A 55,912-nucleotide genomic window follows, 5' to 3' on the forward strand; every position below is an offset into this window, starting at 1 on the left:
CCGTATCCGCCGCATCCACTTCGTCGGTATCGGCGGCGTGGGCATGTGCGGTATCGCCGAAGTGCTGCTGAACCTGGGCTATCAGGTTTCCGGCTCCGACCTCAAGGCTTCGGCGGTGACCGAGCGCCTGGAGTCCTTCGGTGCGCAGATCTTCATCGGCCACCGCGCCGAGAACGCCGCCAGCGCCGACGTGTTGGTGGTGTCCAGCGCCATCAACACCGCCAACCCGGAAGTCGCCACCGCCCTGGAGCGTCGTATCCCGGTGGTCCCACGCGCCGAGATGCTCGCCGAACTGATGCGCTACCGCCACGGCATCGCCGTCGCCGGTACCCACGGCAAGACCACCACCACCAGCCTGCTGGCTTCGGTCTTCGCCGCCGGCGGCCTGGATCCGACCTTTGTTATCGGTGGCCGCCTGAACGCTGCGGGTACCAATGCCCAGCTCGGCACCAGCCGTTACCTGATCGCCGAAGCCGACGAAAGCGACGCCAGCTTCCTGCATCTGCAGCCGCTGGTGGCCGTGGTCACCAACATCGACGCCGACCACATGGCGACCTATGAAGGCGACTTCAACAAGCTGAAGAAAACCTTCGTCGAGTTCCTCCACAACCTGCCGTTCTACGGCCTGGCCGTGGTCTGCCTGGATGACCCTGTCGTTCGCGAGATCCTGCCACTGGTCAAGCGTCCGGTGACTACCTACGGCTTCACCGAAGAAGCCGACGTGCGCGCGATCAACGTGCGCCAGTCGGGTATGCAGACCCACTTCACGGTGTTGCGCCGCGACCGTGCGCCGCTGGACGTGTCGGTCAACATGCCGGGCAACCACAACGTGCTGAACGCCCTGGCGACCATCGCCATCGCCACCGACGAAGGCATCAGTGACGAAGCCATCGTTCAGGGCCTGTCCGGCTTCCAGGGCGTCGGCCGACGCTTCCAGGTCTACGGCGAGCTACCGGTGGAAGGCGGCAACGTGATGCTGGTGGACGACTACGGTCACCACCCGACAGAGGTTGCCGCGGTGATCAAGGCCGTCCGTGGTGGCTGGCCGGAGCGCCGCCTGGTGATGGTCTACCAGCCGCACCGTTACAGCCGAACCCGCGACCTGTACGACGATTTCGTCCAGGTGTTGGGCGACGCCAACGTCTTGCTGCTGATGGAGGTCTACCCGGCCGGCGAAGAGCCGATCCCCGGCGCCGACAGCCGCCAGCTGTGCCACAGCATCCGTCAGCGCGGCAAGCTCGACCCGATCTACATCGAGCGCGGCATCGAGCTGGCGCCGCTGGTCAAGCCGCTGCTGCGCGCCGGCGACATCCTGCTGTGCCAGGGCGCCGGTGATATCGGTGGCCTCGCACCACAACTGTTGAAGAGTCCGTTGTTCGCTGGTGCGGTTGCCAGTCAGGGGAAATCGAAATGACTGCCGAAGCCTACGCCAAGCTGCATTCCACCATCGCGCCGAAGGACTTCGGCCGCGTCGCCGTGCTCTACGGCGGCAAGAGCGCCGAGCGCGAAGTCTCGCTGAAGTCCGGTGCCGCGGTGATCGAGGCGCTGACCAGCGCCGGTGTCGACGTGGTGGCCATCGACGTTGGTGACGACCTGCTCGAGCGCCTGCAACGCGAGAAAATCGACCGCGCCTTCATCATCCTCCACGGCCGTGGCGGCGAAGACGGCAGCATGCAGGGTCTGCTGGAGTGCCTGGGCATTCCTTACACCGGCAGCGGCATCCTCGCTTCCGCACTGGCAATGGACAAGCTGCGCACCAAGCAGGTGTGGCACAGCCTTGGTATTTCCACCCCGCTGCACGCCGTGCTGGCCAGCGAAGCCGACTGTATTTCCGCAGGCGCGGAACTGGGCTTCCCTTTGATCGTCAAACCGGCCCATGAGGGTTCCAGTATCGGTATGGCGAAAGTGACCAGTGTCGAGGAATTGATCGCGGCCTGGAAAGATGCCGTCCGTTATGACTCGCAAGTCCTGGTCGAGCAGTGGATCAAGGGGCCGGAGTTCACCGTGGCGGTGCTGCGCGACCAGGTCCTGCCGCCGATCGCCCTGGGCACCCCGCACTCCTTCTACGACTACGACGCCAAGTACCTGGCTTCCGATACCCAGTACCGCATCCCGTGTGGCCTCGACGCTGCCAAGGAACAGGAACTGATCGACCTCACCGCCCGCGCTTGCGAAGCCATTGGCATCGCCGGCTGGGGCCGTGTGGACGTGATGCAGGACGAGCAGGGCCGGTTCTGGCTGCTCGAAGTCAACACCGCTCCAGGCATGACCGACCATAGCCTGGTGCCCATGGCGGCACGTGCGGCCGGCCTCGATTTCCAGCAGTTGGTGCTGGCGATCCTGGCGGCCAGTGTCGAGGCGCGAGGTTAAGCCCATGCAAGGCGCGATGTTACGTCATCAGCAACCCGCCACCGGCCGCAACAAGCCGGTGCCGCGTGGTGCCAGCCGTATGGTGGCCAAGGAGCCACTGGCGTCGCGCATGCCCAAGCCGAACTTCAGCATCTTCAAGCGACTGCTGTGGCCGGTGCTGCTGGTTGCCGCCGGATTTGGCGCCTACGAGGGCGCGCAGCGGCTGATGCCGTATGCCGACCGGCCGATCACCAAGATCGCCGTGCAGGGCGATCTCAGCTACATCAGCCAGCAGGCGGTGCAGCAGCGCATCGCACCCTATGTAGCGGCAAGCTTCTTCACCGTCGACCTGGCAAGTATGCGTACCGAGCTGGAGCAGATGCCCTGGATCGCCCATGCCGAAGTCCGTCGGGTATGGCCGGACGAGGTGGTGATCCGCCTGGAAGAGCAGTTGCCGGTGGCGCGCTGGGGCGAGGATGCCTTGCTCAACAACCAGGGCCAGGCCTTCACCCCGCGCGAGCTGGCCAACTACGAGCATCTGCCGCAGTTGTTCGGGCCGCAGCGGGCTCAGCAACAAGTGATGCAGCAATATCAGGTACTGAACCAGATGTTGCGCCCCTTGGGCTTCTCGATCGCCCGCCTGGAACTGCGTGAGCGTGGCAGCTGGTTCCTGACCACCGGTGCTGGCAGCGCCGGCCCCGGGATCGAACTGCTGCTGGGGCGCGACCACCTGGTGGAAAAAATGCGCCGCTTCATTGCCATCTACAACAAGACGCTCAAAGAACAGATCACGAACATCGCCCGCATCGATCTGCGTTACGCCAACGGTCTTGCCGTTGGCTGGCGGGAACCGATTGCACAGCCCGCGGCCCAACCCGCCGTGGCGAAGAATTAGAGAGAGGCAGGACCCATGGCAAATGCGCATAGCGGAAAAATGATCGTCGGGCTGGATATCGGCACGTCCAAGGTGGTGGCACTGGTCGGCGAAGTCGCCGCCGACGGCACCCTGGAAATCGTCGGTATCGGTACCCATCCATCGCGCGGGTTGAAGAAAGGCGTGGTGGTCAACATCGAGTCCACCGTGCAGTCGATCCAGCGCGCCGTCGAGGAAGCCCAACTGATGGCCGGCTGCCGGATCCACTCGGCGTTCGTCGGCGTGGCCGGCAATCACATCCGCAGCCTTAACTCCCACGGCATCGTCGCCATCCGCGACCGCGAAGTCAGCGCCGCCGACCTGGAGCGGGTGCTGGACGCCGCGCAGGCCGTGGCCATTCCGGCCGACCAGCGGGTGCTGCACACCCTGCCGCAGGACTACGTGATCGACAACCAGGAAGGTGTGCGCGAGCCCCTGGGCATGTCCGGCGTGCGTCTGGAGGCAAAGGTCCACGTGGTGACCTGCGCGGTCAACGCTGCACAGAACATCGAGAAGTGCGTGCGTCGCTGTGGCCTGGAAATCGACGACATCATCCTCGAGCAGCTGGCCTCGGCCTACTCGGTGCTGACCGATGACGAGAAAGAGCTGGGCGTGTGCCTGGTGGATATCGGCGGCGGTACCACCGACATCGCCATCTTCACCGAAGGCGCGATCCGCCACACCGCAGTAATCCCGATCGCCGGTGACCAGGTCACCAACGACATCGCCATGGCCCTGCGCACCCCGACCCAGTACGCCGAGGAAATCAAGATCCGCTACGCCTGCGCCCTGGCCAAGCTGGCTGGTGCCGGCGAGACCATCAAGGTGCCGAGTGTCGGCGACCGTCCACCGCGCGAGCTGTCGCGTCAGGCTCTGGCCGAAGTGGTCGAGCCGCGCTACGACGAGCTGTTCACCCTGATCCAGGCGGAGCTGCGTCGCAGCGGCTACGAGGACCTGGTGCCGGCCGGCATCGTCCTCACTGGCGGTACCTCGAAGATGGAAGGCGCGGTGGAACTGGCCGAGGAAATCTTCCACATGCCGGTACGCCTCGGCGTACCGCATAGCGTGCGCGGCCTGAGCGACGTGGTGCGCAACCCGATTTATTCCACTGGCGTGGGCCTGCTGACCTACGGCCTGCAGAAGCAGTCCGACGGCGTGCCCGTGCCAGGTATTCGAAACGACAGCTATGGCGATGAACCAAAGGCTCCTGTGCTTGAGCGTTTCAAGCGTTGGGTCCAGGGCAACTTTTAAGTTTCAAAGCAGTAGTGGTAGGCGCAAAAACTAGAGAAATGAAAGGAGAGGGAAAATGTTCGAGCTCGTAGACAACGTCCCGCAAAGTCCGGTCATCAAGGTGATCGGCGTCGGTGGCGGCGGTGGCAACGCCGTCAACCACATGGTCAAGAGCAGCATTGAAGGCGTCGAGTTCATCTGCGCCAACACCGATGCTCAGGCCCTGAAAAACATCGGTGCGCGCACCATCCTGCAACTGGGTACCGGCGTGACCAAGGGTCTGGGCGCGGGCGCCAATCCGGAAATCGGCCGCCAGGCCGCGCTGGAAGACCGCGAGCGTATCGCCGAGGTGCTGCAGGGCACCAACATGGTCTTCATCACCACCGGCATGGGTGGTGGTACCGGTACCGGTGCCGCGCCGATCATCGCCGAAGTGGCCAAGGAACTGGGCATCCTCACCGTTGCGGTGGTGACCCGTCCGTTCCCGTTCGAAGGCCGCAAGCGCATGCAGATCGCCGACGAAGGCATCCGCGCGCTGGCTGACAGCGTCGACTCGCTGATCACCATCCCGAACGAGAAGCTGCTGACCATCCTGGGCAAGGACGCGAGCCTGCTGTCGGCCTTCGCCAAGGCGGACGACGTGCTGGCCGGTGCCGTTCGCGGTATCTCCGACATCATCAAGCGTCCGGGCATGATCAACGTCGACTTTGCCGACGTGCGCACCGTGATGAGCGAGATGGGCATGGCGATGATGGGCACTGGCTGCGCCAGCGGTCCGAACCGTGCGCGTGAAGCCACCGAGGCGGCGATCCGCAACCCGCTGCTCGAAGACGTCAACCTGCAGGGCGCCCGCGGCATCCTGGTCAACATCACCGCAGGTCCCGACCTGTCGCTGGGTGAATACTCCGACGTGGGTAGCATCATCGAGGCGTTCGCTTCCGACCACGCGATGGTCAAGGTCGGTACCGTGATCGATCCCGACATGCGCGACGAGCTGCACGTCACCGTGGTCGCCACCGGCCTGGGTGCCAAGATCGAGAAACCGGTCAAGGTCATCGACAACACCCTGCAGGCTGCGGCCGCGCAAGTGTCGACCCCGGCTCCGGCGCCTGTGCGCAACGAGCAACCGGCCGTCAACTACCGCGATCTGGAGCGTCCGACCGTGATGCGCAACCAGACCCACGCCGGTGCGGCAGCGGCTGCCAAGCTCAACCCTCAGGACGATCTGGATTACCTGGACATCCCGGCTTTCCTGCGTCGTCAGGCCGATTGATGGAATTTATCAGGGGTATTAGGGTGATTGGTGTTCAGCAAAGGCGGGGTCTGTTATCATCCCCAGCCTTTGTTGATACCAGTTCGCAATCTGTGCTGAAGCGGCCAATGCCATGATTAAACAACGCACCCTGAAAAATATCATCCGTGCCACAGGTGTCGGCCTGCACTCCGGGGAAAAGGTTTACCTGACCCTGAAACCCGCGCCTGTGGATACCGGCATCGTATTTTGCCGAGCCGACCTCGACCCCGTGGTGCATATTCCTGCCCGTGCGGAAAACGTCGGCGAGACCACCATGTCGACCACGCTGGTCAACGGCGATACCAAGGTAGACACGGTAGAGCACCTGCTCTCGGCCATGGCTGGCCTGGGCATCGATAACGCCTACGTCGAGCTCTCCGCCTCCGAAGTGCCGATCATGGACGGTAGCGCGGGCCCCTTCGTATTCCTGATTCAATCCGCCGGCCTGGAAGAACAGGACGCGCCGAAGAAATTCATCCGCATCCTGCGTGAAGTGACAGTGGAAGACGGCGACAAGCGCGCCACTTTCCTGCCGTTCGACGGGTTCAAGGTGAGTTTCGAGATCGATTTCGACCACCCGGTGTTCCGCAACCGGACCCAAAGCGCCAGCGTCGACTTTTCCAGCACCTCGTTCGTGAAGGAAGTCAGCCGCGCCCGCACCTTCGGGTTCATGAGCGACATCGAGTACCTGCGCAAGCACAACCTCGCCCTCGGCGGCAGCGTGGAAAACGCTATCGTGGTGGACAAGGACGGTGTACTGAACGAAGACGGTCTTCGCTATGAAGACGAGTTCGTCAAGCACAAGATCCTCGACGCCATCGGTGACCTCTACCTGCTGGGCAACAGCCTGATCGGCGAATTCCGTGGCTTCAAGTCGGGTCACGCGCTGAACAACCAGCTGCTGCGCAAGCTGATCGAGGAGAAGGACGCCTGGGAAGTGGTGACCTTCGAAGATGCGAGCACTGCACCGATCTCCTATATGCGTCCGGTTGCCGCTGTATAAGCTCGAATCCTCTCTCTAGTTTGAAAGGCCACCCTCGGGTGGCCTTTTTTATTGTGGTTTTTCCTTGTTGCTCTTGCGGTGGCTTGCCAGTCGCTCAAGGGCCGCGCGCAGGTTCGGATCACTGATCCCTTCCGCAGTTGCCTGGATGTTCTCCGCCGACTTGTCGGAAATATCGATCACATGGCTTGGCCCGCGCACCGTCGTGGCCACTGGCTGCACCTTGAACAGGATCCGGCTCAGGTTCACGAACGCATCCAACTGCTGTAACTGTCGCTGCAGCCGCTTCTGCTGGTAACGCAGCCGCGTTGCCCAATGCCCATCGGTGACGATCAGCAGCAACGTGCCCTCGCGCCACGACGCCACATGGCAATGCTCCCGTGCAGCCGGCTGCAACTGGCTTTCCACCAGACGCTGCAATTGCGCCAGGCGCTGTGCCTGGTTGAACAGTGCCTTCAGCGGACGGGCTTCGCGCAGCAGCGTACCGGGCGCGCGAGCGGGTGAGGGGCGATAGGCCATGGTGATACCTGGAAAGACGATCCCGGCATCTTACCAGATCGCCCGCGAAGGGCTGGAGAGCCGCTATCCATGTGAATCTTGATCCACGCGGGTTGAAGTTGACGAAAAAGCCCTTATTGTAAAAAAGCCCCGTCACAGCGCTGTGCCAGCATCGTGGAACTCCGCCACTTTCCTCACCATCGTTTCCGGGTAGAATGCTCGTTCGCATGCGGCCATAAGGGCTGCACGGGCGACTCACGGGGCCGCCCTCCATCCCTACGTGTGGAAGATCCTGCCGATATGTTTGCGCCTTTGTTAAAGAAACTCTTTGGAAGCAAGAACGAGCGTGAAGTCAAACGCATGCTCAAGACGGTCCAGATCGTCAACGGCTTCGAAGAGCAGATGGTGGCCCTCTCCGACGAACAACTGCGCGGCAAGACCGCCGAGTTCAAAGAGCGGCTGGCCAAAGGCGAGACCCTCGACCAGCTCCTGCCCGAAGCCTTCGCCGTCGCGCGCGAAGCCGGCAAGCGCATCATGGGCATGCGCCACTTCGACGTACAGCTGATCGGTGGCATGACCTTGCACGAAGGCATGATCGCGGAGATGCGTACCGGTGAGGGCAAGACCCTGGTGGCGACCCTCGGCGTCTACCTCAACGCACTGTCCGGCAAGGGCGTGCACGTGGTCACGGTCAACGACTACCTGGCCCGCCGCGACGCTAACTGGATGCGTCCGCTGTATGAATTCCTCGGCCTGACCGTCGGCGTCGTCACGCCGTTCCAGCCGCCTGAAGAGAAGCGCGCCGCCTACGCCGCCGACATCACCTACGGCACCAACAACGAATTCGGCTTCGACTACCTGCGCGACAACATGGCGTTCAGCATGGACGAGAAATTCCAGCGCGAGCTGAATTTCGCCGTGATCGACGAAGTCGACTCCATCCTGATCGACGAAGCCCGTACCCCGCTGATCATTTCCGGCCAGGCCGAAGACAGCTCCAAGCTGTACATCGAGGTCAACAAGCTGATCCCGCGCCTGACCCAGCACATCGAGGAAGTGGAAGGCGAGGTCACCCAGGAAGGCCACTTCAAGATCGACGAGAAGAGCCGCCAGGTCGAGCTCAACGAAGCCGGTCACCAGTTCATCGAGGAGATGCTCACCCAGGTCGGTTTGCTGGCTGAGGGCGAGAGCCTCTACTCCGCGCACAACCTGGGCCTGCTGACCCACGTCTATGCCGGCCTGCGCGCACACAAGCTGTTCCACCGCAACGTCGAGTACATCGTCCAGGACGGTCAGATTCTCCTGATTGACGAGCACACTGGCCGCACCATGCCGGGTCGTCGTCTCTCCGAGGGCCTGCACCAGGCCATCGAGGCCAAGGAAAACCTGAACATCCAGGCCGAAAGCCAGACCCTGGCCTCCACCACTTTCCAGAACTACTTCCGCCTCTACACCAAGCTGTCCGGCATGACCGGTACCGCCGACACCGAAGCGTTCGAGTTCGCCCAGATCTACAACCTCAACGTGATGGTCATCCCGCCGAACAAGCCGTTGGCGCGCAAAGACTTCAACGACCTGGTGTACCTGACCGCCGACGAGAAATACGCCGCGATCATCGCCGACATCAAGGAAAGCATGACGCAGGGCCGTCCGGTCCTGGTCGGTACGGCGACCATCGAAACCTCCGAGCACATGTCCAACCTGCTCAAGAAGGAAGGTATCGATCACAAGGTCCTCAACGCCAAGTACCACGAGAAGGAAGCCGAGATCATCGCCCAGGCCGGTCGTCCTGGTGCGCTGACCATCGCCACCAACATGGCCGGTCGCGGTACCGACATCCTGCTGGGCGGCAACTGGGAGGTCGAAGTGGCCTCCATGGATAACCCGACCCCTGAGCAGATCGCCCAGATCAAGACCGACTGGCAGAAGCGTCACCAGCAAGTGATCGAGTCCGGTGGCCTGCACGTGATCGCCTCCGAGCGCCATGAGTCCCGCCGTATCGACAACCAGTTGCGTGGTCGCTCCGGTCGTCAGGGCGACCCGGGTTCCAGCCGTTTCTACCTGTCGCTGGAAGACAGCCTGATGCGCATCTTCGCCTCCGACCGGGTGAAGAACTTCATGAAGGCCCTGGGCATGCAGTCCGGCGAGGCCATCGAGCACCGTATGGTGACCAACGCCATCGAGAAGGCGCAGCGCAAGGTCGAGGGTCGCAACTTCGACATCCGCAAACAGCTCCTCGAATTCGACGACGTGGCCAACGAGCAGCGCAAGGTGATCTACCACATGCGCAACAGCCTGCTGGCTGCGGAAAACATTGGCGACACCATCGCCGAGTTCCGCCAGGAAACCCTCGAAGCGACCTTCAGCCAGCACATTCCGCCGCAATCCCTGCCTGAGCAGTGGGACGTGGCCGGCCTGGAAGCCTCGCTGGCCAGCGATTTCGGCGTGAAGCTGCCGATCCAGCAATGGCTCGATGACGACGAGAAACTCTACGAGGAGCCGCTGCGCGAGCGCGTCCTGCAGGAACTGGTGGCTGCCTACAACGAGAAGGAAGACAGCGCCGGCGCCGAAGCCCTGCGTACCTTCGAGAAGCAGATCCTGCTGCGTGTCCTTGACGACCTGTGGAAAGACCATCTGTCGACCATGGATCACCTGCGCCACGGTATCCACCTGCGCGGTTATGCGCAGAAGAACCCGAAACAGGAGTACAAGCGCGAGTCGTTCACCCTGTTCCAGGAACTGCTGGATTCGATCAAGCGCGACACCATCCGCGTGCTGTCCCATGTCCAGGTCCGCCGCGAGGATCCGGTCGAGGAAGAAGCCCGTCTGCGTCGTGAAGCCGAGGAACTGGCCCAGCGCATGCAGTTCCAGCATGCCGCCGCGCCGGGTCTGGAAGCCGGCGAGCAGCAGGAGGAGGGTGCTGAAGTGGCCGTCGCCACGCCAGCCCGCAACGACATGAAACTGGGCCGCAACGAGCTGTGCTGGTGCGGTTCGGGCAAGAAGTTCAAGCACTGCCACGGACAGATCAACTGATCCAGCCGTGTCACGCTGAAACCTGAACACCGCGCCGCGACCGGGTCATCCCGTCGCGGCGTTGTTCCATTCCAAGCGCCGTTGACGAGAAAACGGCGTATTTTTTTCTAGGAGCGCTTTCATGGCTGTTGGTCTTGGTCCTTTGCCAACGTTGCACCCGGTTCCCGGTTTCGAACTCGGTATCGCCTCTGCGGGTATCAAGCGCCCGGGGCGCAAGGATGTGGTGGTGATGCGCTGCGCCGAAGGCTCCAGCGTCGCTGGCGTGTTCACCCTGAACGCGTTCTGCGCCGCCCCGGTGATCCTCGCCAAGCAGCGCGTGCAGGGCACTGTGCGTTACCTGCTGACCAACACCGGCAATGCCAACGCCGGTACCGGCGCCCCGGGCCTGGCTGCTGCCGAGCGCACCTGCGCCAAGCTGGCCGAGCTGACTGGCGTCGACGCCGGCGCCGTGCTGCCTTTCTCCACCGGTGTGATCGGCGAGCCGCTGCCGGTCGAGAAGATCGAAGGCGCGCTGCAGGCCGCTCTCGACAACCTGTCCGAGAACCACTGGGCCGAAGCCGCCACCGGCATCATGACCACCGACACCCTGCCCAAGGGCGCCAGCCGTCAGTTCCAGCATGATGGCGTGACTGTCACCGTTACCGGCATCAGCAAGGGCGCGGGCATGATTCGTCCGAACATGGCCACCATGCTCGGCTACATCGCCACTGACGCCAAGGTTGCCCCGGCGGTGCTCAAGGACCTGATCCTGGACGGTGCCAACAAGTCGTTCAACCGCATCACTATCGATGGCGACACCTCGACCAACGACTGCTGCATGCTGATCGCCACCGGCAAGGCCGATGTCGCCGAGATCACCGAGGCCAGCGGCCCGTTGTTCGAGGCGCTGAAGAAGGCAGTGTTCGAGGTGTGCATGGAGGTGGCCCAGGCCATCGTCCGTGACGGCGAAGGCGCCACCAAGTTCGTCACCGTGCAGGTCAACGGCGGCGGCAACCACCAGGAATGCCTGGACGTCGGCTACGCTGTGGCCCACTCGCCGCTGATCAAGACCGCGCTGTTCGCCTCCGACCCGAACTGGGGCCGCATCCTCGCCGCCGTCGGTCGCGCCGGTGTGCCGGAGCTCGACGTCAGCCTGATCGACGTGTTCCTCGGCGACGTCTGCATCGCCAGCAAGGGCGGCCGCAGCGCCACCTACACTGAAGATCAGGGCGCGGCCGTCATGGCCCAGGAAGAGATCACCATCCGTATCGAGCTGGGCCGTGGCCAGTGCAGCGAAACCATCTGGACCACCGACCTGTCCCACGAGTACGTGAAGATCAACGCGGAATACCGCACCTGATCGAACGCCGCCGTCCGGCCTGGCTGGACGGCGGCATCCTTCTTATCAGCGGAGTTCAAAGTTGAAACGGATTCATGTTGCCGCCGCCGTCATTCGTGGCGCGGATGGCCGGATTCTCATCGCCCGGCGTGGCGAGAGCCAGCATCAAGGCGGTCTCTGGGAGTTTCCCGGAGGCAAGGTCGAGGACGGTGAAGCCGTCGAAGTCGCCTTGGCGCGCGAGTTGCGCGAAGAGCTGGGCATCGAGGTGACCGCAGCGCGGCCACTGATCAAGATCACCCATGATTACCCGGACAAGCAGATCCTGCTGGATGTCTGGGACGTCAGCGGTTTCACCGGCGAGCCCCACGGTGCCGAAGGCCAGCCATTGGCCTGGGTGCTGCCCAGGGAGCTGCCGCAGTACGAATTCCCCGAGGCCAACCGGCCGATCGTCGCGGCGGCGCGCCTGCCGGGCGAATACCTGATCACCCCGGATGGCCTGGAAACCCCGCAACTGTTGCGCGGCATCCAGAAGGCCATTGCCAGCGGGATCAAGCTGGTGCAACTGCGTGCGCCGAACATGTACGACCCCAAGTACCGCGATGTCGCGGTGGACGCGGTCGGGCTGTGCGCGGGCAAGGCGCAACTGATGCTCAAGGGCCCACTGGAGTGGCTGGGAGACTTCCCGTCCGCCGGCTGGCACCTGACCTCGGAGCAACTGCGCAAGTACGCCGCCAATGGCCGGCCGTTCCCGAAGGATCGCTGGTTGGCGGCGTCCTGTCACAGCGTTGAAGAGCTGGCCCTGGCCGAGCAGATGGGGGTGGATTTCGTCACCCTGTCGCCGGTGCAGGCCACCCAGACCCACCCGGAGGCGCAGCCGCTGGGTTGGGAGGCTGCGCAGCAGATGATCGACGGCTTCAACAAGCCTGTGTTCCTGCTGGGGGGCGTGGGCCGGAACGAGCGCGAGCGTGCCTGGCAGGTTGGTGCACAAGGCGTGGCGGGCATCCGGGCGTTCTGGCCGGAGGCCTGAAAGTAAAACGCGGATCCTGTGGGAGTGGGTCCGCGTTGTGTCTCAGGGTTTTGCGGCAGCCTGCCAGAGGATTTCGTCGATTCCCTCGCGCCGCGCGATCAGCCGCGCCGCCACGAACAACAGATCCGACAATCGGTTGATATACGCCAACCCAACCCCCGCCAACGGCTCCAGCGCATTCAACTGCTGACACCGCCGCTCCGCACTGCGCGCAAGGCTCCGACACACATGTGCCTGCGCCACCAGCATCGAGCCCCCCGGCAGGATGAAGTTCTCCAGCGGTCCGAGTTCTTCGTTCCAGCGGTCGATGGTCGCTTCCAGCCGCTCTATCTCCGCTGAATTCAGCGCCTGGTAACTGGGCATCGCCAGCTCCCCGCCCAGATCGAAGAGACGATGCTGACAGGGTGCCAGCACCTCGATCACTTCTTCCAGCCCTTGCCCGGCCAACCCGGCCAGCAACACCCCCAACTGACTGTTCAGCGTATCCACCTCACCGATGGCCTCGATGCGCGGGTGATCCTTGGGCACCCGGCGGCCGTCGCCGAGGCCGGTCTCGCCCTTGTCGCCGGTGCGGGTGTAGATCTTTGACAGGCGAAAGCCCATGGTTCAAGACTCCAGTTTGCTCGGGCCCGGCAGCGGTGCGGCGACCAGCGGCAGGCGCAGGGTGAAGCAGGTGCCCTGGCCGGGTGTCGACTGCACTTCCATCTGGCCCTTGTGGTTGTTGGTGATGATGAAGTACGAGACGGACAGGCCAAGGCCGGTGCCCTGGCCGATCTCCTTGGTGGTGAAGAACGGCTCGAAGGTGCGCTTGCGCACCGCCTCGGGCATGCCAACACCATTGTCTTCCACCTGGATCTCCGCCCAGGGCGGGTTCAGCCGGGTACGCAGGGTAATGCGCCCAGGCTCGCGGTCATCCTCGCGCAGGTGAATGGCCTGAGCGGCGTTCTTCAGCAGGTTGAGCAGCACCTGCTCCAGCTCGTTGGCCGTGCCCGGCACCGGGCCCAGTTCAGGATCGAACTGGCGGACAATGGCCTGGCCCTTGAAGTCGAAACCGATGGCCAGATCGAAATCGTTGCCGGCGATCTCCACCGCCTGGTCGATCAGTGCCGGCAGGTCGCACGGCGCCATCTGCCGGTTGCTGCGCCGACTGAAGCTGAGCATGTGGGTGACGATCTTCGCTGCCCGGGCCCCGGCCTGCTGGATACCGTCGAGCAACTGCGGGACCTGTCGGGTCTCCAGGTACTGGTTGACCGTGGCCAGGTCGATACCGGTCTCGTTGGCGCTTTCCAGGTTTTTCGGCAGGTCCGGCGACAGGCGCCGGCGGATGTTCTGCACGTTGTGCAGGATCGCCCCCAGCGGGTTGTTGATCTCGTGGGCCATGCCCGCGGCAAGGCCGCCGACGGAGAGCATCTTTTCCGACTGCACCATCATTTCCTCCATCGACAGGCGCTGGGTGATGTCGTCGATGCGGATCACTACGCCGCGGCCGCCGCCGCCCATCAGCGGGTAAAAGGTCAGGGCATAGTGGCGGGTGTCGTCGCCGCGGGTCCAGGTTACCCGCTCGATCTTCGCCACGCGGTGCTTCTCCACGCTTTCCTTGAGCTGAGGCAGGAACGGCTTGAGCGGTTCGAAGGCGAGGAAGATCGGTTGGTTCAGTGCTTCGTCCAGCGGCGTGCCGGAGAGCGCGCTGGCTTCCTGGTTCCACTGGGTGACGTAGAGCTGTTCGTCGAGGGCGATGAGCGCCGAGGGCATGGAGTCGATGATGCTGTTCAGGTAGTTCTGGAAGCCAGTGAGTTTGCGCTCGATCTTGCTCCGTACCTGCACTTCCAGCTCCAGCTTGCGGTTGGTGTGGCGGGTTTCCTCGGCCAGGCCCTGGGCCTGGTCAAAGGCGCGCTGGAATTCGTCGCGGGCACGCTTGAGCTGCTGCTCTCGGGCCTCGATGCGCGACAGCATGGTGTTGAAGGCTTCGGCCAGGTTACCGATTTCGTCGTGGTTGCCGGGGCCGGCGCGCAGGGCGTAGTTCTCTTCTCGGGTGACCTGGCGTGTCAGTTGTTCCAACTGGTAGATCGGCTGGGTGATCAGGCGCTTGATCTGTCGGGCAATGATCATCCACAACAGCACGCTGAACACCAGGATGCCGAGGCTGGCGGTGAGGGTGCCGGTATAGAAGGCGGTGGGCAGCTCGCTGCTGGCCACCAGCAGCAGATGTCCGGGTGGGCTGCCTGCGCGTGGCAGGCGCACTAGTTGGGTGCTGCGGAACTCGGTGAGGCGCCAGCCTTCGATATTGCGGAAATGCTTGGGCAGAGCGATTGGCTCGCCATGCTGCAGTTGTGCCATCAGCTTGCCGTCGGTGCCATACAGCGCGGCAGCCCGTAGCGGAGAGTAGGTATCCAGCTCATCCAGCAGGCGGTTCGCCGCTTCCGGCGAGTCGGTGGCCTCTTGTGCCATCTGCGGGTTGGACACCAGCCGGCCGATGGTCTGCAAGGCTTGCGGGGCCATGGCTTCCTGGGAAATCCAGTAGGCGGCGCTGATGAAGGTGAGGTTGGCCACCAGCAGGATGGTGATCAGCAGTACCAGCAGGGCGGCCAGCAGTTTCTGGCCGACCGGCAGGTTTTCCAGGCGTTCGCGCAAGGGCATGGTGAAGGCGTGGTCCTGTGGGTAAGGGGGCAGGGTAACGCTGCCCTCAGTCGCTGGGCAAACCTTGGCCGTCGAGGTGTTCGACCAGGCGGCGATAGAGCCGTTCCAGGTGCGGCAGCGGATGACCGTGGCGGGTTGCGCTGCGGCAGGCATGACCGAGCAGGTAGTGGATCTCGGTGCGGCGGCCGTTGCGTACGTCCTGGTACATCGAAGAGTAGTTGGCCGCGGTGGCCTGGATAACCCGATGCACTTCGCTTTCCAGGTCTTCGGCGGCTTGCGGCTGGCCGCAGGTCTGGAGCAGTTCGGCGAGTTCGGCGCACAGCGTGGCGACTTCGCAGTGATGCTCGGCGAGGCCGCCGTTGCGGCAGTCGTAGAGCACGGTCAGCGGGTTGATCGCGCAGTTCAGGGCCAGCTTGCGCCACAGGCGGGTGAGGATGTCCGGGGTCCATTCGTGGGGAATGCCGGCGTCGGCAAGGTCGTCGAGCCAGGAGGGTGCCAGTGGATTGGCCGGATCGCCCAGCCAGTTGAAGCCGTGGCCGGCGAAATTCACCTGCCAGTCCCGTTCGCGGAACGCGCCTTCGGTGCTGGAGGCGAACACGCAGCGGGCCAGCGGTACGCGGGCGGCGACGTCATCCTGGCTGCCGAGGCCGTTCTGCAGCAGGATCAGCTCGGCGTCCGCGCTCAAGCGGCGGGCGATGCTGGCCACCGCCTTTTCCGCGTCGTAGGCCTTGCAGGCCAGCAACAGGCGCTTGATCGGCGCCGGGTCGGCGACGGTCTGCGCCTCGATGGCGAAGGTCTGCGCGTGGCCCTGTTCGACCAGGGTCAGGCCACCGGCGGTCCGGTAATCGTGCAGGCGCTGTTCGTCGCGCAGGATCAGGCGGACCGTCTTGCCCGCGCGCGCCAGGCGGCAGGCCCACAGGCTGCCGAGGCTTCCGGCGCCGAGAATATGCCAGGTGCTGCTCATCAGCGTTTCGCAACCGTTTATAATGAGCCCGCATTTTAACCGTCAAACCCCGGTGCGCTCCATCGCGCTTCCTTGCACAGAAGCGCCAGCGCGCCTTTTATTTTTTGGAGAAGGGTATGCCGTCGTTCGACGTGGTATCGGAACTGGACAAGCACGAAGTCAAGAACGCGGTGGACAACGCCGTCAAGGAGCTCGATCGCCGCTACGATCTGAAGGGCAAGGGCACTTTCGAGTTCAAGGAAAAGGAACAGACCGTACTGATGACCGCCGAGGCGGAGTTCCAGCTCGAAGCGATGCTGGACATCCTGCGGTTGGCCCTGGTCAAGCGCAAGATCGACGCGAAGAGCCTGGAGGTCAAGGATGCCTATGCTTCCGGCAAGGAAATGAAGCAGGAAGCCGTGTTCAAGGAAGGTATCGATAAAGAATTGGCGAAGAAGATCGTCGCCCATATCAAGGACGCCAAGCTCAAGGTCCAGGCCGCCATCCAGGGCGAGCAGATTCGTGTCACCGGCAAGAAGCGCGACGACCTGCAGGAATGCATTGCCGCCCTGCGCGCCAAGGAATTCGACCTGCCGCTGCAGTTCAACAATTTCCGCGACTGACGGCCTTGCTTCGGGAACCTTGGCGTTTTGATGGCGTCCGAGGTTCCCGGAGTCGCTGAATCGTTTGCGGCCCCATTTTTCTGCTTATTGCCGCACTAGGAGGGCACATGGATTTGAATGCAGAGGTCGATCAACTGGTCAGGACTTCGCAGACCTGGATCCCGTTGATCATGGAGTACGGCAGTCGCCTGGCCCTGGCGCTGATCACTCTGGCCATCGGCTGGTGGCTGATCAACAAGGTCACCGCGAAACTGGGCAAGCTGCTGTCCCTGCGCAATGCCGACCTGGCGCTGCAAGGCTTCATCAGCACCCTGGCCAACATCATCATGAAGGTGCTGCTGTTCGTCAGCGTGGCCTCGATGATTGGTGTGGAAACCACCTCGTTCGTCGCTGCCATCGGTGCCGTCGGCCTGGCCATCGGTCTGGCCCTGCAGGGCAGCCTGGCGAACTTCGCCGGTGGCGTGCTGATCCTGCTGTTCCGTCCGTTTCGCCTGGGCGACTGGATCGAGGCGCAGGGTGTCAGCGGTACCGTGGACAGTATCCAGATCTTCCACACCGTCCTGCGCACCGGCGACAACAAGACGGTGATCGTGCCCAATGGCAACCTGTCCAACGGCATCATCACCAACTACAACCGCCAGCCGACCCGCAAGGTGGTGTTCGATGTCGGCGTCGACTACGAAGCCGACTTGCAGAAAGCGCGCAACGTCCTGCTCGACCTGGCAAAGAACGACCCGCGGGTACACAAGGACCCGGCGCCACAGGCGGTAGTCGCGACCCTGGGCGACAGCGCCATCACCGTTTCCCTGCGCATCTGGGTGAACACCGCGGACTACTGGGACGTGATGTTCATGCTCAACGAGCATGCCCGTGACCGCCTGAAGAGCGAGGGGATCGACATTCCCTTTCCGCAGCGGGTGATTCGCGTGGTGCAGGACGCGGCCGTCCAGTAACACCTTGTGGGAGCGGGTGAGCCCGCTCTCACAGGCGACCGTGTCGCTCCACCCATTACACTTCTTCACCTCTTCCCCCTATCGACCCGCAGGGCTTTTCTGGCATACAAGCCGGTCTCGTTTCCTTCTGCCGGCCGCCCCATGACCCCGCTGATCCCCATCACCCCGTTCAGGGCCCTGTGCTTCGCCCTGACCCTGGCCCTGTTCGAACTGCTCACCTACCTCGCCAGCGACGTGGTCATGCCTGCCATGCCCCAGGTAGTGACCGACCTGAACGCCAGCCCCGAGTACATTCCTCACGCCTTGAACCTGTACCTGCTTGGTGGCGTGCTCCTGCAATGGCTGATCGGCCCGCTGGCCGATCGCTATGGCCGGCGCCCACTGCTGCTCGGCGGGTGCGCGTTCTTCTGCCTCATGTGCCTGGCCGCCTTCTGGGCCGATGGCATCGAAGTGTTCAACCTGTTGCGCCTGCTCCAAGGCATCGGCCTGGGCTTCGTGGTCACGGTCAGCTACCCGGCGCTGAACGAGGCGTTCAGCGAGGCGGACGCGGTGCGGATGATGGCGCTGCTGGCGAACATCGCCCTGCTTTCGCCATTGCTCGGTCCATTGGTGGGCACGCTGCTGCTGGAATGGGTGTCGTGGCGCTGGCTGTTCGTGTTGTTCGGCATCACCGCCGTGGTCGCGTGGGTTGCCCTGTACCGCTTCATGCCGGAAACCCTTGGCGTGGAGCGCCGTGATGGCTCGCGCCTGGACTTTCAGCCGATCCATCTGCTGCCGTTGCTCTCGGGCTATGCGCAATTGCTTGGCAACCGGCGTTTCGTGGCCGGCAGCGCCGCACTGGGCTTGATCGGCCTGCCGCTGATCGGCTGGATCGGCCTGTCGCCGGTGTTGTTGATCCATGACGAGGGGCTTAGCACCCTGGCCTATGCCATGTGGCAATTGCCAGTGTTCGGTGGGCTGATCCTGGGCAACCTGATCATCAATCGGATTGCCGACCGCTATCCGTTGACATCGTTGGTGCGCGGCGCGCTGGGGCCGTTCCTGACAGGGCTGGTGGTGGCGTTGTTGTCCACCTGGCTCTACCCGAGCGTACCGAGCCTGGTGGTCGGTCTGTCGATCTATGCTCTGGGGCTGGGCATCGGCAACGCCGTGTTGTACCGCATGACACTGTTCAGCAGCGAACAGAGCAAGGGCCTGGTGTCGGCGATGTTGGGGATGATCACTATTGCCCTGCTGGGCCTGGGCGGTGCGGTGATGGCGATGTTCGGCGCTGGCGCCAGCTTGCTGGCGTTCGCCGTGGCATCAAGCGTGGCCGGCGTGCTGGCGCTGTGGCCGTTACGGACGGTATTGCGCGAAGGCGCGACGCAGCCCTGAATCAGGGCTGCTGCTGTTCGCTGGCGGGGGCGGTGACGGGTTGTTCCACCGGTTGTACCGGCTCCTTGTCGCCACGACTCTCCTGATGCCAATGCAGGGCGATCAGGATCAGGGTCGGCACACCGAGCAGCGCGGTGATCAGGAAGAAATCGTGGTAGCCAAACTTCTCCACCAGGACGCCCGAGTAGCCGCCGATCAGGCGCGGCAACAGCAGCATGATCGAGCTGAGCAGGGCGTACTGGGTTGCGGAGAACTTCAGGTTGGTCAGGCTCGACAGGTAGGCGACGAACGCCGAGGTGGCCAGGCCCGAGCTGAAGTTGTCGAGGGAAATGGTCACCACCAGCATTTCCACGTTCGGACCCATGTCGGCCAGCATCAGGAACAGGATGTTGGTGGCCGCCGAGGCCACACCACCGATGAACAGGATCGGCAGGATACCGAAGCGCACGATCAGCAGGCCGCCGACACCGGCGCCGAGCAGGGTCATGACCAGGCCGAAGATCTTGCTGATACTGGCGATCTGGTCCTTGGTGAAGCCTTGGTCGATGTAGAAAACGTTGGCCATCACGCCCATCACGGTGTCGGACATGCGGTAGGTGGCGATCAGCCCAAGCAGCAGCAGGGCCTGCCAGCGGTAGCGGTGGATGAAGTCGTTGACCGGAGTCAGTACTGGCGCCAGGCCGCGACGACCCATGGCCGAGAGGCACAGGCAGGTCAGGGTGGTGTAGAGGATGGCACGCAGGAAGGCGCGGTCTTCCAGGAGCAGGTCGAGCAGGCTGACTCCCTCGAACAGCACGCTGGCGAAGTCGGTGTTGTACAGCTGAGTGAACATCGCCGGTACCGAGACCAGCAGCACGATCAACACGAATACCGACATCAGCTGGTGGGCAAAGCCGTAGCGCGCGGCCTGCAGTTGCGTGCGCAGCGACACCGGGGGTTCGCGCATCAGCAGGGTGGTCAACACGGCGGGCAGCATCATCACGCCGAACAGCACGTAGGTGCCGGTCCAGGCCTTGTGCATGTAGCTGAAACCGGTGGAGCCGAACCATTCGGCGAAGAACAGGGCGCCTGCGGTGGCGAGCAGGGCGGCGACCCGGTAGCCGGCCATGTAGCTGGCGGCGAGGGCGGCCTGGCGCTGGTCGTCGGCGATTTCCAGGCGGTAGGCGTCGACGGCGATGTCCTGGGTGGCGGAGGCGAAGGCTACCAGCACCGCCAGGGCGATCAGCCAGGACAGGTGTTTCTGCGGATCGCAGAAACCCATGCCGATCAGGCCGATGACCACCAGCAACTGCGAGAGCACCAGCCATGAGCGACGACGGCCGAGCTTGCCGAGCAAGGGCAGGCGCCATTGATCGAGCAGCGGCGACCAGACCCACTTGAATGCGTACGCCAGGCCGATCAGGCTCGCGTAGCCGATGGTCTCGCGGGCCACACCGGCCTCGCGCAGCCATACCGACAGGGTCGAGAACACCAACATGTAAGGCAGACCGGCGGCGAAGCCGAGCAGCAGGAGCACCACGGTCGACGGGCTGGCATAGGCAGCGAGCGCAGCGCGCCAGGTTTTACGGGGCATGGGCCAACATCTGCCTCAAGATTACGAACACAAAGCGCGCACTCTAACTGGTGTGATCCATCGGACGCCAGCCATGGCGCGACATATCGACGCGATTATTGCGCAGGCTGACCCCTTCGGCACGCAGGCGTGCCCTTTGCTCATCGCCCGAAGGCGTGCCTTGCTGAAGGCTGAGCCGACCGCCGGCACCCAGCACCCGATGCCAGGGCAGGCGGGTGTCCGGCGGCAACTGGCTCAGCGTACGCCCGACCCAGCGCGCGGCACGGCCCAGCCCAGCCATTTGCGCCAGTTCACCGTAGCTGGTGACCTTGCCGGACGGAATCTGGTTCAGCACCAGGTAAAGCGCCGTTCGTCGGGCTTCGACGCTTTCCTGGGTCATGTCGCCAGTGCCCGTCATCCGTGGCGCTCCGGGATGGCTGACACGTTTACGTAACAATTGGGAATTGAACTCATTGGCATTGGTCGGGTCTGTCCTTGCTCTGGTACTGGGCATCCGGATAATGCCCGACTTTTTTCGCGAACCTGAATTGCAGTACTGCCTATGTATTCTAGAACCCTGTTGTGCCTTGCATTGGTCGGCGTGAGTGCGCCGGCTCTCGCCGATACCGTGTGGATGAAGAACGGTGACCGCCTGAGTGGCAAGATCAAGGTGTTCGATGGTGGCAAGCTGCTTCTGCAGACTCCTTATGGCGGCTCGATCGCGCTGGACTGGAAGCAGGTCAAGACCCTCGAGAGCGACCAGGAACTGCTGGTCAAGCAGGACGAGTACAGCGGCGAGCGGGCCAAGTCGTTGCAGGCTGCCGAGCAGGGCAAGGTGACCCTGGCCAATGGCGAGGCGCCGAAGACCGTCGAACTGGCGAGCATCCAGCAGATCATGAAGCCCAAGCCGGTGGTCGAAGACCTGGTGTGGAAGGGTAATGTCGACCTGGCGCTGGACTACAAGCGTGCCGAGACCAACACCGACGACTACGACGTCGATTTCAAGACCTCCGCCCGCCATGGCCGCTGGCGGCACAGTGCGGAAGGCGAGTACAACCGCGACAGCAAGGACGACGTCACCACCACCAACAACTGGAGCGCCGAATACGCGCTGGACCGCTTCATTACCGACAAATGGTTTTGGCAGGGTCGCCTGGAATACAAGCGTGACCACATCGAGGACCTGGCTCGCCAGCGTACCGTGGGTACCGGCCCGGGCTACCAGTTCTGGGATGACGAGTTGGGCGCCTTCTCCCTCGGTTCGCTGCTCAACCGCACCGACTACGAATATGCCGACGGCGGCAAGGACAACTTCTATTCCATTGGCATGAAGTGGAACTACAACCGCTTCCTGATTGGCAAGACCGTCGAGCTGTTTACCAATGGCGAAGTCGGCCGGCCGCTGGGCAATGTCGCCGACTACAGCCTGGATGCCGAGGTCGGCCTGCGCTACAAGGTTACCGAATGGGCGTCGCTCAATCTCAAGGCGGAGAAGGACATCATCCGTGGTACCAGTGACAGCGACCTGGACAAGACCCGCTACACCGCCGGCTTCGGCGTGACCTGGTAAGCCCCTTGGCAGCGGCAGGTGATAATGATTAGCTTGTCGTCATCACCGCCCGCGCCGGGCGGCCTCTTTCCAGGAGTCCAGACGTGAGCGCCACCGTTGCCAGGCAAGCCCGAGAACTGCTGCTCAAGGAGTACCGCGGGGTACTCTCGACCCATTCCAAGTCTATGCCCGGCTTTCCGTTCGGCTCCGTGGTGCCGTACTGTCTGGACGCCGACGGCAATCCGCTGATCCTCATCAGCCGCATCGCCCAGCACACCCACAACCTGCAGAAGGACCCAAAGTGCTCGCTGCTGGTGGGTGAGCGTGGCGCCGAGGATGTTCAGGCGGTGGGCCGCCTGACCGTGCTGGCCGAGGCGCGCAAGCTGGAGGACGTTTCGTCCATCGAGGCGGCTGCCGAGCGCTACTACCGATATTTCCCTGATTCGCGCAACTACCACAGCGCCCATGATTTCGACTTCTGGGTCCTGCAACCAGTGCGTCATCGCTACATTGGCGGCTTTGGCGCGATCCACTGGATCGACCAGCTGACCTTGGCCAATCCGTTCGCTGGCAAGGCCGAACTGAGCATGGTGGAACACATGAACGGCGACCATGCCAAGGCCATCGCCCACTATGTGACCCTGAGCGGCCTGCCGGATGCGCAACCGGCGCAACTGGCCGGGATCGACAGCGAGGGCATGCACCTGCGCATTGGCCAGGCGTTGTACTGGCTGGCGTTCCCGGAGCCTTGCAACACGCCGACACAAGTTCGCGAGGCCTTGGTTTTGCTGGCTCACGCCGAACAATGGCCACAACCTCAGGCCGCCGAGGCTTGAAATTGCCAGCTAAAGTTACCATCTGAGGTCTATTGGAAGATGTCTTCCGCTGAGGAACCCTCGATGCGTGCTTTTCTACTGCTGTTTCTGGTTTTCCCGATCCTGGAGCTGTATGCCTTCTTCAAGGTGAGCAGCGCCATCGGCTTCTTTCCGGCGTTGCTGCTGATCTTCGCCGGCTCCGCCCTGGGCTTGCTGGTGGTGCGCGTCGCCGGCCTGGCAACGGCCCTGCGTACCCGTGACAGCCTGCAGCGCGGTGAAATGCCGGCCGAGGAGATGTTCCATGGCCTGATGCTGGCGCTGGGTGGTGGCTTGCTGCTGATCCCGGGCTTTATCAGTGACGTGTTCGGCCTGATCCTGTTGCTGCCATTCGTTCGCCGCCTGCTCGGCCGCAAGCTGCGTGAGCGAGCGGAGGCCCAGGCTATGCGTCAGCGCGCCTTTGCCGAAGACGCGTTCAGCACTCAGCCGGGCGCGCCGGGGCGTAATCCGCGGCAGCCAAATGTGATCGAAGGTGATTACGAGCGTCGCGACTCCTGATCTGCATTGGTATGAAAAACGGCCCTTCGCGGGCCGTTTTTCATTCTTGCAGGTTCATTTCAAAAAAAAACATTTGCGAGCCTTGTAATCGCGAAGGCCGCCCCTATGTATGGGTCACCGCAAGGTTTCTGGGCATCCGCACCAGACAAGACATACGTGGCCCGCCCTGCGGACCACGACCGGCGAAGCCGGAATGCATCCACCCGCCGGTACCGAAACCGGCCGATGAAAACCACAATCAGGAGAGATCGACAATGAAGCTTCGTCCTCTGCATGACCGCGTCGTTATCCGCCGCAGCGAAGAAGAATCGAAAACCGCTGGCGGTATCGTTCTGCCAGGCTCGGCCACCGAGAAGCCAAACCGTGGCGAAGTCGTCGCTGTTGGCGCCGGTCGCGTCCTGGACAACGGTGAAGTGCGCGCGCTGGCCGTGAAAGTGGGTGACAAAGTGGTTTTCGGCCCTTACTCGGGCAGCAACACTGTGAAAGTTGACGGCGAAGACCTGCTGGTAATGAGCGAGAACGAAATCCTCGCCGTTATCGAAGCTTGATTCCGCTGGTTTCCCGTTACTCCAAAGTATTCAAGGATTAAACGATCATGGCTGCTAAAGACGTAAAATTCGGCGATTCCGCCCGCAAGAAAATGCTCGTTGGTGTCAACGTTCTGGCTGACGCGGTAAAAGCGACCCTGGGCCCGAAAGGCCGCAACGTGGTCCTGGCCAAGAGCTTCGGTGCTCCGACCATCACCAAGGACGGCGTTTCCGTCGCCAAAGAGATCGAGCTGAAAGACGCCTTCGAAAACATGGGCGCCCAGCTGCTGAAAGACGTTGCCTCCAAGGCCAACGACGAAGCCGGTGACGGCACCACCACCGCTACCGTTCTGGCCCAGGCCATCGTCAGCGAAGGCCTGAAATCGGTTGCCGCCGGCATGAACCCGATGGACCTGAAGCGCGGCATCGACAAGGCCACCCTGGCCATCGTCAAGGAACTGAAAGCCCTGTCCAAGCCATGCGCCGACTCCAAGGCCATCGCCCAGGTAGGTACCATCTCCGCCAACTCCGACAACTCCATCGGCGACATCATTGCCGAAGCCATGGAAAAAGTCGGTAAAGAAGGCGTGATCACCGTTGAAGAAGGCTCGGGCCTGGAAAACGAGCTGTCGGTCGTAGAAGGCATGCAGTTCGACCGTGGCTACCTGTCTCCGTACTTCGTCAACAAGCCGGACACCATGGTTGCCGAGCTGGAAGGCCCGCTGCTGCTGCTGGTCGACAAGAAGATCTCCAACATCCGCGAACTGCTGCCAGTCCTGGAAGCCGTTGCCAAGTCCGGTCGTCCGCTGCTGATCGTGGCTGAAGACGTCGAAGGCGAAGCACTGGCGACCCTGGTCGTCAACAACATGCGCGGCATCGTCAAGGTCGCTGCGGTCAAGGCGCCTGGCTTCGGCGACCGCCGCAAGGCCATGCTGCAGGACATCGCCGTCCTGACCGGCGGTACCGTGATCTCCGAGGAAATCGGCCTGAGCCTGGAATCGGCTACCCTGGAGCACCTGGGCAACGCCAAGCGCGTCACCCTGTCCAAGGAAAACACCACCATCATCGATGGCGCTGGTGCCGAGTCCGACATCGAAGCACGCGTCAAGCAGATCCGTGCCCAGATCGAAGAAACTTCCTCCGACTACGACCGTGAAAAACTGCAAGAGCGTCTGGCCAAGCTGGCTGGCGGTGTTGCCGTGATCAAGGTCGGTGCCGGCACCGAAGTTGAAATGAAAGAGAAGAAAGCCCGCGTTGAAGACGCCCTGCACGCTACCCGCGCAGCCGTCGAAGAAGGCGTGGTGCCTGGCGGTGGTGTTGCCCTGGTTCGTTCGCTGCAAGCGATCGCTGACCTGCGTGGCGACAACGAAGACCAGAACGTCGGTATCGCCCTGCTGCGTCGCGCTGTTGAAGCGCCACTGCGCCAGATCGTTGCCAACGCCGGCGACGAGCCAAGCGTCGTGGTCGACAAAGTCAAGCAAGGTTCGGGCAACTTCGGTTACAACGCTGCTACCGGCGAGTATGGCGACATGATCGAAATGGGCATCCTGGACCCAGCCAAGGTTACCCGTTCCGCGCTGCAGGCAGCTGCTTCGATCGGCGGTCTGATGATCACCACCGAAGCCATGGTTGCCGACCTGCCGGAAGACAAGGCTGCCGGTGGCATGCCTGACATGGGCGGCATGGGCGGTATGGGTGGCATGGGCGGCATGATGTAAGCCAGCCTCACCCTGCTGCAAAAAAGAGCCCCGCTAGATGCGGGGCTTTTTTTTGGTTCTTCACGGAATACCGGGAAGCTTTGGGTTTAGTGGCGGAATCGGTATCGCGAGCTTATCCATTGCGGGCGGCGAAGCCACCGGTCCCTTCCGCCTCTACGGCGGGTCCATTTTGTCTTGGCAAAATAGACGAAAACCGCTTGCTCCTGCATCCGGCCCTGCGCTGCGCTCCGGGTCCCCTCCCTCCGGCGCCTGACGTCGCGAGTTACGGGTGACGACACGAAAGATCCATCTTCGAAAACAAGATCGGCATCGATAGCCCAACATAACAAGACGCCGCGCTCTTGCTTTTGCTCTTGGTGCGCGAAGGTTCAGACGCCGCAAATTGCGACCTCAGCCGGCCGAGTGGAGGTGTCTTGCGGAGGCAGGTGCGCAGCACCCTTCGGCGAAGCCGAAGCGCGAGGTGAAGACTTGCGAAGCAAGTCGTAGGCCGCGGGCCCACGCAAGGCGCCGGAAGGAGGGGACCCGGAGCGAAGCGCAGGGCCGGCTGTGGGAGCGGGCGGTTTTCGTCCATTTTGCCGCAACAAAATGGACCCGCCGTAAAGGCGGAAGGGGCCGGTGGCGTCACCGCCCGCAATGGATAAGCTCGCGACACCGACACCGAACATTCAACCCCCAAGTTTCCCGATATACCGTGAAGAACCTTTTTTTGCCTGTTTCAGCAGGACCGAAAGCTCGACACGGGTCCTATTTCTTATCCTGCCTGCGCAACTTTGCTTGCTTCAGTGCTTTCGACCGGCGCTTTGCGACGGTAAATCACCAGGTAATAGCACCCCAGCCCGATCAACCAGCAGAACACCGCCGTCCATACGTTGTGCGAGAAGAAATGCGCCCCTTGCATCATGCGCCCGACCGAGAACACTGTGCCCAGGGCAAAGGCGAACGCCAGGGCTGCCTTGGCCATGCGCGGACGGCGATCACGCAGGACGAAGAACAGCGCGAACAAGGTGAAACCGGTGGCGGCATGCCCACCGGGCCAGCAACGACCAGGCTTGTCGGTCTGCGGGCGGGCTTCCAGCAGCTTGCTGTAGGTTTCCTTGCCACCGAACTCACTCAGGCTCCACGGGCACTGCACTGCGGTTACCGCCTTGAGCGGGGTGACGAAAGCGGTGGCCAGGCCCAGCGACAGTACCAGGCAACCCAGCTCGCGGCGGATCGGCTTCAGGCGTTGCAGGACGAAGCTTGCGACAAAACCGACAATGGCGAACACGCTGAAAGCGATGACCACCTGCTTGGCGCGGTCGTGCAGGATATCTTCGAGGAAGTAGCTGTGACGGCCGATGAATTGCCCGGCGCTGTGGTCGTAGAACAGATTGGCCAGGATCATGTCCAGGTCGGTCAGTTCCAGCAGCATCAGAATCAAGGCGGTAAACAGCGGAATGCCCAACACGATCCAGGGGTTGAGCGGGCGGGAAGGGCGGAAATCGTTGGCTTCAGGCATGGGTAATCCTGGGTGGACGGGAGACGACCGACGATTCTCTACCTCGCCACATGCGCCATTCGTGAATCTGTCGTGAAAAAAACGTCAGGTGACAATATCGGCCGAATACCCTAGCAGCTTGTCTACTATGACCGTAAGCTGCGCCACCTGAAGGCCATAGCAGAAGCAGAGAGGGAGCCATGCGCATTCTACTGGTTGAAGACAACCGCGATATCCTGGCCAACCTGGCCGATTACCTGGGGCTCAAAGGCTACACCGTGGACTGTGCCCAGGACGGCTTGTCCGGCCTGCACCTGGCCGCTACCGAGCATTACGACCTGATCGTTCTCGACATCATGTTGCCCGGCATCGACGGCTACACCCTGTGCAAGCGATTGCGCGAAGACGCCCGCCGCGACACGCCGGTGATCATGCTCACCGCTCGCGACCAGCTCGACGATCGCCTGCAGGGTTTCCGCTCCGGTGCCGACGATTACCTGCTCAAGCCGTTCGCCTTGTCCGAGCTGGCCGCGCGCATCGAAGCGGTGCTGCGTCGGGCCCAGGGGGGCGGGCGCCGTAGCCTGCAGGTGGGCGACCTGAGCTACGACCTCGATACCCTGGAAGTCACCCGTCAGGGCCGTCACCTCAAGCTCAACCCGGTCGGCTTGAAGCTGCTGGCGGTGCTGATGCAGAAAAGCCCCCACGTCCTGCGCCGCGAAGTCCTGGAAGACGCCCTGTGGGGAGATGACTGCCCGGACAGCGACAGTCTGCGCAGCCATGTTCACCAATTGCGTCAGGTGATCGACAAGCCGTTCGACAAACCGCTGTTGCACACTGTCCATGGCGTCGGCTATCGCCTGGCCGAGGGGCGTGATGGAGTTTAAGCAGAGTCTTGCGCAGCGGATCATCATTGCTTTTGCTCTGATGAGCGCACTGGTGGCCGGAGCGTTCGCCTTCGGCATTGTCGCCACGGTGCACCTGGTTGAGGAGCGGCTGATTTCCTCGGTGCTCGGTGGTGATCTGCAACGTCTGCTGCTGATGGACAACGTCAGTGAGTGGAGCCACCGGCCGCGACCGGACCAGCTCTTCTATTACAGTGGCGGGCGTGACGATTTCGCCCTGCCATCGGACCTGCGTCACCTGAATCCCGGTTTCCACGAGGTATTTCGCGAACACCTGTCGTACCACGCCATGGTCGAGGTGGTGGATGGTCGGCGTTACGTGCTGCTGCAGGACCAGAGTGATTTCGAGGAGCGCGAACGGGTGCTCTTCGCCGTAGTGGTGGTGGGCTTCGTGCTCAGCCTGGCCCTGGCGGTGTTCCTCGGCTGGATTCTGGCCCGCCGGGTCATGGCGCCGGTCGTGCGCCTGGCGCGTCAGGTTCGCCATCGTGACCAGTTGCTCGGCTTGGCGCCGCCGCTGGCGCCGGACTATGCCGCCGATGAAGTGGGTCAGCTGGCGGTTGCCTTCGATGCCACCCTGGGCCGCTTGCGCGATGCGTTGAATCGCGAGCGGTTGTTCACCAGTGATGTCAGCCACGAACTACGCACGCCGTTGATGGTGCTGGCCACATCCTGCGAACTGTTGATGGAGAACCCCGCTCTCGAAGGCCGGGCCCGTACCCAGGTGGAGCGCATTGCCCGCGCCACCGAGGAAATGCGCGAACTGGTGAAGACCTTCCTGATGCTCGCCCGTGCCCAGCGCGATGAAGGCGCGGTGGCCTCACAGACGACGCTGAAAGAGGTCGGTGACGAACTGGTCGGAGTCTGGCGCGACACCATCGAGCAGAAAGGTCTGAAGCTCAGCTTCGTGGTCAACGAAACATCGTCCACTCTCTACAACGCCACATTCCTCCAGTCGGTCATGGGCAACCTGCTGCGCAACGCGGCCCATTACACCGACCATGGCTTCATCCGCCTGACGATCGAAGCCAGCAGCTTTACCGTCGAGGACAGCGGTGTCGGTATCCCCGAGGAACAACGCGAAGCGATGTTCCAACCGTTCGTCCGCGGTGGCGAAAAGCGCGGTGAGGGGCTTGGGCTCGGCCTCTCGCTGGTTCAACGGATCTGTGATGATCAAGGCTGGGTGGTGACCCTCAGTGAAACCCGACCCCATGGCTGCCGCTTCCATGTCAGCCTGGGTGACAAAGGGCTGTCGCCGGACCTCTGAGGCCGGCGCGGCGCCTGTAATTCTTTGTAAAAAACTGTTCTTATGCCTTACATATTTTTCACACATGCATGACCTGACGGCAACGTTGCCCCATGTAACGTGGCGCTCATTGCCGTCAGGAGACTATTCATGTCCAACCCTACCAAGCTTGAATTTTCCGATAAGTACGACCAGCAGCACGCCCAGCAGTACTTCGAAAAACACCACGCCAGTTTTTCCCGGCGTATGTCCCATAACCGTGACGAGCAATTGGCACGCCGTGCGCTGACCCTGGCCGGCGAGCCCGGCCTGGTTCTCGACTTGCCGTGCGGAGCAGGTCGCTTCTGGCCATTGCTGGCCGAGAAACCCAACCGCGTGATCATCGGTGCCGACAATTCCGCGGCCATGCTGGAAACCGCTTGCCGCTCGCAGTCGCCCGAGGTCGTGAAACGGGTACGTCCCTTGCAGACTTCTGCATTCGATATCGATCTGCCCGACAACGCCGTCGATAGCATCTTCTGCATGCGTCTTTTCCACCATATCGGCGAAGCACCTCACAGAATGCAAATTCTCAAGGAATTTCAAAGAGTTACCCGTGATAGCGTGATTCTCTCGTTGTGGGTGGATGGTAATTTCAAGGCCTGGCGCCGAAAAAAACTCGAAGACCAGCGTATCGCCCGTGGTGAGACCGGGAGTTACCAGAACCGCTTTGTGTTACCGGCTGCTACGGTCGAAGAAGAATTCAAGGCCGCCGGCTTCCGGATTCAGGAACGAATGGACTTCCTGCCGTTCTATGCGATGTGGCGAGTCTATGTATTGCGAAAAGGTTGAAAACTATGGATGTGGCAAGCGCGGACCGGACCTCCGGCACTGATCAATTCGAGTATTTCTGGCAGCAGCAGGGCGAATGGGTCGAGGAACCCAACCAGCGTCGTGGTGGCGAAAGTGGCGTACAGCGCCTGCGCGATGATCGCGGACACCTGCTTTATGCCAAGCGCCAGGTCGGGCATATCTATCGCAGCGTGCTGCATCCCTTCGGTCGCCCTACCGTGTTGCGCGAATACGAAGCCCTGCACAGTTTCGAACAGCTCGGCGTGCGCGTGCCGCATATCGTCTATTGCGGCGTCGAGCGTGATGCCGACCGCCAGTGGCGGGCATTACTGATCAGCGAGGCGCTGGACGGGTTCGAGGAAATTGACGTCTGGTACGCCAAAGGTGGTCGCGAGCGCTACGGCGAAGTGCTGCACGAGCGAATCCTCGAGGATCTGGCGCGCAATCTGGCGCGTATGCATCTGGGGCATTGGCAGCATGGTTGCCTGTACGCCAAGCATGTCTTCGTCAAGGTGGTGGGCGAGGGTGAGGAGGCTCGCGCCGAAGTGGCGCTGCTGGATCTTGAGAAATGCCGTCGGCGGATCAGCAAGCACAAGGCCGCCGCCAACGATCTGCGTCAATTGCGCCGCCATTCGTCGTTCAGCGATGCCGACTGGGAAAAGCTGCTCTACTTTTACCGTATGGCGTTTGGCAGCGCGGTCAAAGGTTTAGAGTGATGAAACTAGAAATAGCTCGAAGTTTGTTTCTCTTGGCTGCCCTGGCTACCGCGACCGTTGCAGTCGCCGCCTGGGAAGAGCCACGCCCGGGTGTGATCAATGCGTCCGCGTCGTTGACGCATTGCCCATTGCCGCGAGCGGTGAAACCGCAGGTCGATGCCAAGCCCGACCACGACCTGCTGCTGTTTCTGTTCGGTATGAGCCAGGGGTTGCGTGCCCAGGGCTGAACAGGGTGAGTTGCAATTGAAAAGGCCCCGTCCATGGATGGGGCCTTTTGCTGTATGGGGTTTGAGGTTCGAGAGAACGGTATCAAATTGCCGGCTGCTCTAGCGCTTTCACGTCATCCTTGCGCGCCAGCAACGTATACACACACGGCAATACGAACAGCGTGAACAGCGTACCCACCGACATCCCCGTGGCAATCACCATCCCGATATCGAACCGGCTCACCGCCCCCGCCCCCGTGGCGATGATCAGCGGCACCATGCCGAACACCATCGCCGCCGTGGTCATCAGTACTGGCCGCAGGCGGATTGCCGCTGCTTCCTCGATTGCCTCGCGTGCCGACAGGCCTTTTTGCTCACGCAACTGGTTGGCGAACTCGACGATCAGGATGCCGTGCTTGCTGATCAGGCCGATCAGCGTCACGAGGCCGACCTGGGTGTAGATGTTCAGACTCGACAGGCCGAGGAACAGCGGGATCAGCGCACCGCAGATCGACATCGGCACCGTCACCAGGATCACCAGCGGGTCGCGGAAACTCTCGAACTGCGCCGCCAGGACCAGGAAGATGATCGCCAGGGCCAGGCCGAAGGTCACCCACAACGCACTGCCTTCCTGCACGTACTGGCGCGCCGCGCCGCCGTAGTCGAAGGCGAAGCCGGCTGGTGCTTCCTCCTGGGCGATGTTGCGCACGGTGTCGATGGCTTCGCCCATGCTGACCACCGGGAAGCCGGAGATGATTGCCGAGTTGAGCTGCTGGAACTGGTTGAGCTGGCGCGGACGGGCGCGGTCGGTGACGGTGATCAGGGTCGACAGTGGCAGCATCTGTCCGTCCTGGTTCTTCACGTAGTAGTTGTTCAGCCAGTCCGGGTTGTCGCGGTAGGCCCGCTCGACCTGGGCGATCACCTTGTAGCTGCGTCCGTCGATGGTAAAGCGGTTGATCTCGGCCTCGCCCAGCAGGGTCGCCAGGGTGCTGCCGAGCACGTCCATGGACACGCCCATCTGCGCGGCCTTGGCGCGGTCGATGTCCACCACCACTTCCGGCTTGTCGAAGGCCAGGTCGATATCGAGGAAGGCGAACTTGCCCGAAGCCTCGGCACGCTGCTTGACCCGCTGGGCCACGTCCAGCAGCGACTCGTAGTCGTTCGGGGTATTGATCACGAAGGCGAACGGCAGGCCTTCGCCGGTACCCGGCAACGAGGGCAGGTTGAAGCCGAAGATCTGCAGGCCGGCGATGCCGTTGAGCTTGGCCTGGACTTGCGGTAACAACTCCATCTGGGTGCGCTTGCGGTCGCCCCAGGGCTTGAGCAAGAAGCCGCCGATCCCCGATTGCACACCATTGAAGCCGTTGATCTGGAACGACGAGTAGTACTCGGGGAACTCCTTGAACAGCGTGGTGAACTCGTCGGTGTAGGCATTGAGGTAATCGAGGTTGGCCGGCTGCGGCGCGGTGGCCATCATGAAGATGATGCCCTGGTCCTCGTTCGGTGCCAGTTCCGAGGTGCTGAACTTGAGAAACACCGGGATCAGGCACAGCACGATCAGGCCGAATACGATCACCACCGGCCGGGTATCCAGGGTGGCGTGGAGGATCTTCTGATAGCGCTGCTTCAGGCGTTCGAAGATCAGGTCGAGACGATGGGCCAGGCCGCTGGGGTTTTCCTCGTGGCGCAGGAGGAAGGCGCACATCATCGGCGACAGGGTCAGGGCGACGACGCCAGAGATGACCACGGCGCCGGCCAGGGTCAGGGCGAACTCCTTGAACAGTGCCCCGGTGAGGCCTTCAAGGAAGCCGATGGGCGCATAGACCGCTGCCAGGGTGATGGTCATCGACACCACCGGCATGGCGATTTCCCGGGCGCCCTCCAGGGCCGCCTCGAACGGGGTCTTGCCTTCCTCGATATGGCGGTGGATGTTCTCCACCACGACGATGGCATCGTCTACCACCAGGCCGATGGCCAGTACCATCGCCAGCAGGGTCAGCAGGTTCAGCGAGTAGCCCATCAGTTGCATGAAGAACAGCACGCCGATCATCGACAGCGGGATGGTGACCACAGGGATCAGCACCGAGCGGAAGGCACCGAGGAACAGGAAGACCACGACGATGACAATGAGCACCGCCTCGACCAGGGTCTTCACCACTTCATCGATGGAGGCCTGGATGAACAGGGTGGCGTCGTAGGCGATGGAGGCCTTGAGGTTGGGCGGCAACTGGCCTTCCAGCTCGGGCATCAGCTTGCGCACCTCCTTGATCACGTCCAGCGGGTTGGCCCCGGGCGTGGCCTTGATGCCGATGTACACCGAGGGCGTACCGTCGAAGGAACTGACCGTGTCGTAGTTCTCCGCGCCCATCTCCACCCGCGCCACGTCGCCGAGCAGAACCCGGCTGGTGCCGCTGGTTTTCAGCGGGATATTGGCGAAGGCTTCGGCGGACTTCAGCTCGGTGCTGGCGTTGATGCTGGTGACCACGTACTCGCCCTTCACCTCGCCGGCAGCGGAGAGGAAGTTGTAGCGCCGCACCGCCTCGGTCACGTCGCTGGCGGCCAGGCCATAGCCGGCCAGGCGCACCGGGTCGAGCCAGAGGCGCATGGCGAATACCTGATTGCCGAGGATCTCCGCCTCGGCCATGCCCGGCAGGGTCGCCAGCTTGGGCTGGATCACCCGCGACAGGTAGTCGGTGATCTGCGGGTTGCTCAGTTCCTTGCTGTAGAAGCTGATGTACATCAGTGCCGAGGCATCGGCGGCCTCCTTGCTCAGCACCGGGTCTTCGGCGTCCTGCGGCAGCTTGTTCTTGACCTCATTGGCCTTTGCTAGCAGTTCGGTGAACAGTCGGTCGCTGTCCGAGCCGATGCGCGCATAGATCGAGATCACCGAGAAATTCTGCCGGCTTACCGAGGTCATGTAGTCGATGCCCTCGGCACTGGCCAGGCTCTGTTGCATCGGTTGGGTGATGTAGCCCTGGATGGTTTCGGCGTTGGCCCCAGGGTAGGCGGTGGTCACCGTGATCAGGGCGTTTTCCATCTGCGGGTACTGGCGGATGGGCAGCTTGCTCCAGGCCTGGAAGCCGAGCAGGACAATCAGCAGGCTGACCACGGTGGCCAGCACCGGACGGCGGATGAACGGATCGGTAAATGCCATGGTGCCTCCTTGTCAGTTGGCGCCAGGCTGGCCGTTCGGTTGGTCTTTGAGGGTCTTGTCCGGGCTGAGGCTGACGTGCGCGCCCTGGGTCAGCTTGAGCTGGCCGGCGGTGACCACGGTCTCGCCAGCATTCAGGCCCTTGCTCACCACCACCAGGCCGTCGCGGTGTTCGCCGGTGGTGACGAAGCGCCGTTCGGCGATCAGCATCGGCTTGCCTTCGGCGTCCTTCTCTTCCTCGCCGTTCTCGGTTTTCTTCGGCGCGGCAACATAGACCGAGTTGCCATACAGGGTGTAGGTCACCGCGCTCTGCGGCACCACCACTTCGTCACGGGGGTTGGGCAGCAGCACCTGGACGTTGGCGAACATTCCCGGTAGCAGCTTGCCGTCAGGATTGGCCAGGGTGGCACGGACCAGCACATTGCGGGTGGCGTCCTCGACCTTGGGGTTGATCGCGCTGACACGACCGGCGAAGGTCTCGCCGGGGAAGGCGGCGACACCGATCAGCACCTGCTGGTCGAGGCTGACCCGGGGCAGGCTCTGCTCTGGCACCGAAAAGTCGACATAGAGACTGCTGAGGTCCTGCAGGGTGGCGATCTTCGTACCGCTAGGCAGGTATTCGCCGACATCCACCTGGCGGATGCCGATGGTGCCGCTGAACGGCGCGGCGATGCTTTTCTTGGCCAGGGAGGCCTTGAGCTGGTCGACCACCGCCTTGTTGCGGCGAAACTGCGAGGTCAGGCGATCGTACTCACCCTTGGAAATGGCCTGGCTACCCACCAGCTGGCTGCCGCGACCGTAGTCCACTTCCGCCAGCTTGAGGTCGGCCAGCGCGGTACCGAGCAGGGCGGTCTCGACCTGGCTGTCGAGCTCCAGCAGTGGTTGGCCCTGCTTGACCTTTTGTCCGGACTCGAACATCAGCCTGGTCACCGTGCCATCGGTTTCCAGACTAAGGTCGACGCCCTGCAGGGCCTTGAGGCTGCCCACCGCCGGCAGGCGGCTTTGCCAGGACAATGTCCACGCCTGGGTCGCCGCCACGCTGACCGGCGGTTTCGGTGCGGAGAACATCTGGACCTGCTTGTAGATGGAGAAGGCCTTGTAGCCCCCCAGCCCGAGCACGATCAACAGCACGATGCCCAACATGATCAGCATGCGACGGCGCAGCATAATTCCATTTCCCTGGAGTCTGGTTGGCGAAGTCTAGTCCGTTTGCCCTGCGCCCGGCGATGTTGCTTCACACCAGATGCAAATGGTTGTCCCACAACCCTGATGGCAGTTGCAGCGGCTGGCCGACCAGCGTCTTCTGGCGGCAGTCGTAGAGCCGGCAACGGCCTTGTCCCGAGGTGACCACGAAGCCGTCGGCCACCGCGCCGACCCCGGCGCAATCCGGCATTGGCGCATCGAGGCGCACGCTGGCGTCGTCGAGATTCCAGATGAACAGGCGGTTGGCCCGCGGGGCGGTCATTGCCACCAGGCGCAGCTCGTTGTGCACGGCGACGCTGGCGGTGTACTGGGCCATGGATTGCAACTGGTGCTCCGGTACCGGGAAGGCCTCGAACGGCTGCCCTGGACGCTTGATCGCCAACAGCTCGGCGGTCTCGTGGGCGGCGCCCATGAACTGCTGGCAGGCGATCACCGTGCCATCGCTGGCGATCGCCAGGTGACGCACGCTGTTCATCTGCTGGCCGAGGGTTTCCTTACTGATCAGGCTGCCGTCGCGACGCATCAGGACCAGGCTTGGTTCCATGGCGTCGAGGTTCATCTCCACGCGGCTCTCGGCTTCGGTACGGATGCCGCCGTTGGCCACCACCAGGGTTTCCCCATCCGGCAGCCAGGACACCTGATGCGGGCCGATGCCGTGAGTCGACAGCTCGCCGCTGTGCACCAGACGCTCGCCCTCGAAGCGGTATACGCCGAGCACGCCACGTCCAGGATCGGTGGTGTCGTTCTCGGTGGCGTACAGCCATTCGCCGCCCTTGTGGATTACCGCGTGGCCGTAGAAGTGCCGGTTCGGCTGCGAGGCGATGGTCTGCAGCAGACGCCCGTCGCGCAGGTCGATCAGGTAGCTTTCGGTGCCTGGCCTGCGGGCGACGAACAGGGCGATCGGTTGTTCCGGGTGATTGATGATGTCATGGCAACGCTGGCCAACCCGGGTGGCGAACACCTGGGTTCCGTCCAGGCGATAGCCGACCGCGTAGTGCTGACCGTCCGCGTCGTCGCGGGCGGACAGCAGGAGTGGCGGCTGATCCTTTCGCCGCAGCAGGGTCCAGCCGCCCAGGGTCAGGGCGCTGAGCAGAACGCTACCGAGTTTCAGGGCCTGGCGTCGCAGCATGATCAGTCACCGTCGTTGGCATTGAAGCCGAGCTGGATGTTCAGGGCCTTCGCCAGATCGCTTTCGTGCAGGCGATGGACCACGTTCAGGGCGTCGTAGATGGTGTTCAGTTGCTGGCGGCCGGCGTCGTCTTCGAGCAGGTCGCTCAGAGTGCGCTGGTTGCCTTCCAGTTTCTGCAGGGCGTCGGCATAGGCTGCGTCGATCTTGTCGGCCAGGGCCTTCTGGTCCTTGCCCAGCAGGCCGCGCAGGCCCTGGTTGTCGACCCCGACCCAGACGGTCTGCGCAGCGGCCAGGCTGGCGGCGAGGCTCTTGAGCGACGACTGGCTGCGCCAGGCTTCGGCTTGCAGCGGCTGCGGGATGCCCTTGCTCATGCGGCCCATCGGCGTGCCGAGTTTCTTCTTGAGGGTGTCCAGGGCGGTGACCTGGGCGCGCAGCAGGTCGGCGATGGCCTCGTGCGAGTCGGCGTAGCGCTGGTTGGGGAACTTGGTCAGCTGGGCGAGCATGCCGTCGGTGCTGTTCCAATTCTTCAGGATGTCTTCGGCCAAGGTCTTCTGGTAGTCGGCGATGGCCACCAGCAGCGGGCAGTAGCGCGCCTTCTGCTCGTCGTTGGCGATCTCCGGCTTGCTGTCGAAGAGGATGTATTCGTAGGCGGACAGGCCACGCACCACGACGCTGGATTTGGCGACGGCGTCGGCGTCCAGCGGTTTGTCGCCGTTGACCAGTTGCTCGACCTGACGGCCGACCAGGTTCTTCTTGTCTGGCCAGAACTGCACTTGCCAGGCGCGGTTGCCCTCGGCCAGCGGGCCGATCAACAGCGGTTGCAGTTCAGCCCAGGCTTTCTGTGCGTGCAGGAAGTCGGCGCGGGCAGTGTCCAGGCTGGCCTTGCCTTCGCAGTAGGCCAGGGCGCTGACGGCCAGCTGGCGGTCGGCTTCGACCCAGCGGCTGTAGGTCGGCATGATCACCTGCTTGGCGATGGCGGCGGAGGTCACCGCCTGCGGGTCTTGTGGCGAGCAGGCGCCCAGGGCTAGGGCGGCAAGGCTGGTGAACAACAGCTTGGGACGGAACATGTCCGGCTCCTTCTCTTTAGAGTGAGTTCAGGAACGCCAGCAACGCACTGCGCTGCGTGGCATCGAAGGTCAAGACGCGTTGCCGGGCGGCTTCTGCCTCGCCGCCGTGCCAGAGCACGGCTTCGAGCAGGTTGCGCGCCCGGCCATCGTGGAGAAACTGGGTGTGGCCGCTGACGACCTGGTTCTTGCCGATGCCCCAGAGTGGCGGGGTGCGCCAGTCCTGGCCGCTGGCGGCGAACTCGGTGCGCTGGTCGGCCAGGCCCGGGCCCATGTCGTGCAGGAGCAGGTCGCTGTAGGGCCAGATGGTCTGGTTGGCCAGCTCCGGCTCGGCGGCGTTGGCCGAGGTGACGAACTTCGGCACGTGGCAGCCCTGGCAGCCGGCCTGGTAGAACAGGTTCTTGCCGGCCAGTACCTCGGCCGAGTCCACGTCCCTGCGCACCGGTACGGCGAGGTTGCGGGTGTAGTAGGTGATCAGGCGCAGGATGTTGTCGCTGACTTCCTGCTCGCCGTTTTCGCCGTTTTCGCCGTTGCCGTTGGGGGCGTTGCGGCAGTCGACCTGGGCTTCGGTGCAGTCGTCGAACGGGCGCAGGGTCGAGGTCAGGCCCATGTCGCCGGACAGTGCGTGGACATTCTGCTGATTGATGTTCGGTTGTCCGGCCTTCCAGCCGAAGCGGCCGAGCACGGTCTTGTTCTCGGCGTCGTCCCAGACCCGGTTGGGCCGGCCGCGGATGCCATCGCCGTTGCGATCGTCCGGGTCGGCGTTGGCCAGGATCGCTTCTTCGGGGATGGCTTCGAGCAGGCCGAGGCCGATCATCGGTGGGGCGATGCGTGCCGAGAAGCGCGTGTCCGGGTGCATCGGACCGTAGCCGAGGCGGGTGATCTGCAGGGTCGGCTTGCGCAGCTCGACCGCGGTGCCGTCCTTGAAGCTCACGGTCAGCGGCTCGTAGTCGACCCGCACCTTGCCTTCCGGGGCGACGCCAGGGATCGCCATGTCCTGCAACTGGGTGCCGTAGACCGGTTCGGGCACCACGCCCATGCGCTCGATGACCTTGGCGTACTCCGGCTGGTCGGGAATCGACAGGCGTACCAGCATCGACACCGCGTTGGCATCGTCGTGCTCGGGTGGGTGGCCGCGACCGTCGCGTATATGGCAACTGACGCAGGCGCTGGTGTTGAACAGCGGGCCGAGGCCGTCGCGGGCGGTGGTGGTGGACGGGGCGATGACCCACGGACTGCGGAAGAAACTGTTGCCGACGTTGAAGTCCAGGCGCCGGGCCGGGGTCAGGTTGGCGGCCGGCATCTGGTAGGCGCCACGGTCGCCGCGGTTCACCGTGGTGTCGCCACCGGCACGGGCTTCACCCGGTTCGGCCTGGGTGAAGCGCGGGGCTTCGTCGCAGGCGACCAGGGGCAAGGCCAGCAAGAACGGCAGACAAAGACGAAGCAGCGAGGGCATTCGGGATCCCGGACGGTGTACGAAAAATCAGCCCGCAAGCTTAACAGGAGCCGGCGAAGTGAATAAGAGGGATTTGCGTTTGCCGGATGAAAACCCTGTCAGTTTTGTGAGTTCTTTGACAGGAAGCAATGTTGCGTCCCTGAAGGACACAGCAGAAATAAAAAAGGCGACCCGAAGGTCGCCTCTCTCGTTCTGAACCTGCGCCGAATCAGAATTCGTGATCAGCGGTATCAGGGTTCAGGTCGGTGATGCCCAGCTTGGTGGCGGCCTGTTCGATCGCACCGGTCTGCTTGACCAGCGAAGCGATGGCGTCACGCACGATCTGGTTGCCGGCAGCGTTGTCGGCAGCGATCAGCTGGTCGTAGTGCTCGCCTTTCAGGGCGTGGTCGACAATAACCTGGATTTTTGCCTCGGTGGCGGCCAGGTCGTCCTGCAGGGTCTTGTCAGTGGCCGGATCGACCTTGGCCACCAGCGACGACAGACTCGGGCCGGTCAGCTTGGTGCCGTCGACGCGGGTGTACTCGCCCAGGTAGACGTTGCGGATGCCCTTGGCGTCGTAGAAGTGCGAGTAGTGGGTGTTGTCGCTGAAGCAGTCCTGCTCGTCTTCCGGCGAGTTGGCTTCCAGGGACACCTTCATGCGCTCGCCCGCCAGTTCGCCCAGGGACAGGCTGCCCATGCCGAACAGCATCTTGCGCAGGCCATTGGCGACCGGCTCGGCCTCCAGGCTGGCGCGGTAGTTGTCGGTGACGTTCGGCGCCCAGTTCTTGACCATTTCTTCCAGGTCGCTGACCAGCAGTTGGGTGACCGCTTGCAGGTAGGCACGACGACGGTCGTTGTGGCCGCCGGTAGCGCCTGCACCTTCCAGGTAGTCCGACGCCGGACGGTTGCCGGCGCCCGGGCCGGTGCCGTTCAGGTCCTGGCCCCAGAGCAGGAATTCGATGGCGTGGTAGCCGGTGGCGACGTTGGCCTCGGAGCCGCCCAGTTCGTTCAGGCTGGCCAGTTTCTCAGGGGTGATGTCTTTGACGTCGACCTTGTCTTCGCCGACCTGGATCTCGGTGTTGGCGATGATGTTGGCGCTGGCCGCCGGGTTGCCCAGGGCGTGTTCGTAGCTCTTGTCGACGTAGTCGATCAGGCCTTCGTCCAGTGGCCACGAGTTCACCTGGCCTTCCCAGTCGTCGATGATGGTGTTGCCAAAGCGGAACGCCTCGCTCTGCAGGTACGGAACGCGGGCGGCGGCCCAGGCGGCCTTGGCGGCGTTCAGGGTTTCGTCGTTTGGCTTGGCGAGGAAGGCGTCGATGGCGGTCTGCAGGGTCTTCGCGGTGCTCAGGGCGTCGCTGTAGGTGGCGTAGACGATCTCGGCGTAGTGCTTGACCACGGCCTGGGCAGCAGCCTCGTCCACGGCGCCAGCGGCGGCTGGAGCGGCCGGGGTGGCGGCAGCTGCCGGAGCCGGTGCCTGTGCTTGTGGCGCGGCAGCCTTGTCCTTGCTGTCGCCGCAACCGGCGAGGGAGATGGCAATGGCCAACAGACTGGCGGTGGCCAGAGGCATACGAATCATGGCGAATTCCTGCGTCGGAGGGTTGAACAGGCGTGCAAAGGGGCGCACGCGAAAAAAAAGCTGCAACATAATGCGAAAGATTTGCATTTTATGTAAAGAGGCCATCACGCAATTTAATGTGCCTTTGTCGTGCGTGGGCAATCGCGGTGTCGCCTAGAGTATCGACACCTGGTTGCGCTGGGCCTGTTTGAGGAAGGCGGTGAGTTCGCGCGCTGGCAGCGGTTTGCTGTAGTGGTAGCCCTGGCCCTCGTGGCAGCCCTGGGCAATGATGTAGGCCTCCTGCTCCGCGGTTTCCACGCCTTCGGCGATGACCTGCATGCCGAGGCTCTTGCCCAGCTGGATGATGGCCCGGACGATGGTGGCATCGTCGTCGTCTTCCAGCAGGTCCTGGACGAAGCTCTTGTCGATCTTGATCTTGTCCAGCGGCAGCGATTTCAGATAGCTGAGGGAGGAATAGCCAGTGCCGAAGTCGTCGATGGCGATCAGCGCGCCGGAGCGGCGCAGGCTCAGCAGGTGCTGGGCGGCGGTGCTGATGTCTTCCATCAGGCCGGTCTCGGTCACCTCCAGCTCCAGGCTGCGCGGCGGCAGGCGATAGATCTGCAGGAGGTTGTTGACCACCCGCGGCAGCTCGCTGTGGTGCAGTTGCACGGTGGACAGGTTGACCGCCATGCGCAGTTCGCTGAATCCCTGGTCATGCCATTCGCGCAGTTGGCGGCAGGCCTGGTCGAGCACCCATTCGCCGATCACCACGATATTGCCGTTCTGCTCTGCCAGCGAGATGAACTGGTCCGGCGGGACCATGCCCAGTTCCGGGTGCTGCCAGCGCAGCAGTGCCTCGACGCCGACCACGCGCTGGTCCCGGTAGCTGATCTGCGGCTGGTAGACGAGGTATAGCTGGTTGCGCGGCAGTGCTTCGCGCAGGTCCTTTTCCAGCTCGCGGCGACGGCGCATCTCGCTGTCGACGCTGGCGATGTAGAACTGGTAGCGGTTGCGCGACCGCGATTTGGCCAGGGTCATGGTCTGTTCGGCTTTCTGCAGCAGCTTCTCTGTGCTGTCGCCGTCTTCCGGGAACAGGGTGATGCCGATGGTGGCGCGCAGGCGGATTTCCTGGAGGTCGAGGGCGAACGGTGCTTCCAGATCGTCGAGGATGCTCTGTGCCAGCTCTGCGGCTTCGTAGGGTTGCTCGATGTCCGCCTGGACCAGGGCGAACTGGTCGCCACCCAGACGGGCGAGGGCGCCAAGGCGTCCGCTGTGGGCGCGCAGGCGGTCGGCCAGGGCCAGCAGCAACTGGTCACCGGCCTGGTAGCTGAACTGTTCGTTGATGCCCTTGAAGTCGTCGAGACCGACGCAGATCACCGCTACCCGGCGCTGCAGGCGCCCGGCATCGACAAGGATCTTGTCCAATTGTTGTTGGAGTTGCTGACGGTTCGGCAGGCCGGTGAGGAAGTCATACTGGGCCATGCGCAGCAGGCTGTTTTCCGCCTCGTGGCGCAGGTGGGTATTGCGCTCGATCGAGGCCAGCAGCTGGTTGGCGGTATTGATCCACATGCCCAACTCGTTCTTCTCGTGACCCTTGAGCAGCGGCAGTTGATGCTGGCTGGGGCGGTCGGGATTGATCTGGGTGAGGTGCTCGATGATCCGCGACAGCGGCTTGGTCAGCAGCCAGTGGTAGACCAGGTACAGCACCAGACCCATGGCCAGGGCGCGCAGAACCCCGGAAACGAAGATGATCACCGAGCTGAAGATGAAGCTTTCACCGTAGCTGGCGGTGTCGAGGGTAATGTTCAGGTCGCCGTAGTATTCGCTGTAGGCGCCGCGGCCGACCAGTTGGGTGGTGAACGAGCGTTCCTGGCCGAGGATCAGGTCGGTCAGCCAGCGCGTGCTGGTCTCCTGCAGTGGACGGGATTTTTCCGCGAGCATGGTTTCATTGGGATGGCCGATGGAGGCCATGCGCACCGACTTGTCCTGGAACAGGCCTTCGATGACCTGCATGCCCATTTCCCGGTCGAGGCTGTACACCGCCTGGGTTGACGGGTCGCGGAACATGTCGAGGATGCGCTGGGCGTCGTTGGCCACTGCCTGACGAGTCTTGTAGGCGTCGAAAACGATCTGCGCACAGCTGAGCACCACTCCGACGATCAGCGCCGAAAGCAGGACAACCCTGAGCAACTTGACCGATAAGCTGTTCTTGAATTCCAGCTTCAATGGGGTTTCCTTAATCCATGCGCATGGCATCATTTTGCCATCAATTATGGCAATCCACTATCGGCCTTTGAGCAGGATGTGTGTAGTGGTTTTTCGTTTTCCCGCTGCCTGATCCGTCTTTTCCGGCGGACCTTTGGGCACTGTATCGGTTGACCTGTCGTGGGACTTGAGTGTCGGTCGATGAGTTTCCCAAGATTTTTGATGTTAGCGCGCCTTGCGCTGGCGGCAAGGCAGCGTTGCCTTTCCGAGGGCGAAAAAAAACCCGGCGAGGCCGGGTTTTTTCAGAAGCGCGCGACTCAGGCAGTGAAGGTCTTGCCTTCGAACTGCTCGGCGACGAACTTCCAGTTGACCAGGTTCCAGAACGCCTCGACGTATTTCGGACGGACGTTGCGGTAGTCGATGTAGTAGGCGTGTTCCCAGACGTCGCAGGTCAGCAGCGGGGTGTCGCCGTTGGTCAGCGGGTTGCCGGCGCCGATGGTGCTGGCCAGGGCCAGGGAACCGTCAGCCTTCTTCACCAGCCAGCCCCAGCCGGAACCGAAGGTGCCGACGGAAGTCTTGGTGAACTCTTCCTTGAACTTGTCGAAGGAGCCGAAGGCGGTGTTGATGGCTTCGGCCAGGGCGCCGGTCGGTTGGCCACCGGCGTTCGGAGCCAGGCAGTTCCAGTAGAAGGTGTGGTTCCAGACCTGGGCGGCGTTGTTGAAGATGCCACCCGAGGAGGTCTTGACGATCTCTTCCAGGGTCTTGCCTTCGAATTCGGTACCTGGGACCAGGTTGTTCAGGTTCACGACGTAGGTGTTGTGGTGCTTGTCGTGGTGGTATTCCAGGGTTTCCTTGGAAATGTGCGGCTGCAGGGCATCGTGGGCGTAAGGCAGCGGCGGCAATTCAAAAGCCATGGTGAATTCTCCTAATCAGGTCTGGTGCGGTGAGCGCAAGGCCGATCACGGGCGGCCATAGAATGCATCGGCGAGTTTGTACTCTTTGCGACGCAGGCTCGGGATCATAGCACCGGGCCCACGTCTAAACCACGCAACAAGTGTATGGAAAAGAGGTTCCAGAGCTGTTTCAGCCGGCGGACAAGTGGCCGTCAACTGAAGATCAGTTGCGCCGCCACTGCGAACATCATCACCGCGACCATCAGATCGAGCAGGCGCCAGGTACTCGGGCGGGCGAGCCACGGGGCAAGCCAGGCGGCGCCGAGGGCGAGGGTGAAGAACCACAGCAGCGAGGCGCTGGCGGCGCCGGCGACATAGGCGCCGGGCACGGTTTGCTGGGCACCGAGGGAGCCGATCAGAAGGACGGTATCGAGATACACGTGGGGGTTGAGCAGGGTCACCGCCAAGGCGCTGAGCAGTACCGCACGGCGTGAGCGCATGCCTTGGCCGTCGCCCTGTTGCAGGCTCTGACTGGAGCAGGCGCGCATCAGGGCCTTGCTACCGTACCAGATGAGGAACACCGCGCCGCCCCAGCGCGCCACCGCCAGCAAAGTCGGGTTCTGTGCCAGCACCGTGGCCAGGCCGAACACGCCGAGGGCGACCAGGATCGCGTCGCACAGTACGCACAGCGCGGCCACTGGCAGGTGGTGTTCACGGCGCAGGCTCTGGGCGAGAACGAAGGCGTTCTGGGTGCCGATGGCCATGATCAGGCCGAAGGCGACGAGGAGGCCGTTGAGGTAGCTTTGCCACATGAGGGATGACTCCGGACAGCAGATCGTTGGGACTACGCGGACCCGCTCCCACGGGGGCCGCGTCTGGCTTCAATTCTGAGGAAAAGAGCGATATAAGAAAAACCAATAGAAATCATCCCGCATTAGGAAAAGTGATGTTCGACTACAAACTGCTTTCGGCCCTCGCCGCCGTCATCGAACAGGCCGGTTTCGAGCGTGCCGCGCAGCTGCTCGGGCTCTCGCAATCGGCCGTTTCCCAGCGGATCAAGCTGCTCGAAGCGCGGGTCGGTCAGCCGGTGCTGGTGCGCGCCGCGCCACCGACACCGACAGAGATCGGCCGGCGCCTGCTCAACCATGTGCAGCAGGTGCGCCTGCTTGAACGCGACCTGCAGGGCCAGGTCCCGGCATTGGACGAAGAAGGCCTTCCCGAGCGTCTTCGGGTGGCGCTCAACGCCGACAGCCTGGCGACCTGGTGGGCCGAGGCGGCCAGTGAGTTCTGCGCCCAGACCCAGGTGCTTCTGGACCTGGTGGTGGAAGATCAGGAAGTCGGTCTCAAACGCATGCGCGCCGGTGAAGTCGCTGGCTGCCTGTGCGCCAGCGAACGCCCGGTGGCCGGGGCGCGCAGCGTGCTGCTCGGGGCCATGCGCTATCGCGCGCTGGCCAGCCCGGCGTTCATGGCCCGGCATTTCGCCGACGGCCTCGACCCGCGACGACTGGCGCGCACCCCGGCCATCGTCTTCGGCCCGGACGATTTCCTGCAGCACCGCTACCTGGCTTCATTAGGCATCAGCGATGGATTCCTGCATCATCTGTGTCCTTCATCCGAGGGCTTCCTGCGCCTGACCGAAGCCGGTCTGGGCTGGGGCCTGGTGCCGGAGCTGCAGGCGCGCGAGCAACTGGCGAGCGCAAGCCTGGTGGAAATCGTTCCGGAGCGGCCCATCGACGTGCCATTGTATTGGCATCATTGGCGCAATGGCGGTCAACTGCTCGGGCAACTCACCGATCATCTGCGGCGCAGTGCCGGGCAATGGCTGGTGCCGTGGGACGCCTCGGCGGCGTCTGCACCCTCGGGAAAAAAATAGTTAGCGGAGTGCTTCATGGGAATACTGGTCACCGGCGCAAGCGGCTTCATCGGCGGGCGTTTTGCGCGCTTCGCCCTGGAGCAGGGCCTGGAGGTGCGGGTCAACGGCCGCCGGCCCGAGGGCGTCGAGCACCTGGTGCGGCGTGGCGCGCAGTTCATTCCCGGTGACCTGGGGGATCCGGAAGTAGCCCGGCGTTTGTGCCAGGGCATCGACACCGTGGTGCACTGCGCTGGTGCGGTAGGCAATTGGGGCCGCTACCAGGACTTCTACCAGGGCAATGTGGTGCTCACCGAGAACGTGGTCGAAGCCTGTCTCAAGGAGCATGTGCAGCGCCTGGTACACCTGTCGTCGCCGTCGATCTATTTCTCTGGCCGCTCGCGCACCGGTATCACTGAGGACCAGGTGCCGCGGCGCTTCTACGACCATTACGGGGCGACCAAGCACCTGGCCGAGCAGAAGGTCTTTGGCGCCCAGGAATTCGGCCTCGAAGTGCTGGCCCTGCGTCCGCGCTTCGTCACCGGTGCCGGCGACATGAGCACCTTCCCGCGGCTGATGCAGATGCAGCGCAAGAAGCGCCTGGCGATCATCGGCAACGGCCTGAACAAGGTCGACTTCACCAGCGTGCAGAACCTCAACGAGGCCCTGCTGAGTGCGATCAACGCCGGTCCCGAAGCGCTCGGCCAGGCCTACAACATCAGCAACGGCCAACCGCTGCCGGTGTGGGACGTGGTCAACTACGTCATGCGCCGGATGTCGCTGCCGCCGGTCACCCGCTACCGCTCGGTTGGCCTGGCCTACACCGCCGCAGCGCTCAACGAAGCGGCCTGCATGCTCTGGCCGGGCCGTCCGCAGCCGACCCTCAGCCGCCTGGGCGTGCAGGTCATGAGCAAGGACTTCAGCCTGGACATCAGCCGCGCTCGCCACTACCTGGACTACCGTCCTCAGGTCAGCATCTGGGCTGCGCTGGATGAATTCTGCGCCTGGTGGCAGGCGCAGCACGGCGGTCACTGAACCTGAATCTTCCTTCATGGTCGATGAGGGCACCGCGTGAGCGGTTTATACTGGCGCCCATTTTGCTATCACTGTGGTTGAAAACTGCCCATGCGCAATGATGCTCGAGATGATTTTGACGACGTGCCCACCCTCAAGGCGGTGGAGCGCGATGATGATGAGTTCGCTCCGGCCGCTCATCCGCGTGCTGCACGCAAGCGCGCCGCGAAGGCACCGATGGTCGGACCGCTGTGGGCCTTGCTCGGCGCATCCTTCATTGCCTTGGCCGGTGTTGCCTGGTGGAGCTTCCAGCAGATCTCGCTGATGGAGCAGCAACTGGTGGCGACCCAGGAAAGCTTTGCCCGTATCAGCGAGGAAGCGGCGGGGCGCCTGCAGGTGATTTCCGGCAAGGTCAGCGCCAGCGAGAGTTCGGCCAATACCGAGAACGAAGCGCTGAAACTGCAGGTGCGCCAGTTGCAGGCCAGCCTGAGTGAGCAGGGCAAGCAGCAGGAAGGTGTGGCTGGTCAGGCCGGCGAGCTGGGCAAACGGCTGGAAACGGCGATGGCCCAGGTTGCCCAGCAGCAGGCGGCCAATGCCCAGTTGCAGACCGAATTGCAGACCCAGTTGAAGGCCGTGGCGCAGGAACTGACCGCGCTGAAGGCGGCACAACTGGATGGTGGCAAGATCAATGCGCAAATCAAGGTCGTGGCCGATGATGTCGCGGCGCTGAAAAGCGCACATGTCGACGGCAGCAGGATCGATGCGCAATTGAAGAGCCAGGCAGCGGCGACCCAGCGTCTGGAGCAGGACCTGATCGTGCTCAAGAGCGAGCAGGAAAATCGTCCGGCGGCTGCGGCGAGCGGTGGTGGCGCGTCGACGGCAGAGTTCGATGCTTTCCGTGGTCAGATGACCCGCAACATCAATACCCTGCAGAGTCAGGTGCAGAATCTGCAGCAGCAGATCAATGCCCGTAATTAGTGGGTGATGCCGAGGGCCTTATCGCGGGCTTGCCAGCGATAAGGCCCTCAGGTTTTCCACCTACAGCCGCGGATAATCGATATAGCCCACCGGTCCCTTGCCATAGAAGGTCTCGGGCCGCGCCTCGTTCAGCGGTGCATCCGCCGCCAGCCGCGCCGGCAGGTCCGGATTGGCGATGAAGGGCACCCCGAACGCCACCGCATCGGCAGTGCCCGCCGCCAGCGCGGCATTGGCACTCTGCTTGTCGAAGCGCTCGTTGACGATGTATGGCCCACCGAACGCTGCCTTGATTTGCGGTCCGATGCTGTCGTCCGCTTCCTTCTCCCGCGAGCAGATGAACGCGATGCCGCGCTTGCCCAGCTCACGGGCCACGTAGGTGAAGGTTTCGGCACGGTTGGCGTCGCCCATGTCATGAGCATCGGCCCGTGGTGCCAGATGCACGCCCACCCGGCCGGCACCCCACACCTCGACCACCGCATCGGTCACTTCCAGCAGCAGGCGCGCGCGATTTTCCAGGGAACCGCCATAGCGATCCGTGCGTTGGTTGGTGCTGCTCTGCAGGAACTGGTCGATCAGGTAGCCGTTTGCCGCATGCACCTCGACCCCGTCGAAGCCGGCGGCCTTGGCGTTCTCGGCTGCGGTACGGTAAGCATCGACGATGTCTTCCAGCTCGGCGGTTTCCAGCGCCCGCGGCGTCGGGTACTCGGTGGTCGGCCGCACCAGGCTGACATGCCCTTTCGGCTGGATCGCACTTGGCGCCACCGGTAGCTCGCCATTCAGGTAGCTCGGGTGGGAAATCCGCCCTACGTGCCACAGTTGCAGGAAGATCCGCCCGCCAGCGCCATGTACCGCTTTGGTCACGTTGGTCCAGCCGCGCACCTGATCGTTGGACCAGATGCCCGGGGTGTCCGGATAGCCCACGCCCATCGGCGTCACCGAGGTGGCTTCGGTGAGGATCAGGCCGGCGCTGGCGCGCTGCACGTAGTACTCGGCCATCAGCGCGTTGGGCACCCGGCCTTCGTCGGCGCGGCAGCGGGTCAGCGGGGCCATGATGATGCGGTTCGGCAGCTCGAGGTCGCCGAGGGTGATCGGATCAAACAGAGTCGTCATTGCACAAACCTCAGTGGGTTGCCGGGGCCAGCTCGGCCTTTTGGCCGCCCTGGCGGAAAGTGATGAGGGTGACGATCAGCGCCAGCACGGCCAGCGCTGCGGCGGCCAGGGGCACGCGGGTCAGGCCCAGGCCTTGCTCGATGACCACGCCGCCGACCCAGGCGCCGAGGGCGTTGCCCAGGTTGAAGGCGCCGATGTTCAGGGTCGAGACCAGATTCGGCGCGGCCTTGCCGAACATCACCACGTTGACCTGCAAGGCCGGCACCGCAGCGAAGGCAGCAGTGGCCCAGAGGAACAGGGTGATCTCGGCGGGAATCAGGGCGATGCTGGTCCAGCTCAGTACGGTGGAGATGATCGCCATGGCGGCGAACACGCCGACCAGGGTGGCGCCCAGGCGGCGATCGGCCATCTTGCCGCCGAGGATGTTGCCCAGGGTCAGGCCCAGGCCGATCAGCAGAAGGGTCCAGGTCACGCCCCGCGGGGTGACGCCGGTGACATCGCCGAGCAGCGGCGCAACGTAGGTGAACAGGGCGAACATCGAGGCCGAGAACAGGACTGTCATCGACAGCGACAGCCAGATGCCGGCGCCCTTGAGCGCGGCCAGTTCGGCGCGCATGTCGAGTTTTTCCTCATCATGGCGCAGCGGCAGGACGCGGATCAGGCCGATCAGGGCGATGATGCCGATGCCGGTCACGGCCCAGAAGGTCGAGCGCCAGCCGGCGACCTGACCCAGGGCGGTGCCCAGCGGAACGCCGAGGACGTTGGCCAGGGTCAGGCCGGTGAACATCAGGGCCACGGCCGAGGCTCGGCGGTTGGCTGGCACCAGGCTGGCGGCGACCACCGAGCCGATGCCGAAGAAGGCGCCGTGGCAGAGCGCAGTGACCACCCGGGCGAACATCAGCAGGTTGTAGTCGCTGGCCACTGCGCAGAGCAGGTTGCCGACGATGAACACGCCCATTAGCGAGACCAGCGCCAGCTTGCGCGGCAGCTTCGAGGTGGCCATGGCCATGAACGGCGCACCAACCGCCACACCGAGGGCGTAGCCGGTGACCAGCCAGCCGGCACCAGGGATCGAGACGCCGAGGTCGGCGGCGACGTCCGGCAGCAGGCCCATGATGACGAACTCGGTAGTACCGATGGCGAAGGCGCTGAGCGCCAGGATCAAGAGGGAAAGGGGCATGGGAATCCTGTTCAGAGCTCACGGCTCAATTGCGCGAGGAAGGCCTGGATGGCGTCCTCGTTGCGTTTGAAGAAGTTCCACTGCCCGACCTTCTGGCTGCTGATCAGGCCGGCCCGTTGCAGGGTGGCCAGGTGCGCCGAGACGGTGGACTGCGAGAGACCGCAACGCTGGTCGATCTGCCCCGCGCACACACCGTTGTCGAGGCTGTGGTGCTGGTCGGGGAAACAGGCGTGCGGGTCTTTCAGCCAGCCGAGGATGTCGCGCCGCACAGGGTGGGCGAGGGCTTTTATTATTTCGTCGAGATCAAGGGGCATGGTCGGGCTCGTGGGGTATGCAGCGGTATATCGCGATGGAGCGAAATATAAATCGGTATTTCGCGATATACAAATATGAATTGGTTTGGGGGGTGGAAGAAATTGATCTATGGCGGCCTGTTTCGTGGGGCACGCGGTCCTTGTGGGAGCCTGGCTTGCCAGCGATGAGGCCGGTGAATGCTCCACAAATGCCTTAGACTCACAACCCATGAACTATCTCGCCCACCTCCACCTTGGCGGCTCCCAGCCCGAGCAACTGCTCGGCAGTCTCTATGGCGACTTCGTCAAAGGCCCGCTGGAAGGCCGCTTCCCGCTGCCCCTGGAACAGGCGATCCGCCTGCACCGGCAGATCGACACCTTCACCGACAGCCACCCCCTGGTGCTCGCCTCGCTGGCGCGCTTCCCCGCCGAGCGCCGCCGCTTCGCCGGGATCATCCTCGATGTGTTCTTCGACCATTGCCTGGCCCTTTACTGGCATGACTACGCGCAGCAGCCGCTACCGCAGTTCACCGCACGGGTCTACCAGGTGTTGATGGCTGAGCAGGAATTACCGGGGCGCCTGGCGCATATCGCACCCTTGATGGCCGCAGACGACTGGCTGGGTTCGTACCGTGAGTTCGCGATCCTGGAACAGGTGTTCCGCGGTATCGCCCGGCGCCTGTCGCGACCGGAAGGCATGGCCGGCGCGATGGCGGAGGTGGAAGCCCTGTATCCGTTGCTGCTGGAGGACTTCCGCCAGTTCTATCCACAGCTGCAGGCCTTTGCGGCTGCAGCCTTGCAGGACCCTCAAGCCGCCTTGGCGCGACGCTGAGGCAAGGCTTGCGCGGCTTCTTCGCCGAACAATGCGCGGCTGATCGCCTGCTGGGCCTGGAAGGCCAGGGCAGCACGTTCCACACCCTTGCTGGCGATGGGCTCCAGCAGATGCACTTCCACATCGCCGCAAGGTTGGGCGAACAGGCGCATCAGGTGCGACAGCAGGTCGTCATCACCGATGAACGGGGCGATCGGGTCCGGCTTGCCATCGCGCAGGTAACGCAGGGCGATGGGTTGCAGCGGCACTTCGCTGTCGATGGCGCTGGCCAGCAGGCGACCATGGAAGGTGCGCAGACTGCGACCATCGGTAGTGGTGCCTTCGGGGAAGATCAGCAGAGCGCAGTCCTGTTGCAGATGCTGGCTGATCTGCCGACGCAGCAACTGGCTGTCGCCACCGCCACGGCGGATGAACAGGGTCCCGGCCTTGTGTGCCAGCCAGCCGGCCACCGGCCAGGTGCGCACTTCGGCCTTGGACAGGAAGGACAGCGGGGCAAGCATGCCGAGCACCGGGATATCGGTCCACGACACATGGTTGCTGACCCACAGCATCGGTTGTTGTGGCAGTTCGCCGATCACCTTCACGCGAAATGGCAGGGCGTTGATCAGGCGTTGCATGAAGATCCGCGACCAGCGCTGCCTGCGTTGTGCGGACGCGTTGATACCGAGGCGCTCGAACAGGCCGAACAGCGAGGCCATGCCCAGGCCGAGCAGCACCACCAGCAACACCCGGACGATGCGGGCAAACACCCGCAAGCGCTGCATCACACCGCCGCCTTGAAGTGACGGGCGTAGCGCGGGCAGAGTTCGTCGCGCTTGAGCAGGATGAACACGTCGGCGACCTGGAAGTCCTCGTCCCAGCATGGTTCGCCGCAGATCTTCGCACCCAGGCGCATGTAGGCCTTGAGCAGCGGTGGCATCTGCGCGATGACGTTGCCCGGCAGTGCCAGGCTGGGCAGCGGATTCTTCGGCTCTGCACGCAGGTGCTCGGTGCACAGGTGCTGTTCGCGCAGGCGCTGCATGATCGCGTGGGCCTGCACGCCGCCGTCCTGCATCGGGATACTGGCACAGCCCATCAGGTAGCTGTAGCGGCCTTCGTTGAGGATCTCGGCCAGCTCGCTCCACAGCACGGCGATGGTGCCGCCGTTGCGGTAGGCGGCATCCACGCAGGTGCGGCCGAGTTCGAGGATCGGGCCTTGCAGATGGCCAAGGCCATGCAGGCTGAACTCTTCTTCGCTGTAGAAGCGCCCCAGGCTACTGGCGGCGCGATGGTCGAGCAGGCGGGTGGTGGCTACCAGGCGACCGGTATTGAGGTCACGCACGCCGATATGCATGCAGTGCGCGTCGTAGTCGTCCATGTCCAGGCCTTGCTCGGCTCCTTTGAGCTTGGCCTTGAATTCACCACTGAAGACACTGAAACGCAGGGCCTGGGCCTCGCGCAAGGCAGCCGGGCCAACCAGGCGTTCGGCTTGCAGACGGCGTTCAGTGCTGTTGTCGCCAGAGCGAGCGATCTGAGTCATTACGAGTCTCCATAAGCCAGCCATGGGGTTGCGGCCGGTCGACTTTGTTGTGCAAGCTCAGACTAGGTAGGCGGGGTGTCACCCCCGTGAATGTTTGGTGATGCTTGTATGACAGCCCCCAAGGAGCCTTTCATGAGTTGGTTGGAACGCCTGAATCGACCCCTCGCGCAACCTCTGCTGGAGAACCTCGGGGACACCTGGGCCAGCTTGCTGGATCGACTCGGCCCGGTGTCGCCGTTCGAACTCGCGGTGCTCGGCGGCCAGGCCATGCCGACCCCCGGGCTGGCGTTTCTTGCCGGCTACCAGGCGGCGCTGCGAGTGCTCTGGCCCAGTGCGCCGGACAGTCTCGGCGCCCTGTGCGCCAGCGAGAAGCGCAGTGTGCGGCCGGCGGACATGGCGATGCGCCTGGACCTTTCGGCTCTGCGCCTGGACGGCAGCAAGGACTTCGTCACCTGCGGCCCGGACGCCGACTGGCTGCTGGTGGCGGCACGCAGCGAGGCCGTGGGGGAATCGCCGCAGGTGAGCCTGGCGGTGGTCTACCCCGGTGAGCCTGGTGTACGCCTGGAGCCGTTGCCGACATTGCCGCTGATGCCGGAAGTCGGGCATGCCCGGCTGTATCTTGAGCAGGCGCTGTGTGAGCGTCTGGCGGGGGATGGCTGGGATGCGTATGTGAAGCCGTTCCGTTCTCTGGAAGACCTTTATGTGCTGAGCGCCCTGATTGCCTGGTTGTACGGCATCGGCCGCGGCCACGGCTGGTCACAGGCTCTGATGCTGCGTTTGCTCGCGCTGCTGGGCGGCTGTGCCGAGGGCAGCCGGCAGAGTGCCGAGGTGTCGGCCAGTCACTTGCTGCTGGGTGGTTTGTTTACCCAGTTCACAGCAATGCGCGATGAGGTCAATGCGGCGCTGGCGGCTACGCAAGGGGAGTGGTCGGACCTGTGGATGCGTGACCAGGGGATTCTGGAGATCGCCAGTGCAGCGCGGGCCAAGCGGTTGGAGAAGGCCTGGACGGCTGCGGGCTTTTCCTGAGTCCTTGCTGGCCTCATCGCGGGCAACGCCCGCTCCCACAATGACCGCGTGCACCGCCGAACCTTGTGGGGGCGGGCGTTGCCCGCGATGAGGCCCGAGAGAACAACGCCCCATCCTGTCATGAACCCCTGCTAGCCTTGCCTGATCACGCTTTCAGGTTCAGGCCACATGCGCATCGCGGTCATCGGATTCCTGTTCTGGGCAATCATCGCCCCCGCTTCGGCCAACGAGCTGTCGGTCCTCGAAGCCTATGCTTTCCCGCCCCGCAACGAGCAGACCCGCGAGGGTGTGCGCACCGATGCGCTGCTGGTCATCCGCGATGGCAAGGTACTCTTCGAGCAATACGCCAAGCCGACCACCGCCGAAACGCCCCACCTTACCTGGTCGATCAGCAAGAGCGTCCTGGCCACCGTCCTCGGCGTTGCCTATGGTGAAAGCCGCTTCAAGCTGGACGACCCGGTGGCGAAGTTCTACCCGCCGATGCAGTCCCACCCGCAGGTACGCATCCAGGACCTGCTGCACTGGGCCAGCGGCCTCGACTGGCAGGAAGACTACGAATACGCCCCGCTGAAATCCTCGGTGGTGGCGATGCTCTACACCATCGGCCGCGGCGACATGGCCGGCTTCACCGCCTCGCACGAGAGGGCGGCAGCGCCCGGCGAGCGTTTCCTCTATTCCAGCGGCGACAGCAATGTGCTGTCCGCCGCCCTGCGCCAGATGGTTGGCGCCGAAGCCTATCCTGACTATCCCTGGCACGCTTTGTTTGACCCGCTGGGCATCCAGCACGCGGTCTGGGAGCGGGATCCCCAAGGCACCTTCGTCGGCTCTTCCTACCTTTACCTGACCGCCCGCGAGCTGGCGCGCATCGGCCAGCTGATGCTCGATGACGGTCGTTGGCAGGGGCGGCAACTACTGCCGGTCGAATGGGTGAAATTCAACCGCCAACCCTTCGTTACCCTCGCAGAGCCCGGCGAGGCCAGCCCGGGCGGACACTGGTGGCTCAATCACGCGAACGCCTGGCCGGACGCGCCGGCAGACACTTTCGCCGCCCTCGGCCATTGGGGCCAGGCGCTGTACGTCGTGCCGCAACAACGCCTGGTGATCGTGCGCTATGCCGATGATCGCGATGGCAGCTTCCGGCACAACACCTTGTTGCGGCATGTGCTGGCGGCCTTTCCGGGAGAACGGCCATGAAGCGCGTGTTACTGCTGATCCTGCTCGGTCTGCTGGTGTGGGGCTGGTCCGAACGCGCGGCCTTGAGTGCATTTCCCGGTATCCTCAGCGCCTACTCGGCCAAGGAATACTGCTCCTGCCGCTACGTGATGGGCTTCGACGCCGGCTACTGCCAAAGCTACGTGAAGCAATGGCTGCCACTCGGTGAGCTGCGTGACGATGTCCAGCACAAGCAGGTCTACGCCCGCGGCCTTGGTCGCGACGCCAGCGCGCAATGGCGTGGCCCGCGCGAGGGCTGCGGCTTGCTGCCATGAGGACGGACGGTTAAGGTTGAGCGCCAAAGTGTTTCAGGATTTCGCATGTCCACCTCGCTCCGCCTCCTGCTCGCCGCGCTGGCGATCGTCTGCCTTCCTGCCCAGGCCAACTGGTACCTGGACAACGAGTCATCGCGGCTGTCCTTCATCACCAGCAAGAATGGCGACGTCTCCGAAGTACATCGTTTTCTGGTGTTGCACGGCAAGGTCGACCGCAAGGGCGCGGCCGAGCTTGAAGTCGAGATGGAGTCGGTCAGCAGCGGTATTCCCCTGCGTGACGAGCGTATGCGCAAGGACCTGTTCGTCGTCGACACCTTCCCCGAGGCGACCATCCGCGCCCAGCTCGACCTGCGCCCGATCAACGACCTGGCCAATGGCGCCCAGCTGGAGCTGCGCCTGCCGGTCAACGTGACCCTGCATGGCAAGACCCACAGCTACAACGCGCAACTGCTGGCGACCCGCCTCGACGAGCGCCGCTTCCAGGTGGTGACCCTGGAACCGCTGGTGCTACGCGCCGAGCACTTCGACCTGGCGCCGGGTCTGGAGACCTTGCGCAAGGCCGCCGGGCTCAAGTCGATCAACCTCTCGGTGCCGGTGGGTGCGGTGCTGATCTTCACGGCACGCTGACATGGCAGGGCCGGTCTTTCCCTGGCGTGCCGGCAATCAATTCGAACTGCTGATCGACGGGCCGGCGTTCTTCCCGCCC

General features: G+C 63.4%; 52 protein-coding genes (2 of these 52 cut by a window edge). 31 read left to right on the forward strand and 21 right to left on the reverse strand.

Annotated features, from left to right (window positions below; translation table 11 throughout):
* The 6 genes from murC to lpxC form a co-directional block, all read left to right on the forward strand.
* Positions 1-1,414, forward strand: the 3' portion of a protein-coding gene (gene murC, locus AC5QPF_RS05690; protein ID WP_494962383.1) for a UDP-N-acetylmuramate--L-alanine ligase. It extends 41 nt beyond the left edge of the window; only the last 1,414 of its 1,455 coding nucleotides appear in the window; the start codon falls outside the window, past its left edge; the stop codon is at positions 1,412-1,414.
* A complete protein-coding gene (locus AC5QPF_RS05695; RefSeq protein ID WP_494962384.1) occupies positions 1,411-2,370 on the forward strand; it encodes a D-alanine--D-alanine ligase in 960 nt (319 codons plus the stop codon). The genes murC and AC5QPF_RS05695 overlap by 4 nt, the downstream gene beginning before the upstream one ends.
* 4 nt (positions 2,371-2,374) lie before the next feature.
* On the forward strand, positions 2,375-3,244 hold the full coding sequence (locus tag AC5QPF_RS05700; protein WP_494962385.1) for a cell division protein FtsQ/DivIB: 870 nt from the start codon (positions 2,375-2,377) through the stop codon (positions 3,242-3,244).
* Between the two features lie 15 nt (positions 3,245-3,259).
* Positions 3,260-4,513 (forward strand): cell division protein FtsA, encoded by a 1,254-nt coding sequence (gene ftsA, locus AC5QPF_RS05705; RefSeq protein WP_494962386.1) that lies wholly within the window; start codon positions 3,260-3,262, stop codon positions 4,511-4,513.
* A 55-nt stretch (positions 4,514-4,568) separates the two neighbouring features.
* On the forward strand, positions 4,569-5,765 hold the full coding sequence (gene ftsZ / locus AC5QPF_RS05710; protein WP_042122979.1) for a cell division protein FtsZ: 1,197 nt from the start codon (positions 4,569-4,571) through the stop codon (positions 5,763-5,765).
* A gap of 112 nt (positions 5,766-5,877) precedes the next feature.
* Positions 5,878-6,789, forward strand: a complete 912-nt coding sequence (gene lpxC, locus AC5QPF_RS05715; RefSeq protein ID WP_042122980.1) for a UDP-3-O-acyl-N-acetylglucosamine deacetylase — start codon at positions 5,878-5,880, stop codon at positions 6,787-6,789.
* A gap of 48 nt (positions 6,790-6,837) precedes the next feature.
* Here lpxC and AC5QPF_RS05720 read toward each other — a convergent pair whose 3' ends face one another.
* Positions 6,838-7,305 (reverse strand): DciA family protein, encoded by a 468-nt coding sequence (locus tag AC5QPF_RS05720; protein WP_494962387.1) that lies wholly within the window; start codon positions 7,303-7,305, stop codon positions 6,838-6,840.
* A gap of 279 nt (positions 7,306-7,584) precedes the next feature.
* Here AC5QPF_RS05720 and secA point away from each other — a divergent pair, with 279 nt between their 5' ends.
* The 3 genes from secA to AC5QPF_RS05735 all read left to right on the forward strand — a co-directional run bounded on the left by secA (position 7,585) and on the right by AC5QPF_RS05735 (position 12,662).
* Positions 7,585-10,317: a preprotein translocase subunit SecA gene (secA, locus tag AC5QPF_RS05725; protein ID WP_494962388.1), complete on the forward strand. Its 2,733-nt coding sequence runs from the start codon at positions 7,585-7,587 to the stop codon at positions 10,315-10,317.
* Between the two features lie 121 nt (positions 10,318-10,438).
* Positions 10,439-11,656 (forward strand): bifunctional glutamate N-acetyltransferase/amino-acid acetyltransferase ArgJ, encoded by a 1,218-nt coding sequence (gene argJ / locus AC5QPF_RS05730; protein WP_494962389.1) that lies wholly within the window; start codon positions 10,439-10,441, stop codon positions 11,654-11,656.
* Between the two features lie 61 nt (positions 11,657-11,717).
* The gene (locus tag AC5QPF_RS05735) at positions 11,718-12,662 is read left to right on the forward strand and encodes a Nudix family hydrolase (protein WP_494962390.1); all 945 of its coding nucleotides are present in this window, start codon (positions 11,718-11,720) and stop codon (positions 12,660-12,662) included.
* A gap of 42 nt (positions 12,663-12,704) precedes the next feature.
* Here the strand turns inward: AC5QPF_RS05735 and AC5QPF_RS05740 are convergent, their stop codons facing one another.
* From AC5QPF_RS05740 to AC5QPF_RS05750, 3 genes are read right to left on the reverse strand one after another with little or no spacing between them, the layout of a single operon-like run.
* Complete coding sequence (locus AC5QPF_RS05740; RefSeq protein ID WP_494962391.1) at positions 12,705-13,265, reverse strand: cob(I)yrinic acid a,c-diamide adenosyltransferase; 561 nt, start codon at positions 13,263-13,265, stop codon at positions 12,705-12,707.
* Positions 13,266-13,268: 3 nt separating this feature from the next.
* On the reverse strand, positions 13,269-15,299 hold the full coding sequence (locus tag AC5QPF_RS05745) for an ATP-binding protein (RefSeq protein WP_494962392.1): 2,031 nt from the start codon (positions 15,297-15,299) through the stop codon (positions 13,269-13,271).
* 46 nt (positions 15,300-15,345) lie between these two features.
* Complete coding sequence (locus AC5QPF_RS05750; RefSeq protein WP_494962393.1) at positions 15,346-16,263, reverse strand: putative 2-dehydropantoate 2-reductase; 918 nt, start codon at positions 16,261-16,263, stop codon at positions 15,346-15,348.
* Positions 16,264-16,379: 116 nt separating this feature from the next.
* On the opposite strand from AC5QPF_RS05750, the gene AC5QPF_RS05755 reads away from it, so the two are divergent.
* The 3 genes from AC5QPF_RS05755 to AC5QPF_RS05765 all read left to right on the forward strand — a co-directional run bounded on the left by AC5QPF_RS05755 (position 16,380) and on the right by AC5QPF_RS05765 (position 19,192).
* The gene (locus tag AC5QPF_RS05755; RefSeq protein WP_494962394.1) at positions 16,380-16,865 is read left to right on the forward strand and encodes a YajQ family cyclic di-GMP-binding protein; all 486 of its coding nucleotides are present in this window, start codon (positions 16,380-16,382) and stop codon (positions 16,863-16,865) included.
* Positions 16,866-16,972: 107 nt separating this feature from the next.
* Positions 16,973-17,818 (forward strand): mechanosensitive ion channel domain-containing protein, encoded by an 846-nt coding sequence (locus AC5QPF_RS05760; RefSeq protein WP_494962395.1) that lies wholly within the window; start codon positions 16,973-16,975, stop codon positions 17,816-17,818.
* A gap of 141 nt (positions 17,819-17,959) precedes the next feature.
* Positions 17,960-19,192 (forward strand): MFS transporter, encoded by a 1,233-nt coding sequence (locus tag AC5QPF_RS05765; RefSeq protein WP_494962396.1) that lies wholly within the window; start codon positions 17,960-17,962, stop codon positions 19,190-19,192.
* A gap of 1 nt (position 19,193) precedes the next feature.
* Here the strand turns inward: AC5QPF_RS05765 and AC5QPF_RS05770 are convergent, their stop codons facing one another.
* Positions 19,194-20,765 (reverse strand): AmpG family muropeptide MFS transporter, encoded by a 1,572-nt coding sequence (locus tag AC5QPF_RS05770; protein WP_494962397.1) that lies wholly within the window; start codon positions 20,763-20,765, stop codon positions 19,194-19,196.
* Positions 20,766-20,808: 43 nt separating this feature from the next.
* Positions 20,809-21,162: an MGMT family protein gene (locus tag AC5QPF_RS05775; RefSeq protein ID WP_494962398.1), complete on the reverse strand. Its 354-nt coding sequence runs from the start codon at positions 21,160-21,162 to the stop codon at positions 20,809-20,811.
* A 144-nt stretch (positions 21,163-21,306) separates the two neighbouring features.
* On the opposite strand from AC5QPF_RS05775, the gene AC5QPF_RS05780 reads away from it, so the two are divergent.
* The 5 genes from AC5QPF_RS05780 (at position 21,307) to groL (ending at position 25,908) form a co-directional block, all read left to right on the forward strand.
* Positions 21,307-22,314: a DUF481 domain-containing protein gene (locus AC5QPF_RS05780; protein WP_494962399.1), complete on the forward strand. Its 1,008-nt coding sequence runs from the start codon at positions 21,307-21,309 to the stop codon at positions 22,312-22,314.
* A gap of 83 nt (positions 22,315-22,397) precedes the next feature.
* Positions 22,398-23,129: a DUF2470 domain-containing protein gene (locus AC5QPF_RS05785; protein WP_494962400.1), complete on the forward strand. Its 732-nt coding sequence runs from the start codon at positions 22,398-22,400 to the stop codon at positions 23,127-23,129.
* A gap of 63 nt (positions 23,130-23,192) precedes the next feature.
* Complete coding sequence (locus tag AC5QPF_RS05790; RefSeq protein ID WP_494962401.1) at positions 23,193-23,663, forward strand: FxsA family protein; 471 nt, start codon at positions 23,193-23,195, stop codon at positions 23,661-23,663.
* A gap of 254 nt (positions 23,664-23,917) precedes the next feature.
* A complete protein-coding gene (locus tag AC5QPF_RS05795; protein WP_316920052.1) occupies positions 23,918-24,211 on the forward strand; it encodes a co-chaperone GroES in 294 nt (97 codons plus the stop codon).
* A 47-nt stretch (positions 24,212-24,258) separates the two neighbouring features.
* Positions 24,259-25,908, forward strand: a complete 1,650-nt coding sequence (gene groL / locus AC5QPF_RS05800) for a chaperonin GroEL (RefSeq protein WP_494962402.1) — start codon at positions 24,259-24,261, stop codon at positions 25,906-25,908.
* Positions 25,909-26,659: 751 nt separating this feature from the next.
* Here groL and AC5QPF_RS05805 read toward each other — a convergent pair.
* Positions 26,660-27,406 carry a phosphatase PAP2 family protein gene (locus AC5QPF_RS05805; protein ID WP_494962403.1) on the reverse strand — a complete coding sequence of 249 codons (747 nt, stop codon included), beginning with the start codon at positions 27,404-27,406 and terminating at the stop codon, positions 26,660-26,662.
* Between the two features lie 179 nt (positions 27,407-27,585).
* Between AC5QPF_RS05805 and colR the strand changes: the two genes are divergently transcribed.
* The 5 genes from colR (at position 27,586) to AC5QPF_RS05830 (ending at position 31,304) form a co-directional block, all read left to right on the forward strand.
* The gene (gene colR, locus AC5QPF_RS05810) at positions 27,586-28,269 is read left to right on the forward strand and encodes a two-component system response regulator ColR (RefSeq protein WP_075806470.1); all 684 of its coding nucleotides are present in this window, start codon (positions 27,586-27,588) and stop codon (positions 28,267-28,269) included.
* Entirely contained in the window at positions 28,259-29,551 is a 1,293-nt protein-coding gene (locus tag AC5QPF_RS05815) for an ATP-binding protein (protein WP_494962404.1), read from the forward strand. Before colR ends, AC5QPF_RS05815 begins: the two co-directional genes overlap by 11 nt.
* 129 nt (positions 29,552-29,680) lie before the next feature.
* On the forward strand, positions 29,681-30,361 hold the full coding sequence (locus AC5QPF_RS05820; RefSeq protein ID WP_494962405.1) for a methyltransferase domain-containing protein: 681 nt from the start codon (positions 29,681-29,683) through the stop codon (positions 30,359-30,361).
* Positions 30,362-30,366: 5 nt separating this feature from the next.
* Positions 30,367-31,077: a lipopolysaccharide kinase InaA family protein gene (locus tag AC5QPF_RS05825; protein ID WP_494962406.1), complete on the forward strand. Its 711-nt coding sequence runs from the start codon at positions 30,367-30,369 to the stop codon at positions 31,075-31,077.
* Positions 31,077-31,304 (forward strand): hypothetical protein, encoded by a 228-nt coding sequence (locus AC5QPF_RS05830; protein ID WP_494962407.1) that lies wholly within the window; start codon positions 31,077-31,079, stop codon positions 31,302-31,304. The genes AC5QPF_RS05825 and AC5QPF_RS05830 overlap by 1 nt, the downstream gene beginning before the upstream one ends.
* An 82-nt stretch (positions 31,305-31,386) precedes the next feature.
* Here the strand turns inward: AC5QPF_RS05830 and AC5QPF_RS05835 are convergent, their stop codons facing one another.
* The 9 genes from AC5QPF_RS05835 to AC5QPF_RS05875 all read right to left on the reverse strand — a co-directional run bounded on the left by AC5QPF_RS05835 (position 31,387) and on the right by AC5QPF_RS05875 (position 44,730).
* A complete protein-coding gene (locus tag AC5QPF_RS05835) occupies positions 31,387-34,437 on the reverse strand; it encodes a multidrug efflux RND transporter permease subunit (RefSeq protein ID WP_494962408.1) in 3,051 nt (1,016 codons plus the stop codon).
* Positions 34,438-34,449: 12 nt separating this feature from the next.
* Positions 34,450-35,601: an efflux RND transporter periplasmic adaptor subunit gene (locus AC5QPF_RS05840; RefSeq protein WP_494962409.1), complete on the reverse strand. Its 1,152-nt coding sequence runs from the start codon at positions 35,599-35,601 to the stop codon at positions 34,450-34,452.
* 67 nt (positions 35,602-35,668) lie between these two features.
* Complete coding sequence (locus AC5QPF_RS05845) at positions 35,669-36,766, reverse strand: DUF1513 domain-containing protein (RefSeq protein WP_494962410.1); 1,098 nt, start codon at positions 36,764-36,766, stop codon at positions 35,669-35,671.
* Between the two features lie 2 nt (positions 36,767-36,768).
* Positions 36,769-37,833 carry an imelysin family protein gene (locus tag AC5QPF_RS05850; protein WP_494962411.1) on the reverse strand — a complete coding sequence of 355 codons (1,065 nt, stop codon included), beginning with the start codon at positions 37,831-37,833 and terminating at the stop codon, positions 36,769-36,771.
* 16 nt (positions 37,834-37,849) lie between these two features.
* A complete protein-coding gene (locus AC5QPF_RS05855) occupies positions 37,850-39,286 on the reverse strand; it encodes a di-heme oxidoredictase family protein (protein WP_494962412.1) in 1,437 nt (478 codons plus the stop codon).
* Positions 39,287-39,494: 208 nt separating this feature from the next.
* Positions 39,495-40,841, reverse strand: coding sequence for an imelysin family protein (locus AC5QPF_RS05860; RefSeq protein ID WP_494962413.1), 1,347 nt, complete (start codon positions 40,839-40,841; stop codon positions 39,495-39,497).
* Positions 40,842-40,994: 153 nt separating this feature from the next.
* Entirely contained in the window at positions 40,995-43,046 is a 2,052-nt protein-coding gene (locus tag AC5QPF_RS05865; protein ID WP_494962414.1) for an EAL domain-containing protein, read from the reverse strand.
* Positions 43,047-43,342: 296 nt separating this feature from the next.
* Positions 43,343-43,939, reverse strand: a complete 597-nt coding sequence (locus AC5QPF_RS05870) for a Fe-Mn family superoxide dismutase (RefSeq protein ID WP_494962415.1) — start codon at positions 43,937-43,939, stop codon at positions 43,343-43,345.
* A 191-nt stretch (positions 43,940-44,130) separates the two neighbouring features.
* Positions 44,131-44,730 (reverse strand): LysE family transporter, encoded by a 600-nt coding sequence (locus AC5QPF_RS05875; RefSeq protein ID WP_494962416.1) that lies wholly within the window; start codon positions 44,728-44,730, stop codon positions 44,131-44,133.
* A 134-nt stretch (positions 44,731-44,864) separates the two neighbouring features.
* On the opposite strand from AC5QPF_RS05875, the gene AC5QPF_RS05880 reads away from it, so the two are divergent.
* From AC5QPF_RS05880 to AC5QPF_RS05890, 3 genes are all read left to right on the forward strand, one after another.
* Positions 44,865-45,791 (forward strand): ArgP/LysG family DNA-binding transcriptional regulator, encoded by a 927-nt coding sequence (locus AC5QPF_RS05880; RefSeq protein ID WP_494962417.1) that lies wholly within the window; start codon positions 44,865-44,867, stop codon positions 45,789-45,791.
* 15 nt (positions 45,792-45,806) lie between these two features.
* Positions 45,807-46,802, forward strand: a complete 996-nt coding sequence (locus AC5QPF_RS05885; RefSeq protein WP_494962418.1) for an NAD-dependent epimerase/dehydratase family protein — start codon at positions 45,807-45,809, stop codon at positions 46,800-46,802.
* A gap of 90 nt (positions 46,803-46,892) precedes the next feature.
* Positions 46,893-47,759: an ATPase gene (locus AC5QPF_RS05890; protein WP_494962419.1), complete on the forward strand. Its 867-nt coding sequence runs from the start codon at positions 46,893-46,895 to the stop codon at positions 47,757-47,759.
* Between the two features lie 60 nt (positions 47,760-47,819).
* On the opposite strand, the gene AC5QPF_RS05895 is transcribed toward AC5QPF_RS05890, so the two are convergent.
* Genes AC5QPF_RS05895 through AC5QPF_RS05905 form a run of 3 tightly spaced genes read right to left on the reverse strand, consistent with a single transcriptional unit; the run spans position 47,820 to position 50,363 of the window.
* Positions 47,820-48,869 carry an oxidoreductase gene (locus tag AC5QPF_RS05895; RefSeq protein ID WP_494962420.1) on the reverse strand — a complete coding sequence of 350 codons (1,050 nt, stop codon included), beginning with the start codon at positions 48,867-48,869 and terminating at the stop codon, positions 47,820-47,822.
* Between the two features lie 10 nt (positions 48,870-48,879).
* Complete coding sequence (locus tag AC5QPF_RS05900) at positions 48,880-50,049, reverse strand: MFS transporter (RefSeq protein ID WP_494962421.1); 1,170 nt, start codon at positions 50,047-50,049, stop codon at positions 48,880-48,882.
* 11 nt (positions 50,050-50,060) lie between these two features.
* On the reverse strand, positions 50,061-50,363 hold the full coding sequence (locus tag AC5QPF_RS05905; RefSeq protein WP_494962422.1) for a metalloregulator ArsR/SmtB family transcription factor: 303 nt from the start codon (positions 50,361-50,363) through the stop codon (positions 50,061-50,063).
* A 208-nt stretch (positions 50,364-50,571) separates the two neighbouring features.
* Here AC5QPF_RS05905 and AC5QPF_RS05910 point away from each other — a divergent pair, with 208 nt between their 5' ends.
* The gene (locus tag AC5QPF_RS05910; RefSeq protein ID WP_494962423.1) at positions 50,572-51,174 is read left to right on the forward strand and encodes an ACP phosphodiesterase; all 603 of its coding nucleotides are present in this window, start codon (positions 50,572-50,574) and stop codon (positions 51,172-51,174) included.
* Here AC5QPF_RS05910 and AC5QPF_RS05915 read toward each other — a convergent pair.
* Complete coding sequence (locus tag AC5QPF_RS05915) at positions 51,150-51,938, reverse strand: 1-acyl-sn-glycerol-3-phosphate acyltransferase (RefSeq protein ID WP_494962424.1); 789 nt, start codon at positions 51,936-51,938, stop codon at positions 51,150-51,152. The genes AC5QPF_RS05910 and AC5QPF_RS05915 overlap by 25 nt on opposite strands.
* Positions 51,938-52,693: an L-ornithine N(alpha)-acyltransferase gene (olsB, locus tag AC5QPF_RS05920; protein WP_494962425.1), complete on the reverse strand. Its 756-nt coding sequence runs from the start codon at positions 52,691-52,693 to the stop codon at positions 51,938-51,940. Before olsB ends, AC5QPF_RS05915 begins: the two co-directional genes overlap by 1 nt.
* Positions 52,694-52,825: 132 nt before the next feature.
* Between olsB and AC5QPF_RS05925 the strand changes: the two genes are divergently transcribed.
* The 5 genes from AC5QPF_RS05925 to AC5QPF_RS05945 all read left to right on the forward strand — a co-directional run.
* A complete protein-coding gene (locus tag AC5QPF_RS05925; RefSeq protein WP_494962426.1) occupies positions 52,826-53,719 on the forward strand; it encodes an acyl-CoA dehydrogenase family protein in 894 nt (297 codons plus the stop codon).
* Between the two features lie 168 nt (positions 53,720-53,887).
* Positions 53,888-54,913 (forward strand): serine hydrolase, encoded by a 1,026-nt coding sequence (locus AC5QPF_RS05930; RefSeq protein ID WP_494962427.1) that lies wholly within the window; start codon positions 53,888-53,890, stop codon positions 54,911-54,913.
* Positions 54,910-55,206: an amidase gene (locus AC5QPF_RS05935; RefSeq protein ID WP_494962428.1), complete on the forward strand. Its 297-nt coding sequence runs from the start codon at positions 54,910-54,912 to the stop codon at positions 55,204-55,206. Before AC5QPF_RS05930 ends, AC5QPF_RS05935 begins: the two co-directional genes overlap by 4 nt.
* Positions 55,207-55,251: 45 nt before the next feature.
* Entirely contained in the window at positions 55,252-55,833 is a 582-nt protein-coding gene (locus AC5QPF_RS05940) for a YceI family protein (RefSeq protein ID WP_494962429.1), read from the forward strand.
* A 1-nt stretch (position 55,834) separates the two neighbouring features.
* A protein-coding gene (locus AC5QPF_RS05945; RefSeq protein ID WP_494962430.1) for a phospholipase D-like domain-containing protein crosses the window boundary here: on the forward strand, positions 55,835-55,912 show its 5' portion. The gene runs 1,080 nt beyond the window's last position; only the first 78 of its 1,158 coding nucleotides appear in the window; the start codon lies at positions 55,835-55,837; its stop codon lies off the right edge, out of view.

This window comes from Pseudomonas sp. Con_6, from assembly GCF_059379395.1.

What these genes read in the sequence shown, in the direction of transcription:
- AC5QPF_RS05695 (WP_494962384.1), top strand. Translation starts at nt 1,411, where the DNA reads ATGACTGCCGAAGCCTACGCCAAGCTGCATTCCACCATCGCGCCGAAG.
- AC5QPF_RS05700 (WP_494962385.1), top strand. Translation starts at nt 2,375, where the DNA reads ATGCAAGGCGCGATGTTACGTCATCAGCAACCCGCCACCGGCCGCAAC.
- ftsA (WP_494962386.1), top strand. Translation starts at nt 3,260, where the DNA reads ATGGCAAATGCGCATAGCGGAAAAATGATCGTCGGGCTGGATATCGGC.
- ftsZ (WP_042122979.1), top strand. Translation starts at nt 4,569, where the DNA reads ATGTTCGAGCTCGTAGACAACGTCCCGCAAAGTCCGGTCATCAAGGTG.
- lpxC (WP_042122980.1), top strand. Translation starts at nt 5,878, where the DNA reads ATGATTAAACAACGCACCCTGAAAAATATCATCCGTGCCACAGGTGTC.
- AC5QPF_RS05720 (WP_494962387.1), bottom strand. Translation starts at nt 7,305, where the DNA reads ATGGCCTATCGCCCCTCACCCGCTCGCGCGCCCGGTACGCTGCTGCGC.
- secA (WP_494962388.1), top strand. Translation starts at nt 7,585, where the DNA reads ATGTTTGCGCCTTTGTTAAAGAAACTCTTTGGAAGCAAGAACGAGCGT.
- argJ (WP_494962389.1), top strand. Translation starts at nt 10,439, where the DNA reads ATGGCTGTTGGTCTTGGTCCTTTGCCAACGTTGCACCCGGTTCCCGGT.
- AC5QPF_RS05740 (WP_494962391.1), bottom strand. Translation starts at nt 13,265, where the DNA reads ATGGGCTTTCGCCTGTCAAAGATCTACACCCGCACCGGCGACAAGGGC.
- AC5QPF_RS05745 (WP_494962392.1), bottom strand. Translation starts at nt 15,299, where the DNA reads ATGCCCTTGCGCGAACGCCTGGAAAACCTGCCGGTCGGCCAGAAACTG.
- AC5QPF_RS05750 (WP_494962393.1), bottom strand. Translation starts at nt 16,263, where the DNA reads ATGAGCAGCACCTGGCATATTCTCGGCGCCGGAAGCCTCGGCAGCCTG.
- AC5QPF_RS05755 (WP_494962394.1), top strand. Translation starts at nt 16,380, where the DNA reads ATGCCGTCGTTCGACGTGGTATCGGAACTGGACAAGCACGAAGTCAAG.
- AC5QPF_RS05760 (WP_494962395.1), top strand. Translation starts at nt 16,973, where the DNA reads ATGGATTTGAATGCAGAGGTCGATCAACTGGTCAGGACTTCGCAGACC.
- AC5QPF_RS05765 (WP_494962396.1), top strand. Translation starts at nt 17,960, where the DNA reads ATGACCCCGCTGATCCCCATCACCCCGTTCAGGGCCCTGTGCTTCGCC.
- AC5QPF_RS05770 (WP_494962397.1), bottom strand. Translation starts at nt 20,765, where the DNA reads ATGCCCCGTAAAACCTGGCGCGCTGCGCTCGCTGCCTATGCCAGCCCG.
- AC5QPF_RS05775 (WP_494962398.1), bottom strand. Translation starts at nt 21,162, where the DNA reads ATGACGGGCACTGGCGACATGACCCAGGAAAGCGTCGAAGCCCGACGA.
- AC5QPF_RS05780 (WP_494962399.1), top strand. Translation starts at nt 21,307, where the DNA reads ATGTATTCTAGAACCCTGTTGTGCCTTGCATTGGTCGGCGTGAGTGCG.
- AC5QPF_RS05790 (WP_494962401.1), top strand. Translation starts at nt 23,193, where the DNA reads ATGCGTGCTTTTCTACTGCTGTTTCTGGTTTTCCCGATCCTGGAGCTG.
- AC5QPF_RS05795 (WP_316920052.1), top strand. Translation starts at nt 23,918, where the DNA reads ATGAAGCTTCGTCCTCTGCATGACCGCGTCGTTATCCGCCGCAGCGAA.
- groL (WP_494962402.1), top strand. Translation starts at nt 24,259, where the DNA reads ATGGCTGCTAAAGACGTAAAATTCGGCGATTCCGCCCGCAAGAAAATG.
- AC5QPF_RS05805 (WP_494962403.1), bottom strand. Translation starts at nt 27,406, where the DNA reads ATGCCTGAAGCCAACGATTTCCGCCCTTCCCGCCCGCTCAACCCCTGG.
- colR (WP_075806470.1), top strand. Translation starts at nt 27,586, where the DNA reads ATGCGCATTCTACTGGTTGAAGACAACCGCGATATCCTGGCCAACCTG.
- AC5QPF_RS05815 (WP_494962404.1), top strand. Translation starts at nt 28,259, where the DNA reads ATGGAGTTTAAGCAGAGTCTTGCGCAGCGGATCATCATTGCTTTTGCT.
- AC5QPF_RS05820 (WP_494962405.1), top strand. Translation starts at nt 29,681, where the DNA reads ATGTCCAACCCTACCAAGCTTGAATTTTCCGATAAGTACGACCAGCAG.
- AC5QPF_RS05825 (WP_494962406.1), top strand. Translation starts at nt 30,367, where the DNA reads ATGGATGTGGCAAGCGCGGACCGGACCTCCGGCACTGATCAATTCGAG.
- AC5QPF_RS05830 (WP_494962407.1), top strand. Translation starts at nt 31,077, where the DNA reads ATGAAACTAGAAATAGCTCGAAGTTTGTTTCTCTTGGCTGCCCTGGCT.
- AC5QPF_RS05835 (WP_494962408.1), bottom strand. Translation starts at nt 34,437, where the DNA reads ATGGCATTTACCGATCCGTTCATCCGCCGTCCGGTGCTGGCCACCGTG.
- AC5QPF_RS05840 (WP_494962409.1), bottom strand. Translation starts at nt 35,601, where the DNA reads ATGCTGCGCCGTCGCATGCTGATCATGTTGGGCATCGTGCTGTTGATC.
- AC5QPF_RS05845 (WP_494962410.1), bottom strand. Translation starts at nt 36,766, where the DNA reads ATGCTGCGACGCCAGGCCCTGAAACTCGGTAGCGTTCTGCTCAGCGCC.
- AC5QPF_RS05850 (WP_494962411.1), bottom strand. Translation starts at nt 37,833, where the DNA reads ATGTTCCGTCCCAAGCTGTTGTTCACCAGCCTTGCCGCCCTAGCCCTG.
- AC5QPF_RS05855 (WP_494962412.1), bottom strand. Translation starts at nt 39,286, where the DNA reads ATGCCCTCGCTGCTTCGTCTTTGTCTGCCGTTCTTGCTGGCCTTGCCC.
- AC5QPF_RS05860 (WP_494962413.1), bottom strand. Translation starts at nt 40,841, where the DNA reads ATGATTCGTATGCCTCTGGCCACCGCCAGTCTGTTGGCCATTGCCATC.
- AC5QPF_RS05870 (WP_494962415.1), bottom strand. Translation starts at nt 43,939, where the DNA reads ATGGCTTTTGAATTGCCGCCGCTGCCTTACGCCCACGATGCCCTGCAG.
- AC5QPF_RS05875 (WP_494962416.1), bottom strand. Translation starts at nt 44,730, where the DNA reads ATGTGGCAAAGCTACCTCAACGGCCTCCTCGTCGCCTTCGGCCTGATC.
- AC5QPF_RS05880 (WP_494962417.1), top strand. Translation starts at nt 44,865, where the DNA reads ATGTTCGACTACAAACTGCTTTCGGCCCTCGCCGCCGTCATCGAACAG.
- AC5QPF_RS05885 (WP_494962418.1), top strand. Translation starts at nt 45,807, where the DNA reads ATGGGAATACTGGTCACCGGCGCAAGCGGCTTCATCGGCGGGCGTTTT.
- AC5QPF_RS05890 (WP_494962419.1), top strand. Translation starts at nt 46,893, where the DNA reads ATGCGCAATGATGCTCGAGATGATTTTGACGACGTGCCCACCCTCAAG.
- AC5QPF_RS05895 (WP_494962420.1), bottom strand. Translation starts at nt 48,869, where the DNA reads ATGACGACTCTGTTTGATCCGATCACCCTCGGCGACCTCGAGCTGCCG.
- AC5QPF_RS05900 (WP_494962421.1), bottom strand. Translation starts at nt 50,049, where the DNA reads ATGCCCCTTTCCCTCTTGATCCTGGCGCTCAGCGCCTTCGCCATCGGT.
- AC5QPF_RS05905 (WP_494962422.1), bottom strand. Translation starts at nt 50,363, where the DNA reads ATGCCCCTTGATCTCGACGAAATAATAAAAGCCCTCGCCCACCCTGTG.
- AC5QPF_RS05910 (WP_494962423.1), top strand. Translation starts at nt 50,572, where the DNA reads ATGAACTATCTCGCCCACCTCCACCTTGGCGGCTCCCAGCCCGAGCAA.
- AC5QPF_RS05915 (WP_494962424.1), bottom strand. Translation starts at nt 51,938, where the DNA reads ATGCAGCGCTTGCGGGTGTTTGCCCGCATCGTCCGGGTGTTGCTGGTG.
- olsB (WP_494962425.1), bottom strand. Translation starts at nt 52,693, where the DNA reads ATGACTCAGATCGCTCGCTCTGGCGACAACAGCACTGAACGCCGTCTG.
- AC5QPF_RS05925 (WP_494962426.1), top strand. Translation starts at nt 52,826, where the DNA reads ATGAGTTGGTTGGAACGCCTGAATCGACCCCTCGCGCAACCTCTGCTG.
- AC5QPF_RS05930 (WP_494962427.1), top strand. Translation starts at nt 53,888, where the DNA reads ATGCGCATCGCGGTCATCGGATTCCTGTTCTGGGCAATCATCGCCCCC.
- AC5QPF_RS05935 (WP_494962428.1), top strand. Translation starts at nt 54,910, where the DNA reads ATGAAGCGCGTGTTACTGCTGATCCTGCTCGGTCTGCTGGTGTGGGGC.
- AC5QPF_RS05940 (WP_494962429.1), top strand. Translation starts at nt 55,252, where the DNA reads ATGTCCACCTCGCTCCGCCTCCTGCTCGCCGCGCTGGCGATCGTCTGC.